Here is a 57,065-nt window from a genome sequence, read left to right as displayed (position 1 = left end):
CCGCGCCCGCCGAGGCGCGCAGGACCACTCCGCTCGGCGGGTCCAGGGCGCGCACCCCGTGGAAGACGTCGAGCAGCTCGGGGTCGCCCGCGGGACCTCCGGGCAGCGCCAGGACCGTGATGTCGGGGAGCAGGACGCGGGCGTGCGCGAGCGCGACGGCGGGCACCTGGGCGTGGGAGATGACCTGGAAGTGCGGGTTGCTCTGGATCCGCGACCGCAGCCGCTCCAGTTCAGCCCCCTCCGGTACGCCCACTACCAGGACCGTCATCACAGTCCCCATCCTCCGTCCGGTCAGCGCATGGCGCGCGGCAGCCGCAGGCTCAGCAGGCCCGTCAGCGCGACCAGGCCCAGCTGCACGAGCAGGGTGACGGCGAGGGCGTCGCGCATCCCCAGGGACGGGGTCAGGGCGAGGAAGAGGCTGCCGAGCGTGGCCACGCCCAGGGCCAGGGCCGACTGCTGGGTGGTGACCATGACGCCGCCGCCCACCCCGGCCCGGTCGGCGGGTACGTCCGAGAGCATCAGCCGCATCAGCACCGGCAGCTGGAGGCCCTGGCCGAGGCCCGCGACGGCGACGCCGGGGGCGAGTCCGAGGATGCCGAGGTCGGGCCAGTCGCGCAGCACGGCCAGGAGCAGCAGGCCGAGGCCGACGGCCTGGAGCACGCCTCCCGCGGTGACAACGCGGGTGCCGAACCGGGCGACCAGCCGCGGGCCGGCGAGCGAGGCCGCGAAGAACGAGAGCGCCATCGGCACCAGGGCGAGTCCGGCGGCCACCGGCCCCATCCGCAGGCCCTGCTGGAGGACCACGGCGACCACGAACATGAAACCGCTGAAGCCGATCGAGAAGGGGACGACCATCACCAACCCCCGGCGCAGCGAGTCCAGCCGCAACAGGCTCGGCGGCACCAGCGGGACCCGGCCGAGCCGGTCCAGTCGGCGCTCGGTGAGGTAGAAGGCGGCGGACGCGAAGGGGAACACCCCGAGCGAGACCCAGGTCCACAGCGGCCAGCCGGTCGCCCGACCCTCGGTCAACGGCAGCAGCAGCGACACCAGGGACAGCGCGAGCAGCAGGGTGCCGGACACGTCGACGGAGGCGGGGCGCTCCGAGCGGGTCTCGGGCACCGCGCGGGCCGCGAGCACCAGACCGAGGAGCACGACCGGTACGTTCACCAGGAACACCGAGCGCCATCCGGAGCCCGCCACGTCGGCGGCGACCAGGACGCCGCCGAGGATCTGCCCGGCGACCATGGACAGCCCGGCGGTCGCGCCGTACAGGCTCATCGCCCGGGCCCGGCGGGGGCCCTCGGTGGTGGCCTGGATGGTGGCGAGCACCTGCGGCAGCATCAGCGCGGCCGCGGCGCCCTGGGCCACGCGCGCCCCGACCAGGGTCCAGGCGGTGGGCGCCAGGCCGCAGGCCAGCGAGGTGAGGCCGAAGGCCGCCATGCCGATCAGGAAGAGCCGGCGCCGCCCGGCCATGTCGCCCAGGCGTCCGCCGAGGACGAGGAGGACGGCGTAGGCGACGCCGTAGCCGCCGACGACCAGTTCCAGCACGGCGGGACCGGCCGCGAGGTCGGTGTCGATGGCGGGCAGGGCCACATTGACGATGAAGAAGTCGATCAGGGGCAGGGCGGCGCCCAGGAGCACCGTGAACAGCCCGAGCGGGGTCATCGCCGCGGGCCCCGAGGGGTCCGGCGCGGTGGCTCGGGGGGAGGGGTGGGTCGTCGTACGTACCGTCGTGTCGCTCACGACGGAGACGATCCTCCTGCCGGGAGCCTGGTACCAGAGTCTCTTTATCCTGGTACCAGGAGCACCTGGAAACGGGATGGGGGATGCGGCACCCTGGGACCATGACCACTGTGGCCCCCGATACGGACGTGCGCCGGCACGAACTGGCCGAATTCCTGCGCAGCCGGCGGGAGCGGATCACCCCGGAGCAGGTGGGGCTGCCGCGCGGCCGCCGTCGGCGCACCCCGGGGCTGCGCCGCGAGGAGGTCGCCCAGCTCTCCGCCGTGGGCGTCACCTGGTACACCTGGCTGGAGCAGGCCCGGGAGATCCAGGTCTCCCAGCAGGTGCTGGACTCCCTGGCCCGGGCCCTGCTGCTGGACGCCAGCGAGCGGACGCACCTGTTCGCGCTGGCCGGGAGTCCGGACCCGACGCCGCACGCACCGTGCCCGATCGTCACGCCCGCGCTGCGGGCGCTGCTCGACCAGCTGGGCCCGGTGCCCGCCGTGGTGCAGAACAGCCGCTACGACATCCTGGCGTACAACGCGACGTACGGGCGGCTGCTGTGCGACATGGACCGGGTGCGGCCGGAGGACCGCAACTGCATGTGGCTGGCCTTCACGAACGAGGACTGGCGGGCGGCGGTGGTCGACCGCGCGGAGGTGAACCGGGTGATGGCGGCCAAGTTCCGGGCCTCGATGGCGGAGCACCTGGCCGAGCCCGCCTGGAAGACGCTGCTGGGCCGGCTGGAGGCGGCCTCGGCGGAGTTCCGCGAGGTGTGGGCGCGGCACGAGGTGGTCGGCCAGGGCGGCAGGGTGAAGCACATCCGCAATCCGCTGGTGGGACTGCTCAGCCTCGAACACACCAACTTGTGGCTCGGGCCGGCGACCGGTGCGCGGCTGATCACCTACACGCCGTTGGACGAGGAGACCCGCGGCCGCCTGGAACTCCTGGAGCGCCTCGCGCCCGCCGGGGCCGCCGTGCCCGCCCTCGCGGGGCGGGGCTGACCGGGGCCGGCCCGCCCTCGCGGCCCGGCCCCGGTCATCGCGCCTGTGCTCAGCGCGCCTTCGGGTCGTCGGCGTTGCGCCAGACCGTCAGGTCGACGGTGATGTACTTGCTCGGGTCGTTCGGGCCCGACTTGCCCTGGTAGGTGGCCACGGCGATGTGCCCGGCCTTGCTCAGCACGCAGATCTGCGTGCCCTTGCCGAGCTGGTCGAGCCCGATCTTCTCGGTGTAGCGGGTCTCGGTGCGGCAGGTCTCCAGCGAGCCCTTCTGCGTGTTGTTCAGCACGACCAGCTTCCCGTTGGCGCTGCCGAGCTTGTCATCCCCGAACATGCTGTCGCTGTAGTAGTAGAGGTCGCCCTTGCCGTACATCACGCCGCCGCCGTGGTCCTCGGCCGGGGTCGGCGGGTTGTCGCCGAGCATCACCGCGTAGTTCCCCGTCACGTCGATGCCCTCGTACGAGGCGGGCTGCGGGTCGCTCCGCTTCTTCGGCGAGGCCGAGGAGCCGCTCGCGCTCGCGCCGCCGCCGGACTTCGCGTCGCCGCCCTTCTTACCGGTGTCCGGCAGCAGGTAGCCGATGACCCCGAGCCCGACGATCGCGGCCACGACGGACCCGACGACGATCAGCCCGGTCCGTCGGGGGCGCGGCGCGACCGGCGGGTAGCCGGTCGGGTGGGTGGGCGGCGGGGTGGGGTAACCCGGCCGGTACGCCTGCGGGTTGTGGTAGCCGGGCGGCGAGGTCTGGTAGCCGGGCGGCGGCCGGTAGCCGGGCGGGAGACCCGGGGCCGCGGGGATGCCCGGCGCGGCCTGCGTCGGCGCGGCGGCCACCGCGTGACCGGTGGGCGCGTACGGGTGCGCGCCGCCCGGGGGCGGGGTGTGCGGGGAGTACTCGGTCGGCGTCGGCGCGACGGGCGGCTGCTGCGGGGGCGGGGTGGGCGCGGGGGCGGGGAGTCGCAGCCGCTCGGTGATCGAGCCGGCGACCTCGCGGGGCAGCCAGTCCTCCCCCTGCCGCAGCGGTTCGGGCGAGATCTGCTGGCACAGCTCGATGATCTCGGTCAGCGCGGGACGCGCGGCGGGGTCGCGGCTGAGGCACCGGGTCACCAGGGGCCGCAGCTCCTCGGGCAGCCCGCTGAGATCGGGGTCCTCGTGAACGATGCGGTACAGCACGGCATGTGACGAACCGTCACCGAAAGCGGGGGCGCCGATCGCGGCGTAGGCCATGATCTGGCCGAGCGCGAAGACGTCGGTCGCGGGGGTGATCGTACCGGCCGAGGCCTGCTCGGGCGCCATGAACGCGGGAGTGCCGACGCTGACGCCGGTGCTGGTCAGGGCGGTGGTGTCGGCGGCCCGGGCGATGCCGAAGTCGATGACGCGGGGGCCGTCGGCGGCGAGGAGCACGTTGGCGGGCTTCAGGTCGCGGTGGACGATGCCCGCGCCGTGGATGACGTGGAGGGCCTCGGCGACCCCGACGGTCAGCAACAGCACGCTGCGCAGCGGCAGCGCCCCGTTCAGGGCGACGGCGTGCGCGAGCGAGGGGCCGGGCACGTAGGCCGTGGCCAGCCAGGGCTGATCGCCCTCGGTGTCCGAGTCGATGACCGGGGCCGTGTACAGGCCCTGCACCCGCTCGGCGGAGCGCACTTCCTGCTGGAAGCGCCGCCGGAACTCGGGGTCTTCGCCGAACTCCGCCCGGATCACCTTGAGGGCGATGGGGCGACCACCGGGCGTGTACGAGAGGTACACCTTGCCCATGCCGCCCGCGCCCAGCACCGCGGCGAGGCGGTAACCGCCCACCACGACCGGGTCGTCCGCCTTGAGCGGTTGGAAGAACTCTGCCGAAGGCGTACTGCCCATGATCAACCCATCCCCTGCCGGCGGCGCTTTCAGCCCGTGCCTAGGCCGCGAAGTCAACCGCGAGCGTACCCAATGCCGGGGCCGCCGAGGGCCACGCGCAGGGCCGGGTCGACGGGCTCGTCGAGGGTCGTGGCGAGATGGCGCAGTTCCTCCCGCCGTTCCGGGTTCCCCCGGCCGGTCAGGGCCGTGGCCCAGGCCACCCGGTCCGCGGCGGCGATGCCGACCGTTTCGTGGAAGAGCGCGTACAGGGCGTACCAGCGGACGGCCGCGTCGTCGTCCTCGGCGAGTTGGAGCAGGGCCTCGACGACCCGGTCCTGCGTGCGCTCGGGATCGGCCAGCGCGGGCAGGGCCGCGGCGACCCCGAAGCGCACCGCCTGCTCGGCGTGCGACCGGTGACCGAGGACGAGGTCGAGGCTCTCCCGGGCCTCGTGGTAGCCGAGGACGGAGAGCATGTGCCCGAGGACCCAGTAGTCGGGTTCGCTCGGCAGCTCCGCCACGACGACCTCGATGGTCTCCCTGCGGAAGGGCCGGCTGCCGTCGGCGGCGCGGGGGCCCAGCTCGCGCAGGACCCGCGCCCCCAGTTCGCGCTGCCCCGGCTCGTCGTGGGCCAGCAGCCCTGCGGCTCGCTCGAAGACCTCCTGGGTGGGGCGGTCGTGCAGGAGGAGCAAGTGGGGCGCGTACCCTTCGTCGTCCCGTTCGATCTCGGCCAGGGCGCTCGCGAACAGCTCGTCCGTGGACGCGCCGGCCCCTTCGTCGGCCACCATGCCCACGCACCTCTCCCCCTGCTTCCCGACGGCCACCGGACGCCGGACGCCGGACGCCGGACGCCGGACGAACGACCAGTATGCGGTGGCCCCGCCGCCGGCCGTCCGGATTTTCGGTCGGGCCTACCCGATGGTCACCACGCGCGCCCACGCGGGCGGCGCGTCCGGCTCGTAGTCGGGGTTCTCCTCGTCCAGCGACCCGTCGGGCGCCTCCCGGGGGAAGAGGCCCACCACCGTCCGGCACGGCGGAGCGGTCGTGGGCCAGGGCGTCTGGCCGTCCGTCAGCACCACGACGACGTCGGGGCGGGGCCTCGCCCGCAGGGCCGCGGCGAAGCCCGTGCGCAGGTCCGTACCCCCGCCGCCGACCAGCGCGATCCTCTCGGCGTCGCACAGCGCGTGCACGGTACGGGCCGCCGCGTCGCACGACACCACGGTGACCAGGTCCCGACGGCCGCCCACCGCACGGGAGATCGCCGCGACCTCCAGCAGCGCGCCGCCCAGTTCGGCGTCGCTGACCGACCCGGAGGTGTCGATGACCACGCAGACCCGCGGCGGCCTGCGGCGCAGGCTCGGCAGCACCACCCCGCGCAGGCCGGCCGAGCGCCGCGAGGGGCGGCCGTACGTGTAGTCCTCGCCCGCGCCGGAGCCGGTGGCGGCCGAGCGGACCGCCGCCCCCAGCAACTCCCGCCACGGCTGCGGCGGGTGGAAGACCTCCTCGGCCCAGCGCCGCCAGCTCCTGGGGGCGCTGCCCGGGCGCCCGGTGATGCCCTGGGCCACACGGAACCGGACCGCGTCCCGTTCGTGCTCGGTGAGGCCGTGCGCGCCGTCCGGTCCCAGGTCCCATGCGCGGTCCGACCCGTCGGCGCCGCTGCCGCAGTCCAGCCAGACCATGCCCTGCGTGAGCGGCCCGAGCCCGAACTGGCGGAGGTAGTCCTCCATCAGTTGCCCCGGATCGAGCCCCAAGGTCCCGGGCAGGACGGCGCCTTCGGGCTGGACCAACCCGTCCCCGAACACGTCGTCGTTGATCTCGCAGTCGGCGGCGATGTTCATCCGCAGCCGTTCCCCCGGACCGCTCAGGCCCCGCTCCCGCGCGACCCGGTCGCTGCGCCCGTGGTGGTCGCGCAGCAGGTGCGCGACCTCGTGCACCCAGACCCCGGCCAGTTCCTCCACCGTCGTCCGGTCCACGAACGCCGGGGAGACGTAGCACCGCCAGTGCCGGTCGACGGCCATGGTCGGCACCCGCCGCGACTCCACCACGTGCAGGGCGAACAGCGCCGTCGCCAAGTAGGGGCGGACCCGGGTGGCGTGCAGCCGGGCGGCGTAGAGCTTGTCGAGGTCCAGGGCTCCCGGAGCCTCGTGTGCGGTCGGGGCGCTCGGGGCGCGTCGCGCGCCGCTCACCAGGACCCGCCGGACCGCGTCGCGGCTGCGGCCCGGGCCGTCGCGCGGTCCGCGCGGCGGGACAGCGACACGGCTCCGGCGAGCCGCTCGATGGCGGCCGGGACGTCCCACTCGTCCCGGCGCAGGGCGGCGAGCGCGGTCGCGGGAACGACCACCAGGTCCGGCGCGCCGGTGTCCAGCGCCTTGACCAGCAGCTGCCACGCGGCGTCCCAGCGGCGCTCGTCGGGGCGCACCCGTACCGCCTCCACCACGGCGTCGAGACAGGCCTGGCGCAGGTCCCCGCGGTGCGGGAGGTCGGCGCCGGCCGGGTCGGCGAGCAGGGTCTCGGGGTCCGGCAGGTCCATCCGGTCGATGGCGGCCAGCAGTTCCAGCCCGGGACCCTCGCCCACCGCGCCGCGCACCAACAGGGAGAGCACCTCGCGGGAGGAGCCGGCCGCGGTCGCGAAGGCGACCAGGGACAGGGTCATGTCCCAGCTGCGCGGGGACGGCCAGGGGCCGCCGCGGCGCGCTTCGTTGCCGGGGAGCCGGTGCACCAGCGCGGGGCGGGCGGCCAGGAGTCCGCACACCGCGCGCCGGGCGAAGTCGACCGCGTGCGGCAGCCGCTCCGGGTCGAGCCGGGGCAGCGTCGCGCGGGGCCAGGTGCCGCCGAGCCCGCGGACCACGACCTCGTGGTCGTGGGTCCACTGGAGGTGGACGAAGCGGTTGGCCAGCGGCGGGCTCAGTTCCCACCCGTCGGCCGCCGAGGCGCGCGGGTTGGCCGCGGCCACGATCCGTACTCCGGGCGGCAGTTGCAGTGCGCCGATCCGCCGCTCCAGTACGAGTCGGAGCAGGGCGGCCTGCACGGCCGGCGGCGCGGTGGACAGTTCGTCCAGGAACAGCAGTCCGCGCCCGGCCTCGACCAGGCGCACCGCCCAGTCCGGCGGGGCCATCGGGACGCCGTGTCGCGCGGGATCGTCCCCGATCACGGGCAGGCCGGAGAAGTCGGACGGTTCGTGGACGCTGGCGATCACGGTGGTCAGCGGAAGGTCCAGGGACGCGGCGAGCTGGGTCAGGGCGGCGGTCTTGCCGATCCCCGGCTCGCCCCACAGGAGGACGGGGAGGTCGGCCGCGACGGCCACGGTCAGCGCCTCCAACTGGGCGTCCGGGCGCGGCTCGGTGGTGGTGTCGCGCAACAGGGCGAGCAGTTCGGCCGCGACGTCGAGCTGAGCGGCCCCGGGGCCGGGCGTGGTCGTGGTCGTGGCAGCGGGCGCGGACACGGAAAGGGGCGCGGAAAGGGGCATGGAAAGGGTCATCTTCATCACCTGTGCAGCGTCGTGAGGGGGACGGCGGGACGGGGTGGTCCCCCGGTTCAGCGAGTGGTCGCCCGCCGCGTACGGGCGGCGGGCCGGCGGTGGGCGGCCGGGAGGGGGCGTCCGGGGACGGGGTCCATCAGGCCCGCCCGGAACAGCCCGTACGTGATGCGCCGGTCGGCGGCCGCTTCGAGTTCGTCGCGCAGGGGTCCGCCGCGCAGCAGGACGTCGGGCCCGAGCAGGCCCTCGACGACGGCCAGTGCGCCGGCGGTGTCCCCGTGGTCGAGGCGTTCGCGGACCCCGGCGAGGCAGTCCGGGCGGCGGTGGGCCAGGTCGATCTCCCGCAGGCAGGGCAGCGGCGTCCCGGTCAGCGCGACCAGCAGCTCCTCCCGCCGGATCTCGGCCGGGTCGTGGTCGAGCGGGGCCAGGACCCCGTCGACCAGGCCGATCCGGTGCCGGGCCCCGCGGCAGTCCACCAGTCGCGGCCCCGGCTCCGGCGCCGGACCGCTCGGTCGCGCGGCCGCCCGGTGGCCCGGTACGAGCGCCCGGGCGACCAGCGGGTGCAGCCGGTCGGCTCCGATCAGCCCGGCCGCGAGCAGCTCCAGATCGGGCGGCACCCAGGTCGACGCGTCGGGCAGGAGCGGCGGTTCGGCCGTGCCCCGGGACGCTCGAGCGTCGCGGTGGCGGTACCCGTGGTGGCGGCGGTCCAGGTCGACGTGCAGGTCCAGTCGCTCGCGCGTCCCGAGCCGGACCGTGACGGTACCGGTGGACCGGCCCTCGGCGCGCAGCAGGATGCCCGCCTCGGCCGCCCACCGGTGCGCGGCCCAGGGCTTCCCCGGCGGGAGCCGGCCGAAGGGGGCGCGTTCCTCCGGGCCGCGCGCTCCGGCGTCGACGGCGGGCGGACCGACCCCGGAGCGGATCCGGAAGTCGTCGGTCCGCCGCGCGTCCCACAGGTGCCGGTGCAGGTCGAGCCGGAAGCGCGGGTGGGGGCGGGCGTGCGGGTGGCGGCGGACCGCCGCGTCCGAGCCCTGGGGATCCCAGAGCGCGAGGCTGATCCGCTGACCGGCGTCCGCCCAGGCGGGCGGGGTCCGGGCCACGAGGTGCAGGGGGCGGGGGCCGTCGGGCCCCGCGGTCTCGTACCGGGCCAGGGCCACGGTCAGTCCCGGACGCAGCAGTCCGTCGGGGGCGACCCGCGGCAGGTGCCAGCGCAGCAGGTCGGGAGCGAGGTGGCGCAGGTCGGTCCGGATGCGGGCGGCGAGTTCCCCGCCGTGGGCGCGTGCCACGTCGCGCGGCCGGAGGTCGACGTCGACGTTGGCGGCGGCGCAGGCGGCGGCCCAGTCCCCGGCCAGGCGGCGGGCGGTCGCGGTTTCGATCATGGTGGGCGGCACGGCGTACTCGCGCACGCGCAGCCAGCGGCCAAGGCGGGAATTCCCGGTCGCGGTGTCGGTGGGCATCAGCACTCACCTGGCGCGGACGGGTCCCCCGATCTCTGAATCGTTTCGGTGATCATCGCGGTGACGGTACCGCTTCCCCGCACCGGTCCGCCAGGGGTTTGCGGCCCGGCTCTCGTGCGTCGTCCCCCGTCCCGACGGACCGGCCAGCGGCCCGCCGGGACGGGGACCCGTCAGGTGCGGTAGGCGAAGTACACCGCGTTGGGGTACGAGGCGATCAAGCTCGCCAGGGACTTCCGGTAGGTGTTCGTGGAGTGGTACGTGAGGTAGGGCGTTCCCGCGCCGCTCCGGTACGTCACGATCATCGAGTGGTCCTTGGACCCGTCCCGGTTGAAGTCCATCTGCAGGATGTCGCCCACGTCCATCTGGTAGACGTAAGCCAGGTTCGGAGCACGGTTGTTGGAGTTCGTGAACCATGCCCACTCGTTGGCGCCCGCCCAGGAATCGGTCTGGAGGGAGCCGTCGTACCACCAGTTGCGGTAGTCCGAGGTGGTCCCCGAGACGTTCTTCCAGCCGCCCGCCTTGAGGGACTGGCTGATGAAGTTGGTGCAGTCCCCGCCGGCTCCGTTGAACTGCCGGTACGCCGGGTTGTAGTTCTTCCAGTACTTCTCGGCGTAGGTGGCCATGGCCGCGTAGTCGTACGCGCCACCGGTCTTCGCCTTGGGCTTGGACGGCGCGGGGTACTTGGTGGACGCCGGGGTGCCGTCGGGGTAGGTCTGACCGTCGTCCTGGACGACGGCGGCCTTGGCCGGGGTCGGCTCGTTGACCGCGACCGGGCCGTTCTCCTTGGAGGCGATCGAGGTCAGCTCCCAGGCGCCGCCCGGCTTGCCCACGAGGTTCAGCTCGTAGCGCGTACGGAAGCCGGTGGTCGTCGGCTCGTCACCGCGGACCTTCTTGTAGGTGAGGGTGGTCTCCTCGGTGACCTGCACGACCGCCTTGCCCTTGGTGACCGTGGCCTTGTCCACGGAGACCTTGGTGTCGGCGGCGCTGTAGGCCTCGCCCAGCGCCTTGAGGCGCGTCTTGCGGGAGCGCAGCGACGAGAGCGCTTCGGTCTCGTCCTTCTGCAGCTGGGGCGACATGCGCGTCTTCTGGCCCGAGGTGGCGGGGCGGTGGCCCGGCTGTTCCTCGACGAGGGCCTCGGTGCGCTGGGAGAGCACGTCGTCGGCTATGCGGGCGAAGGCCTTCATGTTCGCACTGTTCGCGGAGTGCGTCTGAGGGGCCTCGCTCGCGGAGGAGGAGGGCAGGAATGCGTACGACATGACTGCGGCCAGAGCCACGACGCCGATGGCGGCGGGTCTGAACGTCTTTGGTATCACAATAGTTCCCCTTGTCACCGGTCCACACGAACCGGCGGGCGGAATCCTCGCACAGCCGACGTCCCCGCAGAATTCCCCCCGCACGACCCCGTCCGGATCGATGCCCCGTCCGTGCCCCCTCCGCGCCCTCGACTGTGCCCCGGCTGTGCCCTCACTGTGAGACGGCGAGCACGATGGGTCCGGAGTGCGATAGACATGCAGAGAAGTTCTATATTCGTATGAACAATCCATGCGCGGCGGGGGCTGCGGTAACCACGGGGGAAGACAGCTGCCATGCCTGACACCGACGACGCCCCGGACTCCTCCGTGACGGAATCCCGAGCCGCCCTCAAGGCCGCCCGCAAGGCCCGCGAGCGGGCGCGCAACCTCAAGCGCATGGGGGTCGGCGCCGGCGCGGTCGCCCTCTGCGCGGCCACCGCGACCACCTACGCCCTCACCCTCGGCGGCGGCTCCGCCGCCGGCGGGGACGAGAAGACGGCGGCCGCCGAGCTGTCGGGCGGGCAGAACGGCAAGGCCGCGGCCGCGCGCGACGAGGACAAGAACTGGGACGGCAAGGTCAAGGTGCTGGGGGACGGCTCCACCTCCTACACCGGGCCGCAGCCGGGCCAGCTCAAGCCCGAGAAGCTGGGGCCCGGCGAGAAGCCTCCGCAGTTCGTGGTGTTCTCCTGGGACGGCGCCCTGGAGGGCGACGACCACCTCTTCTCGCACTTCCGTCAGGTGGCCAAGGAGAGCAAGGCGCACATGACGTTCTTCCTCACGGGCATCTACCTGCTGCCCGAGAGCAAGAAGATGCTGTACACCCCGCCGCAGCACAGCCCGGGCTCCTCCGCCATCTCCTACCCGACCGTCCCGCACGTGCGGACCACGCTGGAGCAGCTGCGCGGCGCCTGGGGCGACGGCGACGAGATCGGCTCGCACTTCAACGGCCACTTCTGCGGACCCAAGGGCGGTGGGGACTGGAGCCCCGCCGAGTGGAAGAGCGAGATAGACCAGACGTACTCCTTCATGAAGAACTGGAAGACGAACACCGGGTTCACGAACGTGGCACCGCTGCCCTTCGACCCGGACCGCGAGGTGGTCGGCGGCCGCGCCCCCTGCCTGGAGGGCCAGAAGAACCTCCTGGAGGCCACCAAGCCGTACGGCTGGCGCTACGACGCGAGCTCGTCGGGGGACTTCCAGCTGTGGCCGTCCAAGATCAACGGCATATGGAACTTTCCCCTCCAGCTCGTCCCCTTGCAGAACAAGGAGAAGCAAGTCCTCTCCATGGACTTCAACTTCCTCTACAACCAGTCCGGCGACAGCACCAAGGGCGATCCCACCAAGTACCCGGAATGGCTTGAACAGACCCGTATGTCCTATCTGAACGGCTTCAACCGGGTCTACAACGGCAGCCGGGCACCGATGTACATCGGCAACCACTTCGAGGACTGGAACGGGGGCATCTACATGAAGGCCGTCGAAGACGTCATGAAGGACGTCTGCCCGCGCCAGGACGTGCGGTGCGTGTCCTTCCGCGAGCTGGCCGACTGGCTCGACGTCCAGGACCCGAAGGTCCTGGCCCAGCTGCGCCTGCTCGACCCCGCACAGGCCCCGGAGTGGCCGACCCTGGTCAAGTAGCCCCGCCCACGGGCGGCCCCGCGCCGGCGTGCTCACACCTCCCAGGTGACCGGGAGCGACTTCACCCCGTGGATGTCCGCGGCCTCCGGGCGCAGCGGGACCTCCTCGGCGGGTACGGCCAGGCGCAGCGCGGGGAAGCGCGCGACCAGCGCGCCGAGCGCCACCCGCATCTCGATGCGGGCCAGCTGCGCCCCCAGGCACAGGTGGATGCCGTGACCGAAGGCCAGGTGCCCGCCGTCCTCCCGCCCGAGATCGAGCGCGTGGGGATCGGCGAAGCGCTCCGGGTCGCGGTTGGCCGTGTTGTAGGACAGGACCACGGTCGTGCCGGCCTCGATGGTCCGGCCGCCCACCTCGACGTCCACGAGCGCCGTCCGCATGAACGACTTGGCGACGCTCAGGTACCGCAGCAGCTCCTCCACGGCCTTGTCGATCAGCTCGGGATCGGCGCGCAGGGCGGCCAGTTGCTCGGGGTTGCGCAGCAGCGCGAAGGCTCCGAGGGCCAGCATGTTCGCGGTGGTGTCGAAGCCGGCCGCGAGCAGGATCAGGGCGATCCCCCGCAGTTCCTCGTCGCTCAGGTCGCTGTCGGCGAGTTCGCTGAGCACGTCGTCGGTGGGGGCGGCGCGCTTGGCCGCCACCAGCTGCGCGAGGTACTCCTGGGTCGCGGTGTAGGCCGCCATCAGCTCCTCGTCGCCGGTCTCCCCGCTCATGAAGGTGTCGATCTGCTCCTGGAAGGACGGCCGGTCCTCGTACGGCACCCCCAGCAGCTCGCAGATGACGATGGTGGGGATGGGCTTGGCGAAGGCGGTCACCAGGTCCGCCGTCGGCCCCGCCGCCTCCATCGCGTCCAGGCGCTCGGCGGTGATCCGCTCGATGCGTTCGGTGAGCAGTCGCATCCGCCGCGCGGTGAACTTGCCCACCAAGGGCCCGCGGTAGCGGCCGTGCTGCGGCTCGTCCATGAGCAGGAACTCACCGGGCGGCGCCGGCGGGAGGGTGAAGTCGACCACGTTCAGCAGTTCCTTGCGCGAGCTGAACCGCGGGTCGGCCAGCACGGACCTGACCAGGTCGTATCCGGTGATGAGCCAGCCGGGCGGGCCGCCGGGGTGGGCGTAGCGGCTGATGGGTCCGTGCTCGCGGGCCTCGACCAGCTCGGCCGGCGGATCGAAGGGGCAGCCGGGCCGGCGCTCGCTCGGCAGCCCCGTGACGGTGTGGGTGGATCCACTCATGACCGTTCCTCATCTCTCGACATCTCGCGTTCACACATACCGAAAGCTACGTTGCGTTCACGAACTCGTCAATCACCAAAAGCCCATCCACGCAGGATTTCCCAGGCAGTTGACGATGAATTGATGCAATGACCTGAACGCTGAACGCAACGATACGTTGCAATGGGCCACGGTGAAGGCAACCGTCACCGGCGCAGGTCGAGCATGTGGAAGACCTTGTCGTAGCGGCGCGCGCCGACGGCGACGAAGTCCGGCAGACGGCCGTATTCGGTGAAGCCCAGCGACCGGTACAGGTGCAGGGCGTTGTCGTTGTCTCCCCGGGCGTCCAGGGTGAGGACCTCGATCCCGGCCCGGCGGGCGTCGGCGATCAGGGCCGCGGTCAGGGCCCGGCCGACGCCGCGTCCGTGGGCGGCGGCGGCCACCGCGAGCTTCTCCAGGTCGGCGTGCGGGCGGTGGGTCGCCCGGGCGTAGCGCTGCCAGTACCCCAGGCCGACCAGCTGACGCCCGACGTAGGCGGCGCGCAGGGCCGCGTCGCCGGCGTGCGCGGCGCGGAGCACCCCGTCGAGGAGCTCGGCCACCTCGGCCGGGGAGGGCGGGTCGACCCATCCCAGGGCCGCGCCCGCCCGGACCAGCTCCGCCAGGATCCCGTGGGCGGACTCCGCGAAGCGCGCCCCGAGCCCGGGGTCGCAGGTCAGCTCCGCCGCGTCGAGGAGAACGGGGACACCGCCGCCGCCGTCGATCGTCATCGTGTTCATGATCGTCAGCCTACGAGGCCGGGTACTCACCGGCGTCTGAGTACGGGAGCGGTGCCGCCCGGCGGTCGCCGCCTGTTGGGATGGGGCCCATGACGACGACCCGCCCCCGCACCTCCTCCGCCCCGGGCCCCGCCCCACTGCGCCGACGCCGTACCCGGACCCCGGTCCGGGCCGGTGCGGTGCTGCTCGTCGCGGCGCTCGTGCAGGGCTGTGCGGGCAGCCCGGTGATGTCGCAGGCGCGGTTCGCCGAGCACCTGCGGCTGACCCGGGCGGCGGGTGAGGACGCGGTGCGGCTGCTGGGGATGAACCCGTCATCCCTCAGCGACGGCCGCGACATGTCCAACGCCTCCTGCAAGGACGACCTCGGCCTCGACCCCGCCGGCGTCACCCGTGACCAGCCCAGCCTCAGCTGGAGGCCGGCGTTCACCGGCGGGAGCGACTACGCGACGGCGCTCGGCCGGCTCCGGGCGGCCTGGTCCGCGCGGGGCCTGACGGTCCAGGAGGTGGCCGCGCCCGCGCCGGGCGAGCCGGGGGCGGGCCTGCCCGGGGTGCGGACGACCGACGACCACGGCATCGCCCTGTCGCTGCGGCCCGACTGGTACACGGGCAAGCCGGTCCTGCGCGCCGACGGGGGCTGCGTGCGCCACGAGGGGGCGCTGGTCACCTGGGAGTAGCGCACCACCGAGGGATCACCGCACCCCCTTCATGTACTCCGCCCACAGCTCGACCGCCCGGTCGCTGCCCGGGGTACCGGGCGCGTCCCCACCGAGGCCGGTCAGCGGCAGCGGGATCAGGTCGGTGAGGGACATCCGGTAGACCACCACGGCCGTGGACTCCTGCCCGGTGTTGGCGACGAACCAGCCCGCGGTGTTCGCCGCGGTCGTCCCGGTCTTGCCCGCCGTGCCCGGGCGCGTCCTGCTCACGGCCTTCGCCGAGCCCTCGCTGACGGCGTCCCGCAGGGCGTTGGTCACCGCGGCGGCCGCCGTGGCCGACATCGCCCGGGCGGGCTTGGGGGCCACGACCGGCAGCGCGCTCCCGTTGCGCGTGATCGAGCGCACGGAATAGGGCTCGGTGTGCATGCCGGCGGCGGCGAAGGTCTCGTAGGCCCCGGCCATCCGGATCGCGCTGGGCGTCGAGTTCTCCCCGAGCGCGAAGCCGGGCACCTGGGGGCCGAGGCTCGCGCCGAGCAGTCCGGCGCGCTGGGCCAGGCCGTCCACCCGGTCGAGTCCGACGTCGAGGCCCAGTTGCAGCATCGGGGTGTTCACGGAGTTGGCGACGGCCTGGCGCAGGGTCACCTGGCCCCAGCTGCGGGCGCCGTCGTTGCGGCCCTTGACGACCTTGCCGCTGCGGTCCCAGTAGGGGCCGTCGGGCGTCTGCACGGTGACCTGGTCGTTGCCGTCGTAGAGGGAGGTCGGGGCGACCTGGGTGCGGGGCTTGCCGCGCGTGCGCATCACCCCGTCGTCCAGCGCGGTGGCGTACACGAAGGGGGTGAAGGCCGTGCCGACCGGGATCGTCGTCGCGTTCGATTCGTTGAAGCCCTGCTTCAGGTAGTCGGGTCCGCCGTAGACGGCGAGCAACCGCCCGTCGGGGGCGACGCTGGCCGCGCCGATCTTCGCGTACGTGTCGGTGGTGGGCCGGTGCTCGGCGTCGAAGTCCTTCTGCGTCTTCTGCACGGCCGCGGTGAGCGCGTCCATGCGGGACCGGTCGAAGGTCGTGTAGATCTGGTAGCCGCCGAGGTCGAAGTCGGAGTCCTTGATGTGCCCCGACTTGATCGCGTACGCCTTGGCCAGCTCCACCAGGTAGCCGGACTGACCGGTGGCGTCGCTGGCGACGGACCGCTCCACGGGGTCGGGGAACTTCGTGTACTTCGCGCGCTCGGCCGCCGTCAGGTTGCCGGTCTCGACCATCCGGTCCAGCGTCCAGCTCCAGCGCTCGACGGCGCGGGCGCGGTTCTCCTTGCTGATCGCCGGGTCGTAGAGGGCGGCGCCCTTGAGGAGCGAGGCGAGGAAGGCGCCCTCGCTGGCGTTGAGCTGGGAGACGTCCTTGCCGTAGTACGCCTGGGAGGCTCGCTGGATGCCGTAGGTGCCCCGGCCGAACCAGCTGGTGTTGAGGTAGTCCTGCAGGATCTGCCGCTTGCTCTTCTGCCGGTCCAGTTTCACCGCGAGGAGGATCTCGGTGAACTTGCGGGAGACGGTGCGGTCCTGGTTCAGGTAGGCGTTCTTCACGTACTGCTGCGTGATGGTCGAGCCGCCCTGGGTCTCGCCCCCGGTCACGGCGGCCTTCACCGCGCGCAGGAAGCCCGAGGGGGAGACCCCGGGGTCCGAGTAGAAGCTCGCGTTCTCGGCCGAGAGGATGGCGCCCTGGACCGGCTTGGGGACCTTCTCCAGCGGCATTTCCTGGCGGCTGACCCAGCCCGTGCGGGCCATTTTGGAGCCGTCGGCCCAGTAGTAGACGTTGTCCTGCTGCTTCGCGAAGGAGTTCAGGTCGTCGGGTATGTCCGTGACCGCGTAGGCACAGCCGACGAAGGCGAGCGCGGCGAGGAAGCCGTAGAGGCACGCGCCCAGCCACTGGCGCCAGGACGGGATCCAGCGGCGCCAGTCGGTGCGCCCGGGTCGGGGGTAGTCCGGCTTCAGGCGCCGGGCGAGCGGGCGCGCGCGGGCGACGAGCGGGGCGAGGACGGGTGCGAGCGCGGCCCGGCGGGCGGCGACCCACGCGGCCGCGCCGGGGCGCTCGGTGCGGCGCTTGCGCCGACGGCCCGCGGGGGCCTTGCGCCCGATCCCGGCCGTGGCCCGATCGTCGCCCGACCCCTGCTCTGATGCCGCGCCGCGTCTGCTCACGCCGAATGTCCCCTCTGGTGCCGTACCCCCTCACCTTAAGTCGCTCATACGAACCTCCAGGACGCCGGCCCGGCCGATGGGACCCTTCGGCGGCTCCGCTCCGCCGCCGTTATATGCCGGTGGGTGACTTACGATGCGGACATGAGTGATCGTGCGATGCAGGAACCCACCCTCCTCCTCCTGACCGCGCTCGCGGACGAGCCCCGGCACGGCTACGCCATCGCCCGCGAGGTGGAGAAGATCTCGGACGGTCGGGTCAAGCTGCGCACCGGCACGCTGTACGGCGCCCTGGAGCGCCTGCTCGGGCAGGGCCTGATCGAGGTGCACGGGGAAGAGGTCGTGGACAGCCGCCTGCGCCGTACGTACACGCTCACCCTGTCCGGGCGGGAGAGCCTCGGAGCCGAAGCGAAGCGGATCGCCGCGACGGCGCGCGAGGCGACCCGGCGCCTGGGCGTCACCGGCGGGGCCGCCGGCGGGTCCACGGGCGGCGTCACCGGCGGGGCCACCGCGTGAGCCTGCCGCTGCTGCGCCTGTACCCGGCGAGGTTCCGCCGCGAGTTCGGCGACGAGATAGCCGAGGCCTACCGCGAGGCGACCGAAGGGGCCGACCGGCGCACCCGTTTCCGGGAGGCCGCCGACATCGCGGCGCACGCGCTCCGGCTGCGACTGGGCACGGGCTCCGCCCAACCGGGCGGCCGGCTCTTCGCCGCCGTGTCGCCCTACGCGCTGGCCGCCACGGCCTCGTACGCCGCCTTCAACCTGATCTCGACGGTCTCCGACTGGCAGATCAGCGACAACCCCGACTTCCTCGTGCCGCTCAGCTACGCCACGAGCGGCAGCTACGCGGTGGCGCTCGTCGGCGCGGTACTGGCGCTGTGCGGACGCGCCTCGGGCGCCCTGTGGTCCCTGGTCGGCATGATCGCCAACTCCCTCTGCGTCCTCGTCGTGGTGCTGCCCGCCGACCTGCCGGTGCCCTGGCAGCTCCCGGCCTTCCTGCTGCTGCCCCTGGTCTCCGCCGTCCTCCCGCTGGCCTGCCCGCCGGACCTGCGGCCGCCGCGCCGGATCTTCAGCACCGCCGGGGTGGTGGCCCTGGCCCTGTGGGCTCCGCTCGCGGTCTTCCTCTTCGCCCTGCTCGACTCGAAGGGGGTCGGGCTCTTCCTGCACTGGCGGTACGGGGTCCCCGTGCTCGCGGCCCTGGCCCTGGCGGGCCGCTCGGCCCTGTCCGGGCTCCGCACCGCACCCCAGGTCGCGCTCGCCGCGCTGCCCTTCATGATCACCGGCTTCTTCGGCGGCGTGCTGGACGGGGACAGCATCCCCGCCACCCTCCTGCTGCTCGCCATCACGGCCTACGGCGTACGCCAGTGGCGGGGCCGGAACTCCGGGACGCCCACGCCCACCTGAGACCGGCCCACGCCCGCCCGACAGCGGCGCTCGGGGCCGTCCGGGCCGGGTCAGCGCGCGGTGACCCGGATCTTGGACTGCCCGTGGCCCAGCTCCTCCCAGTCGTCCATGAACCGGGCCGCGAGTCCGTGCCGGGTGGCCAGGGCGATCAGGGTCTCGGTGCGGTAGTAGAAGTCCTCGCGCAGCACCTGGTGCTCGGAACCGGTGGTGCGGTCGAAGGTGAAGTCGAAGTGGCCTCCGGGCGCCAACACCCGGCCGACGTGCGCGAGGCACTCGTCGATGACCTCGATCGGCGAGTGCGAGAACACGCTGTGCGCGTGCACGACGTCGAAGTGGGCGTCGGGCAGGAAGTCCAGCGTCAGGTTCCCCGTGAGGGTCAGGTGCGGGACCTTGTCCTGGAGCCCCCGCTCGGTCAAGGTCTCCTTCGCGGCGATCAGGATGTCGGGCGAGATGTCGATGCCGTAGTAGTGGCCCGGCTCCAGGTAGTCGATGAAGCGCCAGCCCGCGCGCAGGTTGCCGCAGCCTATGTCCAGCATCCTGGCGTCCGGCGCGAGGTCGTGCCGCAGCAGGTAGTCGAACTGCATCCGGCCGAGCGCGAGCCAGCGTTCGTGCGTCTGGCTGCCCACGGCGGCCTCGGGATCGCGCCGGGTGTCCGAGGCCATCACCGCGCGGTAGTAGCTCACGTGGTCGGGGTGCTTGAAGGCCAACCAGCGGTCGCGCGCGGCCCGCTTCAGGTAGGGGGCGATGCGGTGCGGGCTGCTCGCGGCGTACCGGACCTTGTGGGCGAGCGACGCCCGGTTGGCGACGAGGTTCTTCTTGCTGGCCATGCCTACTCCATCTCCGTCACACGCCGAGTCCCCGGCACGCACGGCGGCGTCGACCGCCGTCGGACCGGGATTCATGTGGCCACTATATGCCGGTGAACGACATATACACGTCACGGGGGGATGCGCCGGGCTCCGCGGGGTTTCCCGGGGTTTCCCCGATCCGTCCCCGGGAGGAGACGGCCGCCTCCTCGACGGCCGGACCGGGGTGCACCAGGCTCGAACCGACCCGCTCCCCCGACGGAAGGGAACTCCCATGCACACCGCTCTCCTCAGGAGCCACGCCCGAACGTTCGCGAAGGCCGGCACGGCGGTCGCGGTCGCCACCCTGCTCCTGTCCGCGACCTCGGCGACCACGGCGCACGCCGCACCGACCGCGCCCACCGGTGCCAAGGCGTACGTGCAGCGCTGCACGGACCTCGGCAACGGCACCCTGTGCATCGACGTCAACGGCCGGGTCGGCGCGCAGGGCGTCATCGGCGTCGGCTACTGGAAGCGGGCCGGGGACGCCGTCCACGTCCGGCTCGGCTGGCAGAACACCACGGGCGGCGGCGCGAACTTCAGCAGGAACGTGCACGGTCCGCTGGTCCCGGGGAGCAACACGGGCACCGAGACCTGGCGGACCTACCTCGCCGCCGGCTGCGTGTACCCGCTGATCGAGGTGGTCGGCCAGGGGACCCTCAAGGGCAAGGAGGTCTGCGTCCCTTCCTGACCGGGACGCCTGACGAGGCGACCTGACAGGGCGACCTGACGGGGCGAAACCCTTCCCGGCTTCGACATCCCCGAGAAGCTCGCCGCCCGCAGGGACATGGCCGAGCAGCACGCCTACCCGCGCGCGAGGTTCACCCGCCGCGGCGCCCTGCGCGCGGGCGCGGTCACCGCGGCGGTGAGCTCGATGCCGTCGCCCACGACGCCGCGCGGGGCCGGGATCCGTGACGCGGGGGCGTCCCGGGTGGGGGCCGAAGGCCCGTACCGGGCCGGGGCCCGACCGCCTTCACTGCGCGTCGGGGCCCGTGAGGAAGGTGCCGTCCGCGGTGTAGGGCCAGGCATTGGACACGCAGCCGTCCAGGCCCTTGATCTGCTGCATCATCACCGGCGCCGGTCGGCCGGGGCCCGGGCACCCCATGTGCCGGCGGTAGCCGATCATGTGGCCCACCTCGTGGTTGATGATGAGATGCCGGTACTCGGTGGCCGGTCCGTCGTACTGCGGCGAACCCCGCGTCCAGCGCTTGAGATTGACGACGACTCCCCCGGTGATCTCGCAGTTCAGCTCCCCGCGCGTGTTGCCGACCGGCGCGCAGAGGGTGTCGGTGGTCTTCGGGGTGGCGATCTTGATGGTGACGTCGGCATCGCCGTCGACCAGTTGGAACCGGGCCTGGCCGTGCGCGGCCCAGCTCCTCGGGTCGTTGAGGATCGCCTGGATCTCCGTGGCCGCCTGCACGGGCGATACGTCGATGCCGTCCTCGACCTCGACCCGGTAGCGCCGCAGCGGCCCGCCGGTCCCGATGACGGCTCCGGACGCCTGCGCGCTGGTGAAGGTGCCGGGCCCGGAGGCGGGCACCGCGGGCGAGCCGTCCGAGGCTGCCGGCGTGCCGCTCCCGGGCCGCTGGGAGAGGGCGAAGCCGCCGGTGAGCGCCAGTCCCAACAGGGAGAGGGCGATGACCGGCAGCCGGCTGTGCCGCGCTGCCACGGTGTGGATCCTGCCTTTCCTGGGCGCTGGTCACGGCGGTCGGTTCCGCCGGCCGTGCGTCCTTCGAGCAGTCTGGGAGACCGACGTTTCCAGCATCGCGGGGTCACCGGTCGGGAACCCGACGATCATGTATCAACCGCGTATCAACGCCCGGAACCCGCCCGGGAAACCCCTTTGACGCCCCGCCGTGTCCCAGGGTCGGATGGTGCCTCATGAGCTCGGGAGCAGTGGACACGGAACAGATGCACGCGGACGGCCACCCCATCGACGAGGACCTCGTACGGCGCCTGGTCGCCGGCCGGTTCCCGCGGTGGGCCGAGTTGCCGGTGCGGCGGGTCGCCTCGGGCGGCACGGTCAACGCCGTGTACCGGCTGGGCGGGACGATGCTGATCCGGCTGCCGCTGACGGCCGGCGGCGCGGGGGACGTACCGCACGAGCAGGAGTGGCTGCCCCGGCTGGCCCCGCTGCTCCCGACGGCCGTCCCCGAGGTGCTGGGGGTCGGCGGGCCCGCCGAGGGGTACCCGTGGTCGTGGTCGGTGTACCGGTGGTTGGAGGGCGAGAACCCCGAGGCCGGGGCGCTGGACGCGCCCGAGGCACTGGCCGGGGACCTGGCCGCCTTCGTGGCGGCGATGCGGAAGGTCACGCTGGCGCGGGCGCCGCGGGCCCACCGCGGCGGACCGCTCTCCTCGCTGGACGCGGCGACCCGGGCAGCCATCGAGGAGTTGCGCGGGATCCCGGGCGAAGCCCTCGACTGCGACGCGCTGGCGGCCGTGTGGGACGGGGCGCTGCGCGCCCCGGCGTGGGACGGACCTCCCGTGTGGCTGCACGCCGACCTCATGCCGGGGAACGTGCTCGTGCGCGACGGGCGGCTCGCCTCGGTGATCGACTTCGGTTGTGCGGGGGTGGGCGATCCGGCCTGCGACCTGTTCCCCGCCTGGAACCTGCTGCCCGCCGGCGCCCGGGAGGTCTTCCGCACGTCCCTCGGCGTGGACGACGCCACCTGGCTGCGCGGCCGCGCCCGGGCCCTGTCCCAGGCCGTGATCGCGCTGCCGTACTACCGGAACACGAACCCGACGATGGCCCGCAACGCCCGGCACGTGATCGAGGCGGTGCTGGCGCAGGGGTGAGGCCGCCGGCCGGGACAGGGGGTGGGGCCAGGGAGCGGGATCAGGGAGCGGGTCGGGCCGGCGGGACCGCGAAGGGGCCCTCGGGTGCGAAGGCGCGCGCGGCGAAGCGCTCGCCGATGCGGCGGTGGGTGGCGGCGTCCGGGTGCAGCTCGTCGGGCAGCGGCAGCTCGGCGTTGTCGGCCTCGCCGTAGAGCTCGCGGCCGTCCAGGTAGTGCAGGTTCGGGTCCTCGACCGCCCGCTCCGCCACGATCCGGGCCAGTTCCTCCCGGACGACGCCGAGGGTCAGCTTGCCGCTCGCGCGCTCCGCGGGATCACCGGTGGCCAGGAAGCGCAGCCGACCGGCGCTGAAGGCGGCGAAGTCGGGGGCGCTGGGACCCGGGGTGTCCTCGTGGATCGGGCACAGGATGGAGGAGACCACCAGCAGCGGCGTATCGGGGTGGCCCTCGCGGAGGGTGTCGAGGAAGCCGTGGACGGCGGGGCCGAAGGCACGCAGCCGCATCGCGTCGGTGTTGACCAGGTTGATGCCGATCTTGAGGCTGATCAGGTCGGCGGGGGTGTCGCGCATGGCGCGGGCGGTGAAGGGGTCGAGCAGGGCGCTGCCACCCAGGCCCAGGTTGGTCAGCTCCACCCCGCCGAGGGCGGCGGCCAGCGCGGGCCACGTGGTGCTGGGGCTCGCGGCGTCGGATCCGTGGCTGATCGAGCTGCCGTGGTGCAGCCACACCCTGCGCCCGTGGTCCGGCGCGGGCTCGACGGGCGCGTCGGAGCGCAGGGCCACCAGGCGGGTGGTCTCGTTGTGCGGCAGCCAGATCTCCACGTCCTTGTCCGCGTCGGCGAGGCCGCGGAAGCGGAGGGTGCCGACCGGGCCGGGCCGCTCGGTGGTGGTGCCCGCGGCCAGGTCGATGGTCAAGGTGGTGCCCCCGGCGACGCCGGCCCGCCCGGCCAGGCTGCCGTCGACCAGCAGGTCGTAGACGCCCTCCGGGCGCGGCGGGGCGCCGACGTAGACGCGCTTGGTGGGCAGGGTGTCGAGTTCGAGGGCGGTCGCCCGGGTGCGGAAGACGAGCCGCACGCCGGAGGGCTGCGACTGCGCCATGGCGAGCTGACCGTCGGTGTTCTGGGCGCGGGCCCGGGCGGGCAGCCGGTGCGGCAGGACGCCCTCTTCGGTGTGCTCCAAGTCCAGCGCTCCGCGCAGGAGGTCCGCGGTGATCGGCGTGGTGATCCACGGGCGCTCGGCGTGCCCGCTGCCGGTGTCCGGGGCGTCGTCGTCCGTGCCGTCGGTGCTCGTGCGGTCGGTGCTCATGCTGTCGTCGGCCTCTCCGTCGAGGGGGCCGCATCGCTGGGATGCGACGGTGCGCCACCACTGTGCGGCGGCGTGGTCCAGCTGCGCAGGAGGGCGTCCAGCCGGTCGAGGATCCACGACCAGGTCTCCTGCGAGTCGGGAGCGCTGTGGCTGAAGCCGCCGGACAGCTCCAGGGTGACGTAACCGTGGAAGACGCTCCCCAACAGCCGGACGGCGTGCGTCTGGTCGGGCTCCGTCAGGTCGTACCCGCGCAGGATCGCCCGGGTCATCCGGGCGTGCCGGCCGCCCGCGCTCGCGGCGGCCGCCTCCGGGTCGAGCGGGAACTGCGCCGCGGCGTAGCGACCGGGGTGCTGCCGGGCGTAGTCGCGGTAGACGTTCGCGAAGGCCGCCAGGGCGTCCTTGCCCGCGCGCCCGGCGAGGGCGACGGCGACCGCGTCGGCGAGTTCCTCCAGCGCGAGCAGGGCGATCCCGGTCTTGAGGTCGCGGGAGTTCCGCACGTGCGAGTAGAGGCTCGCGACCTTGACGTCGAACTGCCGGGCGAGCGCCGAGACGGTCACCTGATCGAAGCCGACCTCGTCGGCCAGCTCCGCCCCCGCCCGCACCAGACGTGCCGTGGTCAATCCCGCGCGTGCCATGGGCATCCCTCCATCAACCTGAAGCCATTATTGATTTACCTAAAGCCTTTAGGCAAATCTCGCACGCCTTGCTCTCTCCGGGTCGAACCCGCGCACCGGGAGGAACGCGGTGCGCCGGCCCTCGTTACCCACGCATGACGTGCGTCCGCGGTGTTGCGGCGGTGACGGCACGTCACCGAACGAGGGAGGCTCATGGACCCGTCCATCACCCTGTCCGCCGTCCTGGCGACAGCCCTGCTGAGCATTCCCGGACCGACCGCGGACACCACCACCGACACCGCCGGCACCACCGCCGACGCGGCCGCCTCCGCCCCGCGCGCGGAACAGCCCCGGCACGACGTGGGCCTGTTCGGCATCAAGGCCACGGACCACGCGGCGGCGCAGGAGTTCACCGCCGCCAGCTCCCGTCTCGACCGGGTCGCCTTCTACCTGACCAGCGCGGCTTCCACCGGCACGGTGACCGTGCAGGTGCGCACCGCGCTGGACGACGCCGCGTCCGCCGTCGCCACCCGGACGCTGGACCTGGCCGCCCTGGGCGGTGCGGGAGCGGGCTGGATCGAAGTTCCGTTCGCCGCACCGCTCGCGGCGGGGAGCCCGTACTACCTGTTCGTCCAGGCCGCCACCCCCGAGGGCAAGGCGGTCGTCTGGCACGGAACGCGGACCGCGGACCCCGGAGCCCCGATCAGCTGGAACTACGACCGGGCCTACTGGGGCGGCTGGCACGCCGACGCCGCCCGCCTCGCCTTCCGCGTGAACCCCGTCGGCGCCGACCGCTGCGGGGAGAGCGAGCCCTGTTACGTGCCCACCTCCTCGCTGGCCGCCCGTACGGCCGGGCTGCTGACGAACCAGCAGGTGACGGAGGCCGTCGCGCCCTCGTTCGCGGTGGGTGCCGGCTACGTCGAGGGCAGCAACGTCCTGCGCCTGCCGTCGGGCCGCTGGCGCCACCTCCCCGCCGGTCGCGGCGCCTCGGTGGTGACCGAGGCCGACGACCCCGGCGCGCTGAAGCAGATCGCCGAGAGCCGCGCCTGGCTGGCCGCCGGCAAGGTGCCCGGGTCGACGCCCGCGCGCCGCGAGGCGTCCCGGCGGGCACTGCTGTCCATGCGGGCCCTGCTGCGCCCGAACGGGGCGTTCGCCGCCGCCTGGTCACCGGCGTGGGAGTACTCCTGGCCCCGCGACGGCGGCTTCGCCGCAGCCGCCTTCGCCGCGACCGGCCACGACGCCGAGGCGTACCGGATGCTGCGCCACGACCAGGCGACCCAGCGCCCGGACGGCACCTGGGAGGCGCGCACCACGCTCGACGGCGCGGGTCCGCCCGACGCGCGGACCTGGCAGCTCGACGGCAACGGCTGGGTGCCCTGGGCCACCTGGCAGTGGTACCGGGCCGCGCCGGCCAAGGGCCGGGCCGCCCGGCTGGCCGCGCTGTACCCGATGGTCCGCAAGGCCGCCGACTACGCGGCCGACTCGCTCGACGCCAACGGGCTGCCGCCCGCGGGCCCGGACTACTGGGAGCTGCCGACGGCCACCGCGAACATCGGTACCGCCGCGCCCCTGCTCGCGGGGCTCAACGCGGCCGCCGACCTCGCCCGGGCGTCCGGCCGCGACGCCGACGCGACGCGCTGGGCGACGGCCGCCCGGCGCCTCGCCGACGGCATCGCGACGCACTTCGCACCGCTGGGCTACCCGCGCACCAGCGACGGGCTGCACGGCCGCGACAGCGCCGCCGCCTTCATGGCCCCGCCCTTCAACACCGCGCCCGCCGACCTGGCGACGGCCCTCGACTCCACCTACCGAGCGCTGCTGCTGCCGAACGGAGGGCTCACGCCCGGCAACGACCCCGGGTTCAGTTGGGGGGCGTACGCCTGGACGCCCAGCACCACCTTCTTCGCGCTGGCCTGGGCGGGTACGGGTGAGCGGCAGAAGGCCGAACGCGTCCTGGACTGGGTCCTGTCCAAGCGCAACGGGCTCGGCGAGCTGCCCGAGACCGTCAACGGCAGGGGGCGGCCCTCCTCGGTCGCCCCGCTCGGCTGGACCGATTCCCTGGTGCTCCTCACCGCCCTGGCCCTCGACGGCACCCCGGCCCCGACCCCGCCCACGACGCCGGCGCCGGCTCCGTAGGCCGTCCCCGTCGGATCGCGCCGGGCCGGGGGCCGAGGCAGGGCTCCCGGCCCGGACGTTGGGGCCGGACGTTGGGGCCGGACGGGCCACGGTCGGCCGGGGTGCGGCCGCGTCGCCCCCGGCGCCGGCGCCCGTCCTGCCATCGTGGGCGACCGCGCCCGCTCCGACTCCCCCGGAGGTACCTCCGTGTCCCGACGCCCCTGCGGCCCCATCGGCAGGATCCGCCCGTCGCTCCGCCTGGCCGCCGCCACCGCCGTGTGCGGCGCCCTGCTCGCCGCCGCGCCGGCGCCCGCGCAGGCCGGTACGGACCGCAACCCACCGGCGGGCGCCTCCCTCCAGCAGGAGCTGCGGGAGCTGGTGGCGCGGCCCGACGGGCCCCCCGGAGTCATCGCCGTGCTGCGCGAGGGCGACCGTACGCGGACCTACCGGGCGGGCGTGGCCGACGTGGAGAGCGGCCGGCCGCCGCGCGTGGGCGACCACATGCGGATCGCCAGCGTCGCCAAGGCCTTCAGCGGGGCGGTGGCCCTGGCGCTCGTCGACCGCGGTCGGCTGCACCTGGACGACACCCTGGGCGAGGTGCTGCCCGATCAGCCGGCCGCCTGGCACGGGGTCACCCTGCGTCAACTGCTGAACCACACGAGCGGGTTGCCCGACTATTCGGCATCCCGGGCGTTCCGCGACATCGTCTCCGCGGACCCCCGCCACCCCTTCGATTCCCGGCGTCTGCTGGAGTTCGTGGCCGACGAGGACCTCGCCTTCGCGCCGGGCAGCCGCTACCAGTACTCCAACTCCGACAACATCGCCGTCGCCCTGATGGCCGAGGCCGCCACCGGGCGCCGGTACGAGGAGCTGCTCCGCGAGCTCGTCTACGCGCCCGCGGGCATGGACGCCACGAGCCTGCCCCAGGGCTACCGACTGCCCGAGCCCTTCCTGCACGGCTACCAGATCGATCCGCAGGACGGCCCGGTCGACGTCAGCGAGGCCGTGGGCGCCTCGGGGGCCTGGGCGGCCGGGGGCATCGTCTCGACGCCGAAGGACCTGACGGCGTTCATCCGCGCTTACGCGGGCGGCGCGCTCGTCTCCGACCGCACCCGCCGACAGCAGTTCAGGTTCGTCCCCGGCGCCCTGTCCCAGCCGCCCGGTCCCGGCCGCACCGACGCGGGCCTGGCGATCTACCGCTACACCACCCGCTGCGGAACGGTGTACGGGCACACCGGGAACACGCTCGGCTACACGCAGCTGGTGGCCGCCACCGCGGACGGCCGGCGCTCGCTGACCTTCTCGATCACCACGCAGACCTCCCTCACCAGCGACCCCGACCTGCTCGCACGGGTGCGGGCGGTCCAGGAGGACTTCGTCTGCGCGCTGCTGCACGGGTGAGGTCCAGCGGGTGCGGGGTACGCGCCGGTGGGGGAAGCTGGGAAGGCCGCAGTGCCTACGGCGGGCAGAGTGGTGAGGAAGGCCCTTCGTGAACGTTTCAGCAGCCGGCCGTCCGGCGCGCGCGTCCCGGTGGGGGGCGCGGACGACCAGGGTGGTGTGCGCGGTGGTGGCCGTGACGGCCGTCGCCGCGCTCCCTGGTGGGACGTCGTCGGCGCGGGCGCTGGACCCGCCGGATCCGGTGGTGGTCGTCGACTGTTCCGGCCAAGCCCGCATGCGCCCCCAGGAGTACCTCCTGGCCTGCGGTGACGGGAACAACCACCTCGTCGACCTGCGGTGGGACACCTGGGGCGCGCGGACCGCGACGGCCACCGGCACCGACATGGTGAACGACTGCCGCCCCTACTGTGCGGCCGGCCGGTTCCGCGCCTACCCGGTAGCGGTGACGCTGAGCGACCCCCAGACCTGGCCCGCGCACCCGGACGTCCGGCGCTTCACGACGATCAGGCTCCTCTACACCGACACCGCACCGGCCCCGGTCCCCAAGGACGTGACCTACAAGCTCGTGTACTGAGCGTCCTCCTCAAGGGGGAGGGGACTACGCGCGGACGGGACGGGCCGTCCCCGAAGTGACGGCGGATGCGGGGATCTTGGGGATGAATCTCGGCCAGGTGTCTTGATTCCAGGTGGTACGCGCGGGGGACGGAAGGTCGGCTCTTGGGAGGGATCCGGTCTCAGCAGCCCATCCAACACAGTGGAGGTGCACGCGAATTCACCTGACGAAGGAACGGCACCACACGCATGAAACGTCTCGCTCCGCTGCTCGCCACCGCCGGGCTCCTGGCCACCGCTCTGCCCGGGCTGGTGGCGTCCCCCGCATCCGCTGCCCAGACTCCCGAGTACCTGCGCCAGAAGCCGGCGTGGCACCGCTGCAGCCCCGATCGGCCGGCGACGTACGAGTGCGCGACCCTCAAGGTGCCGCTCGACTACCAGCGTCCCGAAGGGCGCACCCTCGACATCGCGATATCCCGCATCAAGAGCGAGAACCCGGCCAAGCGGCGCGGCGTCCTCCTCATCAATCCCGGCGGCCCCGGCACCTCCGGCCTCTTCCGGCCGATCCGGGTGAACGACGAGATGCCCAAGGACGTCCGCGACCGCTACGACCTCATCGGCTTCGACCCGCGCGGCGTGAACGAGAGCAGCCCGATCAGCTGTGGCGATCTGAGCGAGAAGGAGGTGGGCGCCGGCGGGGCCTACCGGCCCGAGACCTTCGCCTCGGACGTGGCCTGGGCGCGCGGGATCGCCGACAAGTGCCGTGAGAAGTCGGGCGATGTGATCCCGTACATCACCACCCGCAACACGGCGCGCGACATGGACGTCATCCGTGCCGCACTGGGGGAACGGACGCTCTCGTACCTGGGCTACTCGTACGGGACGTACCTGGGCGCGGTGTACTCGCAGATGTTCCCGGAGCGCACCGACCGGTTCGTCCTGGACAGCGGCGTGGACCCGGGGCGCACCTGGCGCGGCATGATCCAGGTGCAGGGGACCGGAGCCGAGCCCGCCTTCGAGCGGTGGACGCGGTGGGCGGCGGAGCGCTCGGACGCCTACGGTCTCGGCACGACGCCCGAGGCGGTCTCCGCCACCTTCTGGGCACTGGTGGCGCGGGCCGACCGGGACCCGATCATGCACTACGGACAGAAGATGACGGGTGATGACATCAGGTCCGACCCGTCGCTCTACTTCGACCCCCGAGCCGCCTCGGTCGTCATCAAGTCCATCAAGGCATCCGCCGACAAGGCGCCCCAGCCGCCGGTGAACCCGGCTCCGGGCGGCGCCGCTCCGGGCGCGAGCGGGAAGGACACCGGCCAGAAGGGGCCCGGCGCGCGGTCGCCGCTCGGCGGTGTCCGGGCCGCCGGCCCGGGTGTCGACGCGGCAGGGGCCTCGGAGGCGCCGGACCCCACTCCCGCCGGCAACGCCACCGCCGCGTACTGGGCCGTGGTGTGCGGGGACGCGGACAACTGGCCCCGCGATCCGGACCAGTACGCGCGGGAAGCGGCGCAGGACAAGATCAAGCATCCGCTGTACGGGGACTTCGCCTCGAACATCAAACCGTGCGCCTTCTGGCAGCGGCCGCTGGAGCCCGCCACGCCCATGAAGACCCGCGCCGATGTCCTGACCGTGCAGAACGAGTGGGATCCGATGACCCCGCTCAGCAGCGGCCAGGGGCTGCACCAGGCGCTCAAGGGCTCGCGGATGGTGCTCGCGCTGGGCGGCCAGGGGCACGGGGTGTATCTCTCCACCCCCACGACCTGCGCCAACATACCCGTCAGCGCCTACCTGTCGACGGGACGGCTGCCCGCCAAGGACATCACCTGCCAGAACCCGCCGCCCACCCCCGACCCGGAGGGCGCCGGAGCCCGCTGACCACAGGGCCCGCGCCGCTCACCGTCAAGATCGACCGCGTCACAGTTCCGTCCCAGGGACCGGCTGGCCGAGAACGCGTGCGGAGCCTGGCGGGAACCGTCATCTCCACTGGTCGGCGGCGTGGGTCGACCTGCGGATTCGGCCACCCGGGCCAGCGTCGTCCGACGATGCGTGTAACAGGAAGGTATGAGGGCAGGGGCAGACGGAACGGATCGGCGGTCGGACGGGTCCTCTGGATCAGAAGTGCCCGCTCCCACCGGCCCGTTCGGGCCCGAGCCACCCCGGCTGCCGACCGATTCCGAGGAAACAACGATGCGCGTCCACAAGATCACCTTCGCCGCCCTGGCCGTCGCCGCCGGTCTCTCGCTGACGGCGTGCCAGAACGGCGATGACGCCGCGGCGCCGGGTGGCGGCTCCTCGTCCGCGTCCACCGCGTCCCCGTCCGCATCCGCGCCTTCGACCACGGGCGGCGCCGACCAGAGCGGTGGCAAGGGCTCCCCGGCGGTCGCGGGCGGCAAGGGCGCGGCGGCCGGGACCGGCTCCGACAAGGGCGGTGCGTCCGGCTCCGACAAGTGCCGCACCGGCGACCTGGAGATCACCGCGATCGACAGCACCATCGGCGGCGACACCGACGGTACGGTCGCGGTGCAGTTCAAGAACCGCGGCGGCCGGGACTGCACGCTCTCCGAGTACGCCGGCGTCGATCTGAAGACCAACGCGGGGTCGATCTCCGCGCAGCGCACCGGCCAGCACCCCGGCCCGACCACCCTGAAGAAGGGTGCGGCGGTCTCCTTCGGCGTCACCTACCCGATGAACACGTCGGGCGGTTCCGGCGTGCGCGTCACCGGCCTGGTCGTCACCCCGCCGGACGAGACGAAGTCGGTCAGCCTCGCCTGGCCGGGCGCCGCCACGCTGCCCGTCACGGACGGCAGCGGCTCCCCGGTCAAGGTCGGCCCGATCGGCAGCGCCGGCCAGGGCGGCTGACCCACCGCGAAGCGGCGTACCGCTCGCGCTCCGGGCCGACGGCTCAGGCCGCGCGCAGGCGGACGGCGAGGGCGGCGATGTCGTCGTCGAGGCGCCCCCTGCTGTAGTGCAGGAGATCGCGGTGGAGGGCGGTGAGGAGTTCGAGGGGCGGCGTCCCGGTCTGTCGCCGCATCCACGTCGCCAGCGGGAAGAACTCGCCGTCGCGGGCGCGCGCCTCCGCGATCCCGTCGGTGTACAGGAGCAGCAGGTCGTCGGGGGCGAGATCGAAGGTGTCGACGGTGTAGTGGTCGCCGATCAGCTCCGCGAGGCTCAACAACGGCGACGGCGTCGCCGTTTCGAGGACGTGCAGCCTGCTGCCGTTCAGGAGCAGTGGTGGGGGATGTCCGCAGTTGAGGATGTCGACGTGTCCGCCCCCGTGCGGGATCTCGGCGAGCAGTGCGGTGGCGAAGCGTTCCATGGCCCCTTCGGGCGGAAAGGCCGCGTTGTACCGGGTGCTGCTGGCGTCCAGCCTGCGGGCGACGGCGACCAGGTCCTCCTCGTCGTACGCCGCCTCCCGGAAGGCGTTGACGATCGCGGCGGCCGCCCCCACTGCCGGCAGGCCTTTCCCCCGCACGTCACCGATGAGCAGCCTGACCCCGTACTTCGTGTCGACGACCTCGTAGAAGTCTCCGCCGATGCGCGCCTCCGCCGCGGCCGCGAGGTACAGCGACTCGATCTCGACGCCGCCGATGCGGCGCGGCAGCGGGCTCAGCACCACCTGCTGCGCCGCCTCGGCGACGAGCCGCACCTGGAAGAGCGTGCGCTCGCGCTGCAGCCGGGCGTGGCTCCCGTACGCGGCGGCGACGGTCACCGCGATGATCCCCGCGGCGGTCCACCACGTCCCCAGGTCGGGGAAGACCAGTCCGAGGCCGATCATCAGCATGAGGCAGACCGTCCCGAGCAGGACGGTCGGCAGGACCGGCCACATGGCGGCGGCGAGGGCCGGGGCCGCGGGCAGGAGCCGGCTGAAGGCCATCTCCGGCGGCGTGGCATAGGCCAGGCTGGCGATGACGACGGTCAGGACGACCGGCGACAGACGCACGAGGCTTCCCGGGTCGGGGCGCCTACGGAGCCGCGGCCGTCCGGACTCGATCACATGGACCAGAATATAGGCGCATCAGGGGTACGGCGCTCTGACCGACGTCACCGTCCGCTCACGCGGGACGACCGCCCGGCACCTTCCACCCCCACCGCCGGTCTCCGGCGCCCGGGATCAGGGCGCCCCTCCCCCGCCACACGCGGCCCGTGCCGCCCCGGCCGGGCGCTTCTGTAGGGTCGGGTGATCTACGAACACGGGGGAAGAACATGTTCACGTCCACAGCGCGGGGTGCGGCGATCGTCGTCGCGGCCCTGGCGGCGCTCACCGTTTCCTGCGGCCCGGACCACCAGCGGGCCGAGCCGGCCGCGCCGACCACGGCGGGCAGCGCCGCCAGCGGCGGCGCGAGTCCCGCCACGGGCGCCGCCGCGGAACCCACCACCGGGGGCTCGCCGTCGGCCAGTGCCCCGGCCCCGTCGGCGGGGGCGGCCGACCCGGCGGCGGCCCCGGTGAAGGTCCGCGATGCCTTCGCGGGGCTCCAGGCCACCCTCGGGGGCTCCTGTACGCCGGGCGAATGCGCCTTCTTCCTGGGCCGGGTGTACGACGAGCTGCACCAGATGGACCGGTCCATGAAGGCGGACCCGAAGGGGCCGGGTCACTTCCCCGAGCCGATCTCCCTGATCGCGAAGCTCGACGGGGAACTCGCCGGCGACCGGTCCTTCGAGAACCTCAAGGAGCACCAGAGCGTGCTGATCGCCACCCGGGACAAGATCAACACGTGGATGCAGGGCCACCCCGAGGACTACCGCTGACGACTGCCGCTGACCCGGTCAGCCGTCGGCCTGCTCCTGGGCCCGGTAGCCGGCGCGGACCAGGGCGAGGGCCGCGCGGTGCACGGCGTGGGGAGTGGCTTCGAGCCGGTGCGGCCCGGCGGTGAGCCGGTACCACTCCTCCGCGCCGGTGTACTGGATCTCCACCAGTGCCGGCCCGCCCGCCCGGGCGGTGGTGCGCAGGGTCAGGTCCCCGGTGATGACCCCGACCTCGTCGGTCATCGCTCCGCCGGGTCCCGCGACGACCTCGTCCACCCATTGCTCGGCGGCGCCCGCCGCTTCGTCGGTCATGAGGCGCAGGTGTCCAGCATGGTCGTCAGCATCTGCTTCTCCGGTTCCGTCACCGTCAGGCCGTACGTCGACTTGACGGTGGTCCAGGCCCGCCCGTACTGGCACCAGGCGCTCTTGTCGGTGGGCTGCCAGCTGTCCGGGGTCTGGTCCCCCTTGGACCGGTTGGCGGACGCGCTCACCGCGATCAACTGCGGGCGGACGAGGTCGTTCGCGAACTCCTTGCGGCGCTGCGGGTCCCAGGCGGCGGCGCCGGAGCGCCACGCCGCGGCGAGCGGCACCATGTGGTCGATGTCCAGCTTGCCCGCGTCGGTGACCGTGACCCCGTCGTAGAGGCTGTGCCAGGTGCCGGAAGCGGCCTTGCAGTCCGCGTTCACGGTGACGTCCTTGCCGTCGCGCCTGATGACGGTCTCGCGCGTGTCGCACTTGGCGCCCTGGTCGATCCAGTGCGTGAACTTGTCCCGGGAGTACCCGGACATCGAGCCGACGGGTGCGATCTTGAGCGCGGCCAACTGGGTGCGGGCCACCTGCACGGTGACCATGCCCGGCAGGACGTCGCCGGTGACCGGCTTGCCGTCGTCGCCGCCGGAGCCCTTCTTCGACGCGGACGGCGAGGGGGACTTGGCGCCGGACGCCGACGCCGACGGCTTGCCGTCGCCCGCGCCCCGGTCGGTCGCGGTCTGCGAGCACCCGGCCAGGGCCAGCAGAACCGTTACCGCCAGGATCCCGCCGGGCACCCGCATCTGACGTCCCATGTCCCCCACCCCGCCCAGAACCGCACCGAACCCGTTGTCCGGTTCACCCTACCCAGTACCGATACCTCTCAAGAGGCCGGCTCGCCCGCACTCCTGTCCCACCGTCACCACGGGGCCGCCCGCACCCCCGCGACACGGCAGCGGGGCCGCGCTCGACCCGACGGTCGACCGCGGCCCCGCTCCTTCGGGGTGTTCAGCGCAGGGTGGGGATCACGTCGCGCGTCTCGTCGACGCCGACGTACGCGCTGCGGCGGGCCAGCGGGGCCGCGGGCGCCTCGTCCGCGCAGACCGTGCCCCGCGCGGGCAGGGCCAGGGTGGCGAGGTAGTCGTTGACGAGCGCGCTCACGCACGCGCTCCGGTTGTAGGCGGTGTGTCCTTCGGCGGCGAAGGTGACCAGTCGTCCGTTCTCCAGCGTCCCGGCGAGGGCCACGGCGTCCTGGTACGGGGTGTCCGGGTCACCGGTGTTCCCGAGGACCAGGATCGGCGCGGAACCCGCGGCCCGGTAGGAGCCCTCGAAGCGGCTCGCGCGCTCCGCCGGCCATTGGGCGCAGGTGGGCGCGTGGTTGTGGTCGTAGGTGGGCGGCCCCAGGCCGATGGGGGTGCCCAGCAGCGGCGTCGTGGCGGACTCGGCGCCGACCATCGCGCCCAGGAGCAGTTGGCTGCTCGGGTAGACGCGGTCGGCGCACTCGACGGCCATGTTGACGTTGAGGAAGTCGAAGGAGCCGGGCGAGGGCGGATTGAGCAGCCAGGTGGTCCGGTGCTCCTGGGCCGCCCTCAGGCTCTCGCCCAGGGCGGGCCATATCTCCTTGCCCGCGTTGATGTTGAACATCATCCGGTAGGCGAGGGTGTAGCCGGTGGCCGGGCGTCCGCTCGCGGTGACGACCGGGTCGGCGTCGAGGTCCCGCTTGAGCTGTTCGAAGGCCTGCCGGGCCTTGCCGTCACCGAACCCGCAGGCCGCGGGGGACTGCGAACACCAGTCGAGGAACCGGCCGACCGCGGCGTCCAGGGCGACGAACTGGGGCGCGTCGTAGGCGTACGGGACGTCCGCGTAGTGCCGCGGGTCGTAGGAGCCGTCCAGGACCATGGCGCGCACGCGCCGGGGGAACTGGGCGGCGTAGACGGTGCCGACGTAACTGCCGAAGGACCGGCCGTAGAAGGTGAGCGTCTGCTCGCCGAGGGCCTGGCGGAGCAGGTCGATGTCCTTGGCGTTCGAGGCCGTGCCGATGAACGGCAGCAGGTCGCCGGAGCGCGCCTTGCAGGCGGCGCCGACCTCGCGGCCCTGTCGGACGGCGACCTGCAGGGCGCCCGGGCCGGGCACGCCGCGCGCGGCGTCGACGGCGGCCGCGTACTCCTGGTCGTTCCAGCACTCGATCTGGCCGCTGCGCTTGACCCCGCGCATGTCGTAGCCGACGACGTCGAAGCCGTCGCGGAGCGAGGCGGGCAGCGCGTCGTAGCTGTCGCGCGCGAAGTCCACGCCGGAGTTGCCGGGGCCGCCGGGGTGCAGCAGCAGGACGCCCGTGCGGTGGGCCGGGTCGGCGGCGAGGTGCCGGGTGACCGCGATCGGGATGGTGCGCCCGGTGGGCTCGCGGTAGTCGAGCGGGACCTGGGCGGTCGCGCACTCGAAGCCGTCGCCCGGGTCGGCGCAGGGCCCCCAGGTCAGTGTGGGAACCGGCGGGGCGGCCTGCGGCGTCGCCCCGGCCGCGGCGGGGACGCCCCCGAGGAGGGCCGTGACCGCGACCAGGACGAGGGTGGTCCCCCAGACTCCTCGCTTGCGCGGATGATCGGTCGAGCGGGTCTGCATGCGGTGCAACTCCCTAACGTGGCAGGTCGATGAGGGCCGCGCACGAGGCCGGCGCGCGCGGGGTCGGGGGGAGGGACCACTCGCGCGCCCTCGCTCGGCTGAACGGCGGCAGGCCCAGGCTCCCACCGGTGGGGCCGGCCGGGATAGACATCAGGCCGCACAAGATCCGGAACGCTCGGCCCCGCTCGGCCGAGTGATCCGGATGCGCCGTCGGCTCCCCCGGCCTCGCGGAGGCGACCCGCCCGCCGGGGGCGGGCGGGTCGGGGTGGGCGTACGGGGGCGGGTGCGGGCCTCAGCAGCCCGGGGCGCCGGTGCCGCCGCGTTGGGGCAGGCTCAGGTTGGGTGCGGAGTTCGGCCAGGTGAGCGAGACCGTCTTGGTCTTCCCGTCCGGCTGGATCTCCACGACGGGGGCCGGTTTGCCGACGGGGTTGCCGTCGCTGCCGAAGGACAGCCAGCCGCTGGCGCCCGCAATCATGTTCGCGCACTTGAACCCGTGCAGGAGGCCGGTACCCAGGCCGGGGCTCTTCTGCCCCGTACCGTTCTGCCGCGCCGCCTTGATGGCTGCCACCGTGGCGTCGTGGGTGAGCATCGCCTGGCCGTTGGCGAGGTCGGCCGGGTCGAAGGCGAGGGCCGCCGCGTCCCCCTGGGTCGTGAGGCGCTGGCCCGTGCACGGATCGGGCCGGCCGGTGTACGCCGCCCAGAACTGGTCGTAGTTGTGCTTCGCGTCCGAGCCGGGGCACTCGCTGCCCCACTGGTCCGGGCTGGCCAGCGCCGTGTAGGCAACGGCGACCCGGCCGGAGGCGACCCCCTTGAGGACCGCTTCGTCGTGGATGGCCTCGGAGGCGTCGTCCCCGGCGAGGATGCGCAGCTGCGTGATCCCGCAGGGCGAGCCCTGGACCCAGGTCTCCACGAAGGCGCCGAGGTCGCGGCCGCGACCGGCGAAGTAGACGATCGACGGCTGGGCCTGGCAGAGGTTCGCGTGCATCAGGTTGAACTGCTGGATCAGGTACGCCTTGCGGCCGGAGCCGCTGGGCAGGCTCTTGGGCGAGGTGTACGGCAGGACGGTGACGGTGCGGTTCGGCGCCTGGAGGCGGACCTTCGCCTCGGCCGCGAGGGTGGACGTGTAGTCGTCGCCCGCGACGTCGTCGGTTACCACGGTGAGCGAACCGACGGCCGGGCGCAGTCCGGCGACGTACTGGTTGGCGGCGATCACCGAGTCGGTGTTGGTCGGCGAGACCCGGAACATGTCGGTGATCAGCCGCTTGCCCGCCGGGTCGGTGGGGTCGACGTTCATCGAGTTGCCGGTCACCGTCGAGCCGATGACGGGGATGTGCAGCTTGGTCGAGATCGCCGCGGCGGCCTGCCGGGTCTCCTCGGTGCTCTGGCCGAGGCCGACGACGGCGGAGATGTGTTCGGTCTCGGCGTGCTTCTCGATGCGGGCCACCGTCTCCTTCCACGCGCCGTACTGGCTGCCCATGTTGGCCAGGTAGAGCTTCACGCGGGGCGTACTGCCGTACGCGGCCGTGTTGTTCGCCCGCCAGACGGCGGCGACGGCCCCTTCGATGTTGGGGTAGAGCGAGTCGTAGGTGAGGGTGTCCACGTCGGCGACGGGCGAGAGGTCGAGCAGCAGCACGACGCTCGTGGAGGGGCCCTTGACGGCCGCGTTGGCCGTCTTGATCGCCTCCTCCAGCTTGCGCATGCGCTCCGGTTCGGCCTTGGTGAAGGGGGCGCTCTCCAGGTTCACCCCGACGCAGGCCGGCGGGGAGCCGGCCGCGGTCATCCCGGAGCCGCACGTCAGGGCGGGCCGGTGGAGGCGGTTGTAGACCCAGAGGCCGCCGAAGACCAGACCGACGAGGACGACGAGGGCTGTGGCCAGGGACAGCACCCGATGACGGCGCAGCACTCCGAACCGGGGATTGTGGACACCTACGGTCATGAACCACTCCTAGCGGTGCGCCCGGGCCCGCCCCTCGGCGGGCCCGGAGGGGTCAGGCGAAGAGCGCGCCAGCTTGCTGGAGTGCGCTGACGTCCAATAAGCGGGAGTTGTGCGACAGCCGTTCGAAGCCCTCTTCGATCTGGGCGTCCCAGCCGTGGCTGTGTTCGGTGAGCGGGTCGTTGTAGAGCCAGAGCAGGGCCAGCAGCTTGGCCGTGGCCACCGTCACCACGTCGCTCCCCCGCCCCTCGATCCCGGCGAGCAGGTGCGCGTACACCTGCGGGGCGGACCGTTCGTGGGCCAACCGGCAGGGCGCCGACGCCAGGTAGTCGAGCAGCCGCACCCACGCCCGGTGGTCGCGGTCGAAGCGGGCGGCCAACGCGTCGGCCACCGGGGCGAACCGGCCCAGGCACAGCTCGTAGAAGAGGCGTTGCTCCTCGACGGACTCGGGCGAGCGGCCGCGAGCCGCCGACATCGCCGCCAGCGCCTCGGCCTGGCGGACGAACACCGCGTCCCAGGGGTCGACGGGCGGCGCGTCACCCTCCCGCGGCGTCCGGGCGCGGCCGCCCGGCGGTTGGGCGGGCGCGGCGGACAGTGCGGTCAGGACGCAGCGGCTCAGCCACGGGTGCAGGGTCGGGGGCCGGTCGGCCGGGCCCCAGCCGACCTCGCGGATCCGGGAGGGCGCGTGGGCGTGCGTACTGACCCACAGGTTGCGGCGGAGCAGCTCCAAGCTGTGCGGGAGGTCGGTGAGTTCGGCCGGTACCCACGGGTCGTCGGCGGTGCGCGCGTCGGCGAGGTAGGCCGCGGCCAGCACGATGGCGGGCGGCGGCGTCCAGCGCTCGCCGGGCACGGCGAGCCCCTCGGGCAGGCTGGTCTCCAGGGCGCGCGACCACAACGGTCTGCCGCCCGGGTCGAGGGCGGCGGGCAGGGATCTCTCGACCGCGGTGGCGTCGCCGTCCGGCAGCGCGCCCTCGCGCTGTTCCTTCACGGCGGTGACCGCGCCCCAGTGACCGCCGGTGAGCCGGTGGGCGACGGAGGCGGCCAGCGGCGGCGCGAGCGGTCCCGGGGCGCCGGTGACGTACCCGACCTGTTCCTCGGTCATCGGGTCGAGCCACACCGGGTACCAGTGGGACGCCACCGAGTCCGGGTCCGCGGCGGCGCCCGCCCCGTCCTCCCGGGCCCACTGGGCGCGGTCGGCGCGCGCGAGCAGGGGGACGCGGCGCTGCGAGGTGCCCGCGATCGGGGTGGTCCGCCAGGGCTCGCACCAGCGGGTGGTCCACTCGGGCTGCCACTGGTCGCAGGCGGCGAGCACGACCAGCGGGTCGGGCTTGGTCGAAGCGCCCTGTCCGGTCTGCCGGTTGCGGATGCGGGCGTTGATGAGGGCGCCCAGGAAGCGGCGGCCGGCGGCGGTCTGCGCACCGTCCACCAGGAGGACCCAGGCGTGGTCGTGGCGCCCGCGGGCCGCTTCCTGCTCGGGCACCTCGCAGGAGCAGGTGGACCGCAGGGCCGGGTGGCGTTCGGCCTGCTCCTGGGCGTCGGCGAGGAAGGCCGCCAGGAGCGGGGCCACGGCGGCCGAACGGGACGCGGAGCTGAGCCGGATCAGGGCGTCGACGTAGCCCGCGTCCTCCGCCTCCGGGATGCTGACGTGCCAGCGCAGGGCGTCGCGCAGGCCCCAGCGGGCCGCGCTCTGGAGCAGGGAGCCGATGACGGGTCGGGCCTGGTCCCGGACGGCGGCGACCACTTGGCTGCCGGTCCCGGAGACCAACGGGCTGAGCGCGCCGGTGGCCACGACGTCCATGGTGGTGACCGCGGCGCCCTCGACCCGGCTGGCGAAGCGGCCCGGCCGGGTGCCCCGCGTGTAGGCCTGGATCAGGCCCCTGATCTGGTCGGTGGCCCGGGTGCGGTCGGTCTCCAGGTTCTCGTTGAGCGCGAGCAGCCCGAGGGCGAAACGGTGGAAGACGGGGCTGCGGCGCAGGGTGTCCCAGCCGCGCATCATCTGGAAGGCCGCCAGGGTCGCGGCGGACACCGGGTCCACCGGATTCTCGTTGAAGTCGAGGTGGGCGTGCACCACCGTCGAGCCGCAGCCCTGGGACAGGTGGGCCAGCAGGGTGGACTTGCCCGATCCGCGCGGTCCGAGCAGCGCCATGACGGGCTGCCGCTGTTGTGGGTATCGCCAGATCATGTGCCGCAGGAACGCCTCGGTCCCCTGCGCGTGGCCCGGCTCCGTCGTTGCGCTCACCATTGCCCCCGCCCCCCAGCTGGTCGCGTCGCCCGCGTCGACGCAACGGAAGTAAACACCGAACGGACGCTCCGTGACGGGCATACCGCGGATATTGAGGATCGCGAGAACTGCCGGGGCCGGGGCTCGTGTTCGGCGCTGCGGGGCCGCAGAATGCCAGCACCCCACACAGGTCGAGGAGTTGATGTGCGCACACTGCCCCCTTCCACGACGGCGCCCGGGCGCCGGAGCGGGATACGACGGTTCGTGACCACCGCCGCACTGGGCGCGGCGGCCCTCGTGATGACGCTGCCTGCGCTCGCCTCCGCCGAGGTCCTGCCCTCGCTGCCGCAGAACGCGGACGGGCTGGAGCAGACCTTCTCCCCGGCCTACGACTACGACCGGGACGGCTGTTACGCCACCGCGGCCATCAGCGGCGACGGGCGGCTGAACCCCGGGCTCAAGCTCGGCGGGGACGTGAACGGGCACTGCCGGGACGCCGCGCAGTTGCAGAACTCGAACACGTACACGCGCGCGAAGTGCGACAACGGCTGGTGCGCGGTCATGTACGCGAGCTACTTCGAGAAGGACCAGGCCACCCTCGGCCCGGCGGCCATCGGGCACCGGCACGACTTCGAGCACGTGGTGGTCTGGATCAAGGACAACCAGGTCCAGTACGTGTCGACTTCGCAGCACAGCGGCTGGAAGTGGTACCCCCGCTCCGTCGTCCGCTTCGACGGGACGCACCCCAAGGCCGTCTACCACAAGGACGGCGCCTCGACCCACTTCTTCCGGCTGGCCAACACCAACGACGAGCCGCCCGAGAACCACACCGGTGGCTGGTTCTACCCCCGCCTCGTCGGCTGGAACGGCTATCCGGCCGGCCTGCGGGACAAGCTGATGAACGCGGACTTCGGGGCGGCCACCATCAAGATCACCGATGGCCGCTTCGGCGACGCCCTGAACGCCGCCAAGCCGCCCATCCCCTTCAACGCCTACAGCTAGCACAGCGGGGAGGCGGTCGGGGAACGGCCGCCCGGACGGTCGGGGAACCGTCGCCCGGACGGTCGGGCGGCGGCCAAGCGGAGGAACTCCTCCCCGTTATGCGTACGTCCCTCCCCTGCGGGAAAGTACGCCCCGTGCCGACCGATGATGGGACGACCGGTGGATTCCCGGCGGAGCTGCGGCGCATGCGCCAGCTGCGCAAGATGTCGCTCTCGGCTCTTGCCCGCTCCGTCCACTACAGCAAGGGGTACCTGAGCAAGATCGAGAACGGCGGGAAGCCGCCGACCCCCGACCTCGCCCGCCGCTGCGACGAGGCGCTCGACGCCGGCGGCGAGCTGGCCCGGCTGGTCCCGGCCCAGCGTCCGGCGGCGGGCGCCGCCGCGCCCACGGACGAGGGGCGCGCGGTCGAGGGCGGGCCCCCGCCAGGATCGGCCGCGGTCTGCCCCTACCGGGGGCTCGCGGCGTACGGGCCCCAGGACGCCCAGTGGTTCTTCGGCCGGGACGGGGACACGGCGGAGCTGGCGGCCCGGCTGGCCGAGCGGATCGGGCAGGGGGCGCTGGCCGTGGTGGCCCCGTCGGGGGCGGGGAAGTCCTCGCTGCTGCGGGCGGGCCTGCTGCCCGCGCTGCGGCGCGGGGTGCTGCCGGTGACGGGAGCGGGCGACTGGCCGGTGGTGCTGTGCACGCCGGGTGCGCACCCGCTGAAGGAACTGCTGCGCTGCGCGGCCGAGGTGCTGGGGGCGGCGGCCGCGGGGATCACCCCCGAGGAGTTGGCCGGGCGGCCGGAGGTGCTGCTGGAGGCGGCGGCCGCGCGCGGCCGGGCCGGACTGGTGCTCGTCGTCGACCAGTTCGAAGAGGTCTTCACGCTCTGCGAGGACGACCGGGAGCGCCGCTCCTTCGTCCGGGTGCTGCACGCGCTGGCCGCGGCGGTCGGGCCGGCCCGCGCGCCGGCCGACCCGACCGGCGGGGCGGGCCGGGACCGGGGGCCGGGTCCGGGGCGCGGGCCCGGTGCGGCCGGCGCGGTGGACGCCGGCGCCGCCACGACCGCCGTGGTGATCGGGATACGCGCGGACTTCTGCGGTCACTGCCTCGACCACCCGGAGCTCGTCGAGGTCTTCACCCACGGGCTGTTCGCCCTCGGACCGATGTCCGGCGCGCAGCTGCGCGAGGCGATCACCGGACCGGCCGCCCGGGCCGGGCTCAGCCTGGAGGGCGGCCTCGTCGAACTGCTGCTGCGCGACCTCGGGGACGGCTCCGCGGCCGACGCCGGATCCCTGCCGCTGCTGGCCCACACCCTGCTCATCACCTGGCAGCAGCGCGCCGGTACGACCCTGACGGTCGCGGGGTACGAGATGACGGGCGGCATCCACGGAGCGGTCGCCCGCACCGCGGAGTCCGTCTTCGGCCAGCTCGACCCGGCCGAGCGGCGGATGACGCGCGAACTCCTCGTCCGGCTGGTCCACATCGCCGAGGGCGCGGCGCAGACGCGCCGACCGGTGGAGCGCGGCCGGCTGCTGCGCCAGTTGCCCGAGCCCGCGGCCGGGGGCCGGGCCCTCGACGCCTTCATCGAGGCCCGGCTCGTGACGGCGGGCGGCGCGACCGTGGAGATCACCCACGAGGCGCTGCTGCACGCCTGGCCGCGGCTGCGCGAGTGGACCGAGCGGGACCGGGCCTCGCTGCGGATGCGCCAGCAGCTCTCCGAGGCGGGGGCCGAGTGGACCGCCGGCGGGCGCGATCCGAGCCTGCTCTACCGGGGGACCCGGCTGGCGGGCGTACGGGAGTGGCTGGACCGGGCGGCCGACCGCTCCGGGCTCGGGCCCGAGGAGCGGGAGTTCGTCGACGCGTGCGAGGCGGAGGAGGACCGGCGCGAGCGGGCCGCGGCGCGCCAGAGCCGGGTCCGCCGGGCCATGGTGCTCACACTGGCCGGGCTGCTCGCCGTCGCCCTGACCGCCGGGGCCCTGGCCCTCCAGCAGCGGTCACAGGCGGTGGACCAGCGGCGCACCGCGCAGTCCCAGGCGATGGCGGTGCGAGCCGGGCTGCTCGCGGCGGGACAGCCCGAGGCCTCGATGCTGCTCGCGGCCGGCGCGTACGACACCGCGCCGACCCCGCAGGCGCGCGGCGCGCTGCTGAGCACCCAGGCGCAGTACTTCGCCGGCCGGCTCCCCGGGCACGAGGGGCCGGTCAACTCCGTCGCCTTCAGCCCCGACGGAAAGCTCATCGCCTCGGCCAGCTCGGACACCACCGTCCGCTTGTGGGACGTCGCCGCGCGCACCCCGGTGGCCACGCTGCGGGGCCACACGGGCCCGGTGACCTCGGTCGCCTTCAGCCCCGACGGACTGCGGCTGGCGACGGCGAGCGCGGACGGGACGGTGCGGCTCTGGGACACGGCCGCGCACCGGATCACCGCGACGCTGACGGGGCACCGCGGTGCGGTGCGTTCGGTGGCCTTCGCTCCGGACGGCCGGACGCTGGCCAGCGGCGGCCTGGACCGCACCGTCCGGCTGTGGAACCTCCCCGAGGGCACGTTCCGGGCCGTGCTGAGCGGGCACGAGGACACGGTCATGGGCGTGGCCTTCAGCCCGGACGGAGCCACGGTCGCCTCGGCCGGCGCCGACCGCACCGTACGCCTGTGGAGCGTGGCCGGGGAGCGGCAGGCGGCGGTCCTCGCGGACCACACCGACCAGGTCCTCGGGGTCGCCTTCAGCCCGGACGGGCGCACGCTCGCCTCCGGCGGCGCCGACCGGACCGTACGCCTGTGGGACCTGCCGGCGGGCACGGTGCGCGCCGTCCTCACCGGGCACGGCGACGACGTCAACGGGGTCGCCTTCACCCGCGGCGGTGACACGGTCATCAGCGCGAGCGGCGACGGCACGGTGAAGCTGTGGGACCCGGTCACCCGCAAGACGATCACCACCCTGTCCGGCCACACCGACTACGTGCTGGCCGTCGCCGCCGGACCCGGGCAGGAGTTGGCCACGGGCGGCTTCGACCAGTCCGTGGTCCTGTGGGACCCGGGCCGGACCGCGCTGGCCGCGCGGCCCTTCACCGAGTCGTGGCAGTCGGCCTTCTCCCCCGACGGGCGGCTGCTCGCCGCCGCCGAGGGGGACGGCACCGTGCGGATCTGGGACACCGCCCGGCGTCGGCTGGTCAACACCCTGACCGGGCACGACGGTTCCGTCTTCGCCGTCGTCTTCTCCCCCGACGGGCGGTACGTCGCCTCCGCGGGGGCCGATCGGACGGTCAGGGTGTGGGAGACGGCGACGGGCGATCCGTACGCGAAGCTCACCGGCCACCTCGGTTCCGTGTTCGCCCTCGCCTTCGCCCCCGACGGCCGGGAACTGGCGTCGGCGAGCGCCGACCGCACGGTCGCGCTGTGGAACGTGGCCTCCCGGCGGCGCGACGCCGTGCTCGAAGGCCACCAGGACTTCGTCAACGCCGTCGCCTTCAGCCCGGACGGCCGGACCCTCGCCACCGGCAGCGACGACCTGACGGTGCGCCTGTGGGACGCGTCGGAACCCGGGCACCCGCAGCGCGCCGTGCTGCGCGGGCACACCGGATCGGTGCGCGGGATCGCCTTCGCACCGGACGGGCGGACCCTGGCCAGCGGGGGCAACGACGGGCTGGTGCGGCTGTGGGACATCGGGCGGCGGGCGGCGGCGGGCACCCTCGCGGGCCACAACGGCTCGGTGCGTGCGGTGGCGTTCAGCCCGGACGGCGCGGCCTTGGCGAGCAGCGGCAGCGATCAGACCGTGAAGCTGTGGGACCCCGTGGGCGACCGTCAGCTCGCCACGCTGAGCGGTCACACCGGCCCCGTCTGGGGAGTCGTCTTCGACCCGGTGCTCCCGGGCACGCTGGCGAGCAGCAGCAACGACGGGACCGTCCGGCTCTGGACTACGGACGTCACGCGGCGCAGGGCCGAGTTGTGCCGGCTGGTGGGTGACACCGGGAGCTCGCGGTGGGCCCGGATCCTGCCGGACGAGCCGTACCAACGGGTCTGCCCGGCCCGGCGGTAGGGCTCCCGCCGGCCCCGCGGGCGCCGACGGGAGCCCGTTTCCCGGGGGTTTCCCGTTTCCCACTCGCACGGGCGACGCGTGGCTCCTCGACACGGACCCCGGCCGCGGACCAGTCTCGGAGCACCGCAGCCGGTGACCTCGTTCGGTCCCGGCACTCGCGGCAGCACCACGAAACGGGGGAACAGCGGCATGCGCAGCATCCTTTCCAGAGCGAAGCGGTCCGCGGTCGTCGCGGGGATCCTGGCGGTCTGCGCCGTCGGGGCGATCGCTCAGCCCGCCGCGGCGGCGCCCGCCGCGCCGCCGGCGGTGTCGGCCCGCCCCACGCAGGCCGAAGCCACCTGCGGGGTCCTCGCGACCGGGGCCGCGGCCGCGGCGGAGGCGGCGGTCCGGGCGGCCTGCACACAGATCGGCGTCTGGTACACCTGGGGCGGCGGCCACGGGCCGCAGCCGGGCGCCACCTACGGTCAGGTCGACCCCACCGACCCGGCCAGCGAACACGATCCCGAGCGGATCGGCTTCGACTGCTCGGGCCTGGTGCGGTACGCCTACGCCCAGGCGACCGGACAGGACCCGCTGGCGGGCAACGCCAACAGCCAGTACTACTCGCCGCGGGTCACCCTGCGCATCCCCGCGTCGCAGGGGACCGGGGCGCTGCTCCCCGGTGACCTGCTGGCCTGGGGCGGCGACAACGGCATCCACCACATCGCCCTCTACCTCGGCGCCGGAAAGATGGTCCAGGCCAAGCAGTCCGGCACCCGCGTGATGGTCAGCGACCTGACGACGGGCGGGGACTACAACGGGGCGGTGCGGATCGCCGCCGCGCCGGGCCAGGGCACCAACTTCTCCACCTGGGGCACGGACGTGTGGACGCACACCGAGCCGTCCACGACGAGTCCGCGGGCCGTCAAGTTCCCCGGGCCCACCCGGATCCGCGTCAGCTGCCAGAAGCACGCCCAGTGGGTGGACGCCGAGGGCTACCACAACGACGCCTGGTCCTACCTGCCGGACTACAACGCCTGGCTCACCAACATCTACATCCAGGGACCGGCCTGGCTGGACGGCGTCCCGACCTGCAAGTGACCGGGTTCCGACCCACCGCACACACCGTTCGTCATCAGAGGAGCACGCAGTGAACGCACGCAAGAAGCTCGCCCTCCTGGCCGCGTCGGGCACCCTCGCCCTGGGCCTGGCCGCCACCGTCGCCCCCACCGCGTCGGCCTCGGCCGCCGCCACCGTGCACGGCTGCCCGTCCGGCGCGGTCTGCGTCTACCCGCGCGACGCCGGGTGGAACAACGACCACCCGGACCTCGTCTTCTACAGCTACGGTGCGCACAACCTCTCCAACCAGGAGGGCCAGCACTACGTCTTCAACAACCAGACCGGCGGCGCGACCGCGCGCACCTGTCTCGGTTACAACGGCGCCAACTGCGAGGGCTACCTGGGCGCCGGCTACTTCATCGACAAGAACCTCACGCCGATCAACTCGATCGTCCTCGTGCGGCCGTAACCCGCACCCGCTCCGCGACGCCGCTGCCCCCGGGAACCCCCCGGGGGCAGCGGTGCGCCCGCGCGTTCCCGCCCCGGGTGCCGGGCGGACGCGCGGGCGTGAGAGGGTCGGGCCCGGTCTCGGACGGGGCCGGCGAGGAGGACAGGGTGAGCGGGCAGCGGGGCGGCGCGGGCGGGACCTCGGGCGTGGTGGTGGTCGCGGACGACGACGCGGCCATCCGCCGCTCCCTGGAGCGGGGGCTGCGGCTGAGCGGCTTCACCGTGCTGCTCGCCGAGGACGGGATCGCCGCCCTCGACCTGTTCGCCGAGCGGTCCCCGGACGTCCTGGTGCTGGACGTGTGCATGCCGGGGCTGACCGGCACGGAGGTCTGCCGCCGGCTGCGGGAGCGGGGGGACGCGACGCCCGTCCTGATGCTCTCGGCCCTCGACGAGCTGGCGGACCGGGTCGCCGGTCTCCAGGCCGGCGCCGACGACTACCTGGTCAAACCCTTCGCGCTGGAGGAGCTGGTGCTGCGGCTGCGCGCCATCCTGCGGCGGCGACCGCGACAGGCCCTCTCGGAGGTGCTGCGCGAGGGCCCGCTGGTGATCGACCAGGCGACCCGACAGGTGCACCACGACGGCGTCGAACTCCACCTCACCCGGCGGGAGTTCGAGCTGCTGGTGCAGCTGGTCCGCAACGCCCGGATCGTCCTCACCCGGGACCAGCTGCTGGACCGCGTCTGGGGCTACGACTTCGAGGTGCGCACGGACGCCGTCGACACCTTCGTCAGCTATCTGCGCCGCAAGCTGGAGGAGGGCGGACGCCCGCGCCTGATCCACACGGTCCGCGGCGTCGGCTTCGTCCTGCGCGTGCCCGGGGAGGACGGTCCGTGAAGCTCGCCACCCGGATCGCGCTCTCGGTGACCGTGGTCGTGCCGTTGCTGGTGCTCGGCGCCGGCCTGCTGGTGCTGGGGCTGGTCAGCCGGGACCTGCACCGCCAGCAGGACACCCGGCTCCAGGACCTGGCCGCCGCCGCGCTGCCCGACGTACGGGCCCTGCTCGCGGCCGACCTGCGCGGGCGGCCCAAGGTGGAGCAGAACCAGCATCGCAAGGTGCTCGACGCCGTCCTCGACGCCGGGATCCGGGTGCGCTCCGCGGACGGCGCCGACGTCCTGGTGGGCGGCCCGCAGCCCGCGGATCCGGCCCGGCTGCCCGAGCCGGGTTCGGGCGGGCCCGTCACCGTACGGGCCAAGGGCCACGCCTGGCGGGTGCTGACCGTCCCGGTGGCCGGTCCGGCGCCGGGGACGTTGTGGCTGTTCACCCCCGCCTCGGCCGCCGACCCGCAGCTGACCGCGGTGCGCGGGCGGGTCCTGCTGGTCGCCCTGCTCTCGGCCCCGGTCTCCGGCCTGCTCGCCCGCGCCCTCGCCGGGCGCGCGACCGCCTCCGTGCGGCGGCTGAGCCGGCGCGCCGCGGCGCTGGACCCGGGGGCCGGCGCGGCCGCCTTCGCCACCGCTCCCGTCCACATCGCCGAGGTGGACGAGCTGTCCGCCGCCATCGGCCAGTTGCTCGCCCGCTACGAGGAGCAGGCTGCGCGCACGGCGCAGGCGCTGGACACCGCCCGGTCGTTCTCCTCGGCCGCGTCGCACGAGCTGCGCACCCCGTTGATGAGCATGCGGACCGACCTGGACGTGCTCGCCGCGCACCCCGACCTCTCCCCCGCCGAGCGGGCCGAAGTCGTCAAGGACCTGCAGGACGACCACGCCCGGCTGCTCGAACTGCTCACCGCCCTCCAGACGCTCGCCCGGGGCGATCTGGTGGAGGCGTCGGCCTTCGGCCCGCTGGACCTCGCCGAGCTGGTGGACACGGCGGTAGCCGAGGTCGCCCGGCGTCATCCCGGGGCCCGTACGAGCACCGACCTCCCCGCGGAGCTGCGGGTCTTCGGCTGGGACGCCGGGCTGATGATCCTGCTGGCCAACCTGCTGGGCAACGCGGTGGTCCACGGTCACCGGCCGGACGAGGCGCCGGTGGTCCGCGTACGGCTGCGCGCGCGGGGCCCGTACGCCGTGCTCACCGTGGACGACGAGGGCCCCGGCATCCCGCCGCGCGACCGCGACAGCGTCTTCCGGCGCTTCCACCACCGGCCCGGCAGCCCCGGGTCGGGACTCGGGCTGACCCTGGTCGCCCAGCAGGCGGCGCTGCACGGCGCCACGGTCACCATCAGGACCCCGGAGGGCGGAGCGGGCGCCCGGATCGAGGTGCGGCTGCCGCTGGCCGCCGCGGACGGCGGCGGTCTCCCCGCCCTGCCCGCGCGGCGCGACTGGATCTCCCGGGGCGACGCCCCGGCGGCAGGTCCGGCGGCAGGTCCGGCGGCAGGTCCGGCGGCAGGTCCGGCGGCAGGTCCGGCGGCAGGTCCGGCGGCAGGTCCGGCGGACTCACAAAGAAACCACAAGGACGGTCCCTAGCGTCGGGCGCGGCCGGCCCGCCCGGGTGCCGGCCCGTCCGCACTTGAGGAGACACGACCATGCCCGCGAACCGCACGACCGTCGCCGCGATCGGCGCCCTCGCCCTGGCCGGAGCACTGCTCGCCGTCGCTCCCGCGCAGGCCGACTCGTCCCCCGCCGGCTCGGGGAAGGACGGCAAGGGTGCCAAGTCCGCGCCGAAGGGGGACGGCTCCAAGGAGATCTGCAAGCGCCTGCCGAAGACCAAGGGCCGGGTCGACGCCGCGATCACCCGCCTCGGCGGCGACGCGACCGTGGCCGGCTCGGTCACGCGCCTGGAGCAGCGCGTCGCCAACGCCAAGACCGCCGGCCACACCGAGGTCTACACCTACCTGAACGACCGCCTCACCGCGCGCAAGGCCCTGCTGCCCACGCTGCAGAAGCGACAGGGCGACCTGAAGGCCGTGAGCACCTGGTGCGCGGCCCAGGGCGCCAAGTGAGCGTGGCGCGCCGCGCCGCCGTCGCACTCGCCGTCCTGGCCACCGGGGCGGCGCTGCTGGTCACCGGATGTGCGCCGGGGTCGGGCGCCCGTCCCGCGGCGGAGCGATCCGCCGGGGCGGGCGACGACGCCCAGCGGGCGCAGATGCGTCAGACGCTCGACGACGCCGACAAGGCGGCGGCCGATGCCGACGCGGACGCCGGCCGGGGCGACTGACGCACTCAGGCCGCGGGCACGGCGGCGGGGGCCTCGTCGAGTTCCCACGCGTGCCGCTTGAACTCCCGCACGAAGTCGGGGTGGTCCTCCCACTGGCGGGCCACCCCGCGCAGGACGTCCCAGTGCTGCTCGACCGCCTGGTCGATGACCCGGCGCACCGCCGGTTCGGCGGTCGGGCGCTTCTCCAGGAGCCCCTTGACCGCGGACGCCTCCAGCACGGCGTTGCGCAGCGCGCGCAGCGCCCGCGAGGTGTCGTCCATCCCGAACCCGTTCTCGCTGCCGGTCTCCTCGGCGAACAGCGGGGTCAGGCGCTCCTCGATGAAGGCGGTGATCCGCTCGAAGTGCCGTACATCCATCGGGAACTCCCTCTCCTGCCGCCCGGCGGCGACGAAACGTGTGTCTGAGCGCAGTTCTATCAGCGCGCCCCGGGGCCGTCCCACCGCGGGTCGGACCGTGCGCGCCGCCCGCCCCGTCCGGCCCGCCCGGTCACCGTCGGCGCAGGGCGCCCCGGACGAAGGCCGCCTGTCCGGCGTGCTGGAGGTCGTCGGCCAGGACGCTGACCAGGCGGGCTCCGAGGGTGACCGGCGGATCCCAGCGCTCGTCGACCACCCGGTCCAGGTCGGTGGCGGCGAGGCCGTGCAGGAAGGCGACGGTCCGCTCGTGCACGGCGTCGAAGTACCCCAGCAGCAGGGCGTCCGAGTCGACCCGGACGGAGCCGACCTGCTGGGCGGTGTGACCGTAGCCGGTCGCGTCGACGGGCAGCGGCAGGTCGAACCGGTCGGCCCAGCCCCCGGCGGTCCACACCTGTTCCCGCTCCGCGACCTCCGCCACGTGGTCGTCCTGGACCCGCGTCAGGTGCCACACCAGCCAGGCGATCGAGTTCGCCCGCGGGTCGAGGCGGGCGGCCAGTTCGTCGGCCGAGAGGCCCTCGACGCTCTCGTGGACCACCTCCCGGATGCGCCCGAACGCGTCGGCCAGTACGTCGGTGGCCTTCATGGATCCTCCTCGTCCGTGCTGTCCGGCGCCGCCGGTCCGGCGGTCGCCGCCCGGCCACCATGCCCGGCCCGCCGCCCGCGGGGGCGCGAGCGACACGCGGTCGCGCCGGGTCGGGGACGGGTGCGCGCGGCTCGGTCGGCGGGGTGACGGCGCGCGGAGGCGGGGTCCGGGTCGGGCACCATCTATGCCGACGGGGGCGGCCAGCGGGGCGTCCCGTACCGCACCTGCGGCGGCCGCCCGGGCCGACGCCACTTCGACGACACCGCGAAGGTGATGCACGTGAGCGCGATCAGCATCGGTCAGGCCGTGATTCTGGGCGTGGTCGAGGGGGTGACGGAATTCCTGCCGGTCTCCTCGACCGGGCACCTGAAGATCACCGAGGGGCTGATGGGGATCCCCGTCGACGACAAGAGCGTGGTCGCGTTCACGGCCGTGATCCAGGTGGGGGCCATCGCGGCGGTCCTCGTGTACTTCTTCAAGGACATCGTGCGGATCGTCTCCGCGTGGGGCCGGGGTCTGCGCGACCCGGAGGAGCGCTACCACCACGACTACAAGTTCGCCTGGTGGGTCATCTACGCCACGATCCCCATCGTCGTCGTCGGACTGGCCGCCAAGCCCCTGATCGAGGGCCCCCTCGCCTCGCTGTGGGTGGTCGCCGGCTCCCTGATCGTCGGCAGCGGCCTCATGTGGGCCGCCGACCGGATGGGGCGCCACAAGCGCGGCGAGGACGACACCTCGCTGAAGGACGCGATGTTCGTGGGGTCCTCGCAGATCCTCGCCCTGCTCTTCCCCGGCTTCTCCCGCTCCGGCGCCACCATGTCCACCGGCCTGATCCTCGACCTCGAACGGGTCGCCGCCACCCGCCTGTCCTTCTTCCTCGGCATCCCCGCCCTGACCGGCGCCGGCCTCTACGAACTCAAGGACGCGGTCGGCGCCGGCGTGGGCGCCGTCCCGCTGCTCGTGGGGACGCTGGTGTCCTTCGTGGTCGCCTACGCCTCGATCGCCTGGCTGCTGAAGTTCGTCGCGAAACACTCCTTCAACGCCTTCGTGGCCTACCGCATCGCCGTCGGCGTCCTGCTCTTCGGCCTGTTGGGAACGGGCATCCTGCAGGCCTGAGGCGGCCGGCGCGCGTGCGTCCGGCGTCCGGTGGGCAGGGTGAGCCCTGCGGACGTACTCCTGGAGGGAGCGGATATGCGAGGCGGCGGTTCGGTCGCGGTGATCGGCGGGAGCATCGCGGGCTGTGCGTTCGCCGCGGCGGCCGTGCGGGCCGGCGCGCGCGAGGTGGTGGTGCTGGAGCGGACCCTGGGGCGGCTCCAGGACCGGGGGCTCGGGCTCTGCGTCCACGACGAACGGGCCGCCGAGCTGTCGGCCACCGGCGCGCTGCCGGGCAAGATCCCCGCGCACCGGCTGGTCAGGCGCCGGTGGGTGGTCCGGGACGGGGCCGCCGAGGGCGGCGCGGGCGGGCCCTTGGCCGGCGCGGGCGGGCGGGTGATCTGGGAGCAGCCGTTCCCCTTCCACTCCTACCACTGGGGTCTGCTGTGGCGCGGGTTGCGCGACGGGATGCCCGCCTCCGTGGCCTACCGCCAGGGGGAGACGGTCACGGCGGTGGTCCGCTCCGGCGACCGGGCCGAGGTCCGCCTGGACTCCGGCGCGGTCGAGCGCCACGACCTGTCCGTCGGCGCCGACGGCTACCGCTCGGTCGTGCGCCGGACCGTCTGCCCGCAGTCGCGTCCCCGCTACGCGGGATACGTCTGCTGGCGCGGGAACCTCGACGCGCGCGGGGCCGCCGCCCTCGATCCGTCGGCCGGGGCGTGGGACGACGCGGTCACCACCGTCTGCTTCCCCGGCGGGAGTTGTGTGGTCTACCGCATCCCGGGGCCGGACGGCCCCCGGGTGAACTGGGTCCTCTACGCCGCCCCGCCGCGCGGCGCGCTGCGCCTGGACGATCCGGCGAGCGATCCGACGAGCTTCCCGGCCGGCCGGCTCAGCCCGGAGCTGGCCGCCCACCTGGCCGCGCTGCTGGCGCGGGAGTTCCCGCCGTACTGGGCCGACGTGCTCTCCCTGACGAAGCCGGAGGACACCTTCGTACAGCCCATCTACGACCTGGAGACCCCGCGGACCACGTCGGGGCGCCTCCTGCTGGGCGGTGACGCCGCCACCGTGGTGCGGCCGCACAACACCAGCGGAGCCGCGAAGGCCCTCCAGGACGCGAGCGCCTTCGAGAGCGCCTGGCGCGGTGCCGGTTCCTGGGAGGGGCTGGTGCGGGGCTACGAGGAGGCCCGCGGGCCGGCGGGGCGGGAGCTGGTCGCACTGGCCCGCCGGCTCGGCCGGGCCCAGGTGGAGAGCACGCCCGCGTGGGCCGCGATGAACGAGCGCGACGTGGAGTCGTGGTGGCGGGAGCAGCTCGGCGGGGCCGCGGGGATCGGCGGACAGTCGATCGAGCCCACCGGGGGCAACTCCTTCGAGTGAAAGATCCGCCCCGCTCCATCCGGTGTGGCCGCCGGGCGCGAAGGGGGGGTGCGCGGGTGACGGTTGTCGGCACCGCCACCCGCGCTCCGGGCCGTCGCCGCCCGGGCCCGTGGGTCAGGGGTGGCCGGCCAGGGCGGCGGCGAGCTGGGTGCGCGAGCGGACGCCGAGCTTGCGGTAGATCCGGCTGAGCATGCCCTCGACGGTCTTGACGGAGAGGAAGAGGTACCGGGCCGCGTCCTGGTTGGACGCGCCGCGCCGCACGAGGTCCGCGAGGCGCGCCTCCGACTCGGTCAGCTCGGCGCGGCCGGCGCCGGACCCGGCGTGCGGGGCGGGCGCCGCGCGGTCGAGCAGGTCCCGGGTGATCTGCTGCCAGGGGCGGGCGCCGGTCTCCTCGAAGACGTCGAGGGCCGCCTCCCAGGCGGTACGGGCGGCCGCCTGCCGGCGTCGGGCGCGCTCGACCCGGCCCAGGGCGACCAGGGTACGGGCCCGTTCGAGCGGCAGGTCCAGCCGCTCGAACCCGGCGGCGGCGCGGTGCAGGCAGTCGGTGGCCTCGTCACCGGCGGCGGCCGGGGCGCCGCCCGTACGGCCGGGGGCGCGGGCCAGGAGCACGCCGCGGGCCCGGGTCAGGGCGGCCCCCGTCCCGCAGTCCGCGTCCGGCGCGCCCAGCGCGGCCCGGGTCCGGTCGAGCAACTGCCGCGCGCGGGGCAGCTGCCCGGCGCGGGTGAAGGCCTCGATGGCGTCCGGCTGCCAGCGGAAGGTGCTGGGCTCCGCCGGTGGTCCGTTCTCCTCCGCTTCGGCGAGGGCGATGAAGGTCGCCGCGGCGCGCGCGATCTCCCCGGTGTGCAGGTGCACCGCGCCCGTGATCCAGAGGTTGCGCGCGACGTACAGCCCGTCCCCCTCCTCCCGGGAGGCCCGGGCCCCGCAGGCGGCGGTGCGCAGCGCGGCCGTGAACGACCCGGCGGCGCTCTGCGTCAGGGCGGCGGTGTACCAGGCCGGCCCCATCGACAGCGCCGCGGTGGTGGACAGCCGCACCGCCCGGTCGGCCCATGCGAGGGCGGGGCCGCAGGCGCCGAGGCGGGTGTCGACCTCGGCGAGGCTGCGCCAGACGTCGACGAGGTCCTCGGCGTCCCCCTCGTGCTCCGCGAGCGCGAGGAGCGCGGTCAACCGGCCGCGCGCCTCGCGCAGCCGGTCGTCGAAGACGGCGTGCCGGGCGGCGAGGTACTGGGCACTGTTGCGGATGCCCGACTGCTGGGCGGGGACCCCCAGGGCGAGGGCCCGGGCCAGGGTGTCGGGGGCGGCGGGCGCGCCGAGGACGCGCTCCATGCGGGCCCGCATCGTCAACGCGGCCGCCTCCAGCGGGCGGTGGCCGCCGCGGCGGGCCAGTTCGGCGGCGCGCGCGGCCGCGCGCAGGGCCCGCTCCGGTGCCCCGTGCGCGATGTTGGCGACGATGGCCGCCCTGATCTCCACGGCGGCCAGCAGCTCCGGGTGGCCCGCGGCCAGCTCCCGGCACCGGGCCAGCAGCGGCTCCACGCCGGCCAGTGCCTGGCCGTGCGCGTCGACGAGCGCGAGCAACGCGGTGACCTGGTGGACCGGTTCGGCCCGGGCCGCGATGACGGCGTCGGCCGCCTGCCGGGCGAGTTCAGTGGCGCCCGCGGCGGCCGCTTCCCGTGCCGAGGCGGTGAGCCTGCGCGTCCGCGGAGCGGGCCGGTCCACCGGGGTGATCTCGGCGGCGAGCAGGAAGAGTTCGGCGGCCAGTGCCCGCTCCCCCGCGTCGCGCGCGACGCTGGCGGCGAGTTCGGTGTCCTCCGCGAGGCCCGGGTCGGGGCGGTCCTGGGCCAGGGCGCGGTGCCGGGCCTCGTGCACCGGGTCGCCCACCGCCAGGGCGAGGGTCCGGTGCGCGCGGGAGCGCCCGCGCCGGTCCTGTGCGCGGGCGGCGGCCCGGGCGAGCGCCGTGGCGGTGAAGTGGACGCCGTCCCCGGGGCCGGTGCGCAGCACCCCGGCCTCGACGGCCTGCGCGAGGTGTTCCTCGGCGTCGGGACAGCCGGCGCGCAGCAGCAGGGACGCGGAGGGACGTACGGTCAGCGCGGCCAGCATGAGGGTCCGGCGGGCCTCCGGGCCGAGGGTCTCGCGCAGCCAGGCCGTGGCGGCGGCGACCGCCTGCGGCGGCAGGGGCGGGCCGTGCCCGGGCGCCGGCGGGAGCTGGGCGAGGGCGTGGCAGGTCAGGGCGGTCAGCAACCGGTGTCCTCCGCAGTGCCGTTGCAGTGTCGCGGCCCACCGGGTGGGCAGGCCGTGCGCGGCGAGCAGGGCGGCGCTCTCCTCGGCGTCCAGCGGGGCGAGGTCCACCTGGGGCGGATGTCCGCCGAGCAGGTCGGCGGCGGCCTGCGCCCGGCCCTGGGCGCGTTCGGTCACCACGGCCCGCAGGCGCGGCGCGGGCAGGGTCCGCAGGGCGTAGCCGAGGGTGTCGGCGCTGTCGGGGTCGAGCCAGTGGGCTCCGTCCACGGCGAGCAGGTGGTCCCGGCTGGCGAGCAGCGCGGTCAGCGCGAGCCGGAGGGGGAGCCGGTCCCCGTCCGCGAGGGGGCGCTCGTCCGGCCCGCGGTGCAGGAGCCGGTCGACCAGCCGGGCCTGCCGGGGAGCCAGGGCGGCGAGTTCGGGCGCCGTGCGGGAGGAGAGCAACTGGGCCAGCGCGCCGAAGGGTTGGTCCTGGTCTCCGCGCGCGGTGGTGATCCGCAGCGTGCTCCGGTCGGCGGACCCGGGCAGCGTGCGCAGGACCCCGTCGAGGACGGTGGTCCGACCCGCCCCCCAGGGCCCCGCCACCGCGACCCGCCCGCCGCGCCGGAGCTCCCGCAGGACCCGCTCCACGTCCCCCGCACCCGGCGGACCGGAGCCCGCGCCGCCCACGTCTGCGCCCACCTCGAACCTCCCGAGAGGGCACGGTAGGCCGCCCGCACCCCGACCACAACGACCGCGACCGGCCCACCCGCATTCAAGGGTTTCCCCCGGTGCCCCGACCGGGCCGGCGGCCACCCGGCCTCACGCCGACCCCACACCCGACAGACACCCCGGCCACAACCGGGCCGACCCCCGGGCAGGCACCACGACCCGCGCCGGACCAGAGCCGGGCCAACCCCCGGACAGGCCCCGGCAACCACCCGGACTCACGCCGGGCCCGTACCCGGCAGACACCGCGGCCACAGCCGGGACGGCGCCCGACAGGCACCACGGCCCGAGCCGGGCCGACCCCCAGCGGGCACCACGACCCGCGCCGGACCAGAGCCGGGCCAACCCCCGGACAGGCCCCGGCAACCACCCGGACTCACGCCGACCCCGCACCCGACAGACACCCCGGCCACAACCGGGCCGACCCCCGGCAGGCACCACGGCACAACCGGGCCGACCCCCGGCGGGGACCACGGCCCGAGCCTGGCCAGAGCCGGGCCAACCCCCGGCAGGCACCACGACCCGAGCCGGACCGGAGCCGGGCCAACCCCCGGACAGGCCCCGGCAGCCACCCGCACTCGCGCCGGGCCCGTACCCGGCAGACACCCCGGCCACAGCCGGGACGGCGCCCGACAGACACCACGGCACAACCGGGCCGACCCCCGGCAGGGACCACGGCCCGAGCCTGGCCAGAGCCGGGCCAACCCCCGGCAGGCACCACAGCCCGCGCCGGACCAGAGCCGGCCAACCCCCGGGCAGGCCCCCGGGCAGGCCCCGGTGGCCACCCGGCCTCACGCCGACCCCACACCCGACAGACACCCCGGCCACAACCGGGCCGACCCCCGGCAGCCACCACGGCCCGAGCCGGGCCGCCCCCCAGCGGGCACCACAGCCCGAGCCGGACCAGAGCCGGGCCAACCCCCGGTGGGCGCCTCGGGGGGGGGGGGGGGGGCCCCCCGTGGGCGCGTCGGCGGGAGGAGGGGGGTCTCACCACCTGGGGGAGGTGGTTGAA

General features: G+C 74.3%; 47 protein-coding genes (1 of these 47 cut by a window edge). 23 read left to right on the top strand and 24 right to left on the bottom strand.

Going from position 1 to position 57,065, the window contains the following annotated elements:
* Together ACZ4UB_RS04015 and ACZ4UB_RS04010 are read right to left on the bottom strand one after the other, a co-directional pair.
* Positions 1-268 carry the 5' portion of a hypothetical protein gene (locus ACZ4UB_RS04015; protein ID WP_468068074.1) on the bottom strand. The gene continues 137 nt to the left of window position 1, outside the view, so only the first 268 of its 405 coding nucleotides appear in the window; it begins with the start codon at positions 266-268; its stop codon lies beyond the left edge, outside the window.
* A 23-nt stretch (positions 269-291) separates the two neighbouring features.
* Positions 292-1,665 (bottom strand): MFS transporter, encoded by a 1,374-nt coding sequence (locus tag ACZ4UB_RS04010; protein WP_468068183.1) that lies wholly within the window; start codon positions 1,663-1,665, stop codon positions 292-294.
* Positions 1,666-1,844: 179 nt separating this feature from the next.
* Here ACZ4UB_RS04010 and ACZ4UB_RS04005 point away from each other — a divergent pair, with 179 nt between their 5' ends.
* Complete coding sequence (locus ACZ4UB_RS04005; RefSeq protein ID WP_468068073.1) at positions 1,845-2,726, top strand: helix-turn-helix transcriptional regulator; 882 nt, start codon at positions 1,845-1,847, stop codon at positions 2,724-2,726.
* A gap of 49 nt (positions 2,727-2,775) precedes the next feature.
* On the opposite strand, the gene ACZ4UB_RS04000 is transcribed toward ACZ4UB_RS04005, so the two are convergent.
* From ACZ4UB_RS04000 to ACZ4UB_RS03975, 6 genes are all read right to left on the bottom strand, one after another.
* Positions 2,776-4,572, bottom strand: coding sequence for a serine/threonine-protein kinase (locus tag ACZ4UB_RS04000; RefSeq protein WP_468068071.1), 1,797 nt, complete (start codon positions 4,570-4,572; stop codon positions 2,776-2,778).
* Between the two features lie 53 nt (positions 4,573-4,625).
* A complete protein-coding gene (locus tag ACZ4UB_RS03995; protein ID WP_468068070.1) occupies positions 4,626-5,336 on the bottom strand; it encodes a HEAT repeat domain-containing protein in 711 nt (236 codons plus the stop codon).
* 123 nt (positions 5,337-5,459) lie between these two features.
* On the bottom strand, positions 5,460-6,734 hold the full coding sequence (locus tag ACZ4UB_RS03990) for a vWA domain-containing protein (RefSeq protein WP_468068069.1): 1,275 nt from the start codon (positions 6,732-6,734) through the stop codon (positions 5,460-5,462).
* Positions 6,731-8,026 (bottom strand): AAA family ATPase, encoded by a 1,296-nt coding sequence (locus tag ACZ4UB_RS03985; RefSeq protein ID WP_468068068.1) that lies wholly within the window; start codon positions 8,024-8,026, stop codon positions 6,731-6,733. The genes ACZ4UB_RS03990 and ACZ4UB_RS03985 overlap by 4 nt, the downstream gene beginning before the upstream one ends.
* 56 nt (positions 8,027-8,082) lie before the next feature.
* A complete protein-coding gene (locus tag ACZ4UB_RS03980; protein ID WP_468068067.1) occupies positions 8,083-9,477 on the bottom strand; it encodes a hypothetical protein in 1,395 nt (464 codons plus the stop codon).
* A gap of 170 nt (positions 9,478-9,647) precedes the next feature.
* Entirely contained in the window at positions 9,648-10,790 is a 1,143-nt protein-coding gene (locus ACZ4UB_RS03975; RefSeq protein WP_468068066.1) for an amidase domain-containing protein, read from the bottom strand.
* A gap of 273 nt (positions 10,791-11,063) precedes the next feature.
* Here ACZ4UB_RS03975 and ACZ4UB_RS03970 point away from each other — a divergent pair, with 273 nt between their 5' ends.
* Positions 11,064-12,407 (top strand): polysaccharide deacetylase family protein, encoded by a 1,344-nt coding sequence (locus tag ACZ4UB_RS03970; protein WP_468068065.1) that lies wholly within the window; start codon positions 11,064-11,066, stop codon positions 12,405-12,407.
* Positions 12,408-12,439: 32 nt separating this feature from the next.
* On the opposite strand, the gene ACZ4UB_RS03965 is transcribed toward ACZ4UB_RS03970, so the two are convergent.
* The gene (locus ACZ4UB_RS03965) at positions 12,440-13,630 is read right to left on the bottom strand and encodes a cytochrome P450 (protein ID WP_468068064.1); all 1,191 of its coding nucleotides are present in this window, start codon (positions 13,628-13,630) and stop codon (positions 12,440-12,442) included.
* Positions 13,631-13,815: 185 nt separating this feature from the next.
* The gene (locus tag ACZ4UB_RS03960; RefSeq protein WP_468068063.1) at positions 13,816-14,385 is read right to left on the bottom strand and encodes a GNAT family N-acetyltransferase; all 570 of its coding nucleotides are present in this window, start codon (positions 14,383-14,385) and stop codon (positions 13,816-13,818) included.
* A gap of 89 nt (positions 14,386-14,474) precedes the next feature.
* Between ACZ4UB_RS03960 and ACZ4UB_RS03955 the strand changes: the two genes are divergently transcribed.
* The gene (locus tag ACZ4UB_RS03955) at positions 14,475-15,059 is read left to right on the top strand and encodes a hypothetical protein (RefSeq protein ID WP_468068062.1); all 585 of its coding nucleotides are present in this window, start codon (positions 14,475-14,477) and stop codon (positions 15,057-15,059) included.
* A gap of 15 nt (positions 15,060-15,074) precedes the next feature.
* On the opposite strand, the gene ACZ4UB_RS03950 is transcribed toward ACZ4UB_RS03955, so the two are convergent.
* Positions 15,075-17,222: a transglycosylase domain-containing protein gene (locus ACZ4UB_RS03950; protein WP_468068061.1), complete on the bottom strand. Its 2,148-nt coding sequence runs from the start codon at positions 17,220-17,222 to the stop codon at positions 15,075-15,077.
* A gap of 141 nt (positions 17,223-17,363) precedes the next feature.
* On the opposite strand from ACZ4UB_RS03950, the gene ACZ4UB_RS03945 reads away from it, so the two are divergent.
* Both ACZ4UB_RS03945 and ACZ4UB_RS03940 read left to right on the top strand, forming a co-directional pair.
* Positions 17,364-17,735 carry a PadR family transcriptional regulator gene (locus ACZ4UB_RS03945; RefSeq protein WP_468068060.1) on the top strand — a complete coding sequence of 124 codons (372 nt, stop codon included), beginning with the start codon at positions 17,364-17,366 and terminating at the stop codon, positions 17,733-17,735.
* Positions 17,732-18,622, top strand: a complete 891-nt coding sequence (locus ACZ4UB_RS03940) for a hypothetical protein (RefSeq protein WP_468068059.1) — start codon at positions 17,732-17,734, stop codon at positions 18,620-18,622. Before ACZ4UB_RS03945 ends, ACZ4UB_RS03940 begins: the two co-directional genes overlap by 4 nt.
* 50 nt (positions 18,623-18,672) lie before the next feature.
* On the opposite strand, the gene ACZ4UB_RS03935 is transcribed toward ACZ4UB_RS03940, so the two are convergent.
* Positions 18,673-19,449, bottom strand: coding sequence for a class I SAM-dependent methyltransferase (locus tag ACZ4UB_RS03935; protein WP_468068058.1), 777 nt, complete (start codon positions 19,447-19,449; stop codon positions 18,673-18,675).
* A gap of 253 nt (positions 19,450-19,702) precedes the next feature.
* Here ACZ4UB_RS03935 and ACZ4UB_RS03930 point away from each other — a divergent pair, with 253 nt between their 5' ends.
* Complete coding sequence (locus ACZ4UB_RS03930) at positions 19,703-20,158, top strand: hypothetical protein (protein WP_468068057.1); 456 nt, start codon at positions 19,703-19,705, stop codon at positions 20,156-20,158.
* 282 nt (positions 20,159-20,440) lie between these two features.
* On the opposite strand, the gene ACZ4UB_RS03925 is transcribed toward ACZ4UB_RS03930, so the two are convergent.
* Positions 20,441-21,136 (bottom strand): DUF3152 domain-containing protein, encoded by a 696-nt coding sequence (locus tag ACZ4UB_RS03925; protein WP_468068056.1) that lies wholly within the window; start codon positions 21,134-21,136, stop codon positions 20,441-20,443.
* 212 nt (positions 21,137-21,348) lie between these two features.
* On the opposite strand from ACZ4UB_RS03925, the gene ACZ4UB_RS03920 reads away from it, so the two are divergent.
* Positions 21,349-22,263: an aminoglycoside phosphotransferase family protein gene (locus ACZ4UB_RS03920; protein ID WP_468068055.1), complete on the top strand. Its 915-nt coding sequence runs from the start codon at positions 21,349-21,351 to the stop codon at positions 22,261-22,263.
* Positions 22,264-22,303: 40 nt separating this feature from the next.
* Here the strand turns inward: ACZ4UB_RS03920 and ACZ4UB_RS03915 are convergent, their stop codons facing one another.
* Both ACZ4UB_RS03915 and ACZ4UB_RS03910 read right to left on the bottom strand, forming a co-directional pair.
* Positions 22,304-23,560 carry a GDSL-type esterase/lipase family protein gene (locus ACZ4UB_RS03915; RefSeq protein ID WP_468068054.1) on the bottom strand — a complete coding sequence of 419 codons (1,257 nt, stop codon included), beginning with the start codon at positions 23,558-23,560 and terminating at the stop codon, positions 22,304-22,306.
* On the bottom strand, positions 23,557-24,195 hold the full coding sequence (locus tag ACZ4UB_RS03910; RefSeq protein WP_468068053.1) for a TetR/AcrR family transcriptional regulator: 639 nt from the start codon (positions 24,193-24,195) through the stop codon (positions 23,557-23,559). The genes ACZ4UB_RS03915 and ACZ4UB_RS03910 overlap by 4 nt, the downstream gene beginning before the upstream one ends.
* A gap of 192 nt (positions 24,196-24,387) precedes the next feature.
* Here ACZ4UB_RS03910 and ACZ4UB_RS03905 point away from each other — a divergent pair, with 192 nt between their 5' ends.
* The 5 genes from ACZ4UB_RS03905 to ACZ4UB_RS03885 all read left to right on the top strand — a co-directional run bounded on the left by ACZ4UB_RS03905 (position 24,388) and on the right by ACZ4UB_RS03885 (position 31,098).
* Positions 24,388-26,310, top strand: a complete 1,923-nt coding sequence (locus ACZ4UB_RS03905; protein WP_468068052.1) for a glycoside hydrolase family 15 protein — start codon at positions 24,388-24,390, stop codon at positions 26,308-26,310.
* 186 nt (positions 26,311-26,496) lie between these two features.
* Positions 26,497-27,690: a serine hydrolase domain-containing protein gene (locus ACZ4UB_RS03900; protein WP_468068051.1), complete on the top strand. Its 1,194-nt coding sequence runs from the start codon at positions 26,497-26,499 to the stop codon at positions 27,688-27,690.
* An 88-nt stretch (positions 27,691-27,778) separates the two neighbouring features.
* Entirely contained in the window at positions 27,779-28,261 is a 483-nt protein-coding gene (locus tag ACZ4UB_RS03895; protein ID WP_468068050.1) for a hypothetical protein, read from the top strand.
* A 227-nt stretch (positions 28,262-28,488) separates the two neighbouring features.
* Positions 28,489-30,114 carry an alpha/beta hydrolase gene (locus ACZ4UB_RS03890; RefSeq protein ID WP_468068049.1) on the top strand — a complete coding sequence of 542 codons (1,626 nt, stop codon included), beginning with the start codon at positions 28,489-28,491 and terminating at the stop codon, positions 30,112-30,114.
* A 312-nt stretch (positions 30,115-30,426) separates the two neighbouring features.
* The gene (locus ACZ4UB_RS03885; RefSeq protein ID WP_468068048.1) at positions 30,427-31,098 is read left to right on the top strand and encodes a DUF4232 domain-containing protein; all 672 of its coding nucleotides are present in this window, start codon (positions 30,427-30,429) and stop codon (positions 31,096-31,098) included.
* 43 nt (positions 31,099-31,141) lie between these two features.
* On the opposite strand, the gene ACZ4UB_RS03880 is transcribed toward ACZ4UB_RS03885, so the two are convergent.
* Positions 31,142-32,179, bottom strand: a complete 1,038-nt coding sequence (locus ACZ4UB_RS03880; protein WP_468068047.1) for a PP2C family protein-serine/threonine phosphatase — start codon at positions 32,177-32,179, stop codon at positions 31,142-31,144.
* 263 nt (positions 32,180-32,442) lie between these two features.
* On the opposite strand from ACZ4UB_RS03880, the gene ACZ4UB_RS03875 reads away from it, so the two are divergent.
* Positions 32,443-32,985 (top strand): hypothetical protein, encoded by a 543-nt coding sequence (locus tag ACZ4UB_RS03875; RefSeq protein WP_468068046.1) that lies wholly within the window; start codon positions 32,443-32,445, stop codon positions 32,983-32,985.
* 18 nt (positions 32,986-33,003) lie between these two features.
* Here the strand turns inward: ACZ4UB_RS03875 and ACZ4UB_RS03870 are convergent, their stop codons facing one another.
* The 5 genes from ACZ4UB_RS03870 to ACZ4UB_RS03850 all read right to left on the bottom strand — a co-directional run bounded on the left by ACZ4UB_RS03870 (position 33,004) and on the right by ACZ4UB_RS03850 (position 40,022).
* On the bottom strand, positions 33,004-33,294 hold the full coding sequence (locus ACZ4UB_RS03870) for a hypothetical protein (protein WP_468068045.1): 291 nt from the start codon (positions 33,292-33,294) through the stop codon (positions 33,004-33,006).
* Positions 33,291-34,046, bottom strand: a complete 756-nt coding sequence (locus ACZ4UB_RS03865; protein ID WP_468068044.1) for a GmrSD restriction endonuclease domain-containing protein — start codon at positions 34,044-34,046, stop codon at positions 33,291-33,293. The genes ACZ4UB_RS03870 and ACZ4UB_RS03865 overlap by 4 nt, the downstream gene beginning before the upstream one ends.
* 193 nt (positions 34,047-34,239) lie before the next feature.
* Positions 34,240-35,847: an alpha/beta hydrolase gene (locus tag ACZ4UB_RS03860; protein WP_468068043.1), complete on the bottom strand. Its 1,608-nt coding sequence runs from the start codon at positions 35,845-35,847 to the stop codon at positions 34,240-34,242.
* A 292-nt stretch (positions 35,848-36,139) separates the two neighbouring features.
* A complete protein-coding gene (locus ACZ4UB_RS03855) occupies positions 36,140-37,783 on the bottom strand; it encodes an ABC transporter substrate-binding protein (RefSeq protein ID WP_468068042.1) in 1,644 nt (547 codons plus the stop codon).
* A gap of 52 nt (positions 37,784-37,835) precedes the next feature.
* Complete coding sequence (locus tag ACZ4UB_RS03850) at positions 37,836-40,022, bottom strand: hypothetical protein (protein ID WP_468068041.1); 2,187 nt, start codon at positions 40,020-40,022, stop codon at positions 37,836-37,838.
* A gap of 279 nt (positions 40,023-40,301) precedes the next feature.
* On the opposite strand from ACZ4UB_RS03850, the gene ACZ4UB_RS03845 reads away from it, so the two are divergent.
* The 8 genes from ACZ4UB_RS03845 to ACZ4UB_RS03810 all read left to right on the top strand — a co-directional run bounded on the left by ACZ4UB_RS03845 (position 40,302) and on the right by ACZ4UB_RS03810 (position 49,651).
* Positions 40,302-41,003, top strand: coding sequence for an NPP1 family protein (locus ACZ4UB_RS03845; RefSeq protein WP_468068181.1), 702 nt, complete (start codon positions 40,302-40,304; stop codon positions 41,001-41,003).
* A gap of 134 nt (positions 41,004-41,137) precedes the next feature.
* Complete coding sequence (locus ACZ4UB_RS03840) at positions 41,138-45,013, top strand: nSTAND1 domain-containing NTPase (RefSeq protein WP_468068040.1); 3,876 nt, start codon at positions 41,138-41,140, stop codon at positions 45,011-45,013.
* Between the two features lie 189 nt (positions 45,014-45,202).
* Positions 45,203-46,093, top strand: a complete 891-nt coding sequence (locus ACZ4UB_RS03835) for a C40 family peptidase (protein WP_468068039.1) — start codon at positions 45,203-45,205, stop codon at positions 46,091-46,093.
* A 49-nt stretch (positions 46,094-46,142) separates the two neighbouring features.
* Positions 46,143-46,520 carry a hypothetical protein gene (locus ACZ4UB_RS03830; RefSeq protein ID WP_468068038.1) on the top strand — a complete coding sequence of 126 codons (378 nt, stop codon included), beginning with the start codon at positions 46,143-46,145 and terminating at the stop codon, positions 46,518-46,520.
* Positions 46,521-46,666: 146 nt separating this feature from the next.
* Complete coding sequence (locus ACZ4UB_RS03825) at positions 46,667-47,392, top strand: response regulator transcription factor (RefSeq protein WP_468068037.1); 726 nt, start codon at positions 46,667-46,669, stop codon at positions 47,390-47,392.
* Positions 47,389-48,960: a sensor histidine kinase gene (locus ACZ4UB_RS03820; protein WP_468068036.1), complete on the top strand. Its 1,572-nt coding sequence runs from the start codon at positions 47,389-47,391 to the stop codon at positions 48,958-48,960. Before ACZ4UB_RS03825 ends, ACZ4UB_RS03820 begins: the two co-directional genes overlap by 4 nt.
* A 59-nt stretch (positions 48,961-49,019) precedes the next feature.
* On the top strand, positions 49,020-49,436 hold the full coding sequence (locus tag ACZ4UB_RS03815; protein WP_468068035.1) for a hypothetical protein: 417 nt from the start codon (positions 49,020-49,022) through the stop codon (positions 49,434-49,436).
* Entirely contained in the window at positions 49,433-49,651 is a 219-nt protein-coding gene (locus ACZ4UB_RS03810) for a hypothetical protein (protein ID WP_468068034.1), read from the top strand. Before ACZ4UB_RS03815 ends, ACZ4UB_RS03810 begins: the two co-directional genes overlap by 4 nt.
* 5 nt (positions 49,652-49,656) lie before the next feature.
* Here the strand turns inward: ACZ4UB_RS03810 and ACZ4UB_RS03805 are convergent, their stop codons facing one another.
* Together ACZ4UB_RS03805 and ACZ4UB_RS03800 are read right to left on the bottom strand one after the other, a co-directional pair.
* Complete coding sequence (locus ACZ4UB_RS03805) at positions 49,657-50,007, bottom strand: hypothetical protein (protein WP_468068033.1); 351 nt, start codon at positions 50,005-50,007, stop codon at positions 49,657-49,659.
* A gap of 130 nt (positions 50,008-50,137) precedes the next feature.
* Positions 50,138-50,647, bottom strand: coding sequence for a mycothiol transferase (locus tag ACZ4UB_RS03800; protein ID WP_468068032.1), 510 nt, complete (start codon positions 50,645-50,647; stop codon positions 50,138-50,140).
* Between the two features lie 279 nt (positions 50,648-50,926).
* Between ACZ4UB_RS03800 and ACZ4UB_RS03795 the strand changes: the two genes are divergently transcribed.
* Positions 50,927-51,763 carry an undecaprenyl-diphosphate phosphatase gene (locus tag ACZ4UB_RS03795; protein WP_468068031.1) on the top strand — a complete coding sequence of 279 codons (837 nt, stop codon included), beginning with the start codon at positions 50,927-50,929 and terminating at the stop codon, positions 51,761-51,763.
* Between the two features lie 75 nt (positions 51,764-51,838).
* Positions 51,839-53,116, top strand: coding sequence for an FAD binding domain-containing protein (locus tag ACZ4UB_RS03790; RefSeq protein ID WP_468068030.1), 1,278 nt, complete (start codon positions 51,839-51,841; stop codon positions 53,114-53,116).
* A 114-nt stretch (positions 53,117-53,230) separates the two neighbouring features.
* On the opposite strand, the gene ACZ4UB_RS03785 is transcribed toward ACZ4UB_RS03790, so the two are convergent.
* Entirely contained in the window at positions 53,231-56,026 is a 2,796-nt protein-coding gene (locus ACZ4UB_RS03785) for a helix-turn-helix transcriptional regulator (protein WP_468068029.1), read from the bottom strand.
* Positions 56,027-57,065: the final 1,039 nt, after the last annotated feature.

It is taken from the genome of Streptomyces sp. NPDC028419 (genome assembly GCF_055565515.1).
The sequence above is the reverse complement of the archived record's forward strand: the minus strand, read 5'-3'. Positions and strand labels throughout refer to the sequence as shown.

Coding starts and splice junctions, on each gene's coding strand:
- ACZ4UB_RS03800 (WP_468068032.1), bottom strand. CDS start 50,647: ATGAAGGCCACCGACGTACTGGCCGACGCGTTCGGGCGCATCCGGGAG.
- ACZ4UB_RS03865 (WP_468068044.1), bottom strand. CDS start 34,046: ATGGGACGTCAGATGCGGGTGCCCGGCGGGATCCTGGCGGTAACGGTT.
- ACZ4UB_RS03845 (WP_468068181.1), top strand. CDS start 40,302: ATGACGCTGCCTGCGCTCGCCTCCGCCGAGGTCCTGCCCTCGCTGCCG.
- ACZ4UB_RS03860 (WP_468068043.1), bottom strand. CDS start 35,847: ATGCAGACCCGCTCGACCGATCATCCGCGCAAGCGAGGAGTCTGGGGG.
- ACZ4UB_RS03910 (WP_468068053.1), bottom strand. CDS start 24,195: ATGGCACGCGCGGGATTGACCACGGCACGTCTGGTGCGGGCGGGGGCG.
- ACZ4UB_RS03935 (WP_468068058.1), bottom strand. CDS start 19,449: ATGGCCAGCAAGAAGAACCTCGTCGCCAACCGGGCGTCGCTCGCCCAC.
- ACZ4UB_RS03835 (WP_468068039.1), top strand. CDS start 45,203: ATGCGCAGCATCCTTTCCAGAGCGAAGCGGTCCGCGGTCGTCGCGGGG.
- ACZ4UB_RS03890 (WP_468068049.1), top strand. CDS start 28,489: ATGAAACGTCTCGCTCCGCTGCTCGCCACCGCCGGGCTCCTGGCCACC.
- ACZ4UB_RS03980 (WP_468068067.1), bottom strand. CDS start 9,477: ATGCCCACCGACACCGCGACCGGGAATTCCCGCCTTGGCCGCTGGCTG.
- ACZ4UB_RS03960 (WP_468068063.1), bottom strand. CDS start 14,385: ATGAACACGATGACGATCGACGGCGGCGGCGGTGTCCCCGTTCTCCTC.
- ACZ4UB_RS03905 (WP_468068052.1), top strand. CDS start 24,388: ATGGACCCGTCCATCACCCTGTCCGCCGTCCTGGCGACAGCCCTGCTG.
- ACZ4UB_RS03805 (WP_468068033.1), bottom strand. CDS start 50,007: ATGGATGTACGGCACTTCGAGCGGATCACCGCCTTCATCGAGGAGCGC.
- ACZ4UB_RS04005 (WP_468068073.1), top strand. CDS start 1,845: ATGACCACTGTGGCCCCCGATACGGACGTGCGCCGGCACGAACTGGCC.
- ACZ4UB_RS03985 (WP_468068068.1), bottom strand. CDS start 8,026: ATGACCCTTTCCATGCCCCTTTCCGCGCCCCTTTCCGTGTCCGCGCCC.
- ACZ4UB_RS03850 (WP_468068041.1), bottom strand. CDS start 40,022: ATGGTGAGCGCAACGACGGAGCCGGGCCACGCGCAGGGGACCGAGGCG.
- ACZ4UB_RS03945 (WP_468068060.1), top strand. CDS start 17,364: ATGAGTGATCGTGCGATGCAGGAACCCACCCTCCTCCTCCTGACCGCG.
- ACZ4UB_RS03995 (WP_468068070.1), bottom strand. CDS start 5,336: ATGGTGGCCGACGAAGGGGCCGGCGCGTCCACGGACGAGCTGTTCGCG.
- ACZ4UB_RS03855 (WP_468068042.1), bottom strand. CDS start 37,783: ATGACCGTAGGTGTCCACAATCCCCGGTTCGGAGTGCTGCGCCGTCAT.
- ACZ4UB_RS03930 (WP_468068057.1), top strand. CDS start 19,703: ATGCACACCGCTCTCCTCAGGAGCCACGCCCGAACGTTCGCGAAGGCC.
- ACZ4UB_RS04010 (WP_468068183.1), bottom strand. CDS start 1,665: ATGACCCCGCTCGGGCTGTTCACGGTGCTCCTGGGCGCCGCCCTGCCC.
- ACZ4UB_RS03875 (WP_468068046.1), top strand. CDS start 32,443: ATGTTCACGTCCACAGCGCGGGGTGCGGCGATCGTCGTCGCGGCCCTG.
- ACZ4UB_RS03870 (WP_468068045.1), bottom strand. CDS start 33,294: ATGACCGACGAAGCGGCGGGCGCCGCCGAGCAATGGGTGGACGAGGTC.
- ACZ4UB_RS03915 (WP_468068054.1), bottom strand. CDS start 23,560: ATGAGCACCGACCGCACGAGCACCGACGGCACGGACGACGACGCCCCG.
- ACZ4UB_RS04000 (WP_468068071.1), bottom strand. CDS start 4,572: ATGGGCAGTACGCCTTCGGCAGAGTTCTTCCAACCGCTCAAGGCGGAC.
- ACZ4UB_RS03970 (WP_468068065.1), top strand. CDS start 11,064: ATGCCTGACACCGACGACGCCCCGGACTCCTCCGTGACGGAATCCCGA.
- ACZ4UB_RS03920 (WP_468068055.1), top strand. CDS start 21,349: ATGAGCTCGGGAGCAGTGGACACGGAACAGATGCACGCGGACGGCCAC.
- ACZ4UB_RS03885 (WP_468068048.1), top strand. CDS start 30,427: ATGCGCGTCCACAAGATCACCTTCGCCGCCCTGGCCGTCGCCGCCGGT.
- ACZ4UB_RS03955 (WP_468068062.1), top strand. CDS start 14,475: ATGACGACGACCCGCCCCCGCACCTCCTCCGCCCCGGGCCCCGCCCCA.
- ACZ4UB_RS03790 (WP_468068030.1), top strand. CDS start 51,839: ATGCGAGGCGGCGGTTCGGTCGCGGTGATCGGCGGGAGCATCGCGGGC.
- ACZ4UB_RS03815 (WP_468068035.1), top strand. CDS start 49,020: ATGCCCGCGAACCGCACGACCGTCGCCGCGATCGGCGCCCTCGCCCTG.
- ACZ4UB_RS03965 (WP_468068064.1), bottom strand. CDS start 13,630: ATGAGTGGATCCACCCACACCGTCACGGGGCTGCCGAGCGAGCGCCGG.